The sequence below is a fragment of the Amycolatopsis sp. NPDC003676 genome, from assembly GCF_053587275.1.
Genome location: NZ_JBSFNS010000022.1, coordinates 56,472 through 99,175 on the forward strand (window position 1 = coordinate 56,472; position 42,704 = coordinate 99,175).

Sequence of the window (42,704 nt, forward strand, 5' to 3'; positions counted from 1 at the left end):
GTCCGGCCCGCCGGACACTTGCGGATACTGGAGGCTGTAGGTGATCGGGAGGGCCTGGTCGCGGCCGGAATCAGTCTGGATCGCCACCGTGAGCGCCGCGGGCGCGGGCGGGTCGTCCTGGCGGTTGAAGACCAGGATTCCGCCGGTGACCAGTGCGCCGACGACCACCAGCACGGCGATGACCTTGCCGACGATCACCGCGGTCGCGCCCGCTCCGGTGCCCGTGGCAGGCACTCCCGCCGCCACGGCGCCGGCACCGGTCCCGATCGGCGCGGCGGCCGTGCCAGCCGTGGTCAGGAGGGCCAACGGCGTGAGCGCGGTCAGGGCGGCGGCCGAGGCGGCCAGCCGCTTCCAGCCGCGTTTCTCCCAGTCCTTTCCGTAAGCCTTGCGCGCGACGGTCTCCAATTCGGCGAGGAAAGCGTCCGCTGTGGACGGTCGCCACGCCGGATCCTTCGCCATGCCGCGCGCGATCAGCGGACGCAAGTCCTCGGGCACCGCGTCGAGCGGCACGGGTGCCATCTGGTGCAGCGAGCGCAGTTCGTCGGTGGTGGTCCCCTCGAACGGCTGGTGTCCGGTGATGCATTGGTAGAACACACAGGTCGCGGCGTACACGTCGGTGGCAGGCATGCCCGGCTGCCCGGCCCACTGCTCCGGTGCCATGTACGACGGGGAACCGGCGGTCAGTCCGTTGTGTCCGTCCAAAGTGGCCAGTCCAAAGTCGACCAGCTTCGACTGGCCTTCCCGTGACACCAGGACGTTTCCCGGTTTGTAATCGCGATGGACGACTCCGGCGGCGTGTGCGTCGGCGAGTCCGAGCAGCGAACCTTTGAGAATGGCCAACGCGGATTCGGGGGCGAGAATGTTCTCCGTCGCCAGGAGCGCGCGCAGGGAGACGCCGGGCACGGCCTCCATCACCAGTGCCGCGCCCTGCGGCGTCTCGACGAAGTCGAACAGTTGCACGACATGCGGGCTTCGGACGCCGGACAGCAGCCACGCCTCGCGACGGAACCCGGCCGCGATGTCCGGGTCGGCGAGGTACTCGGCGAGGAGGTATTTGATCGCCGCCATGCGGCCGGATTGCTGATGCTTGGCCAGCACGACGCGCCCGAAACCGCCGACGCCGAGCACGTCGACCTCGGTGAACCCGGGCACCTGCCAGGTTTCGCTCATCCCCGCCGCTTCCCCTCTTCCCGCGGGCCCGCCCGCCGGTTCCGCGAGATCGTACTCCGGAAATGTGGCATCGGGTGTGGAGTTGTCACATTTGTGCCTCGGTCGTGGGAAGCGCAGGGCCTGGATCGCCTTGGTCCGGTTTTGGCGGATCGGGGCTTGCGTTCGTCAGTTTTGCGCTTCGGCGGACGGGCGCATTCCGTGCCGGGCCAGCGGCTGACGTTGGGCAGGGGGAGGCGTCACCTTGGTGATTCGGCTGAGGGGTTCAGCAGGCGGATTCCCTGTTCGGTGGTGCGGTACAGGACCTCGCGACCGGATCGCCGTCCGGAGACCAGGCCGCTGTCGCGCAGGACTCGGAGGTGTTGCGAAACCGCGCTCGGCGAGACGCGGAGGGTTTCGGCGAGGTCGGTGGTCGTGGCGGGGGAGCGCAGCGTCTCCAGGAGTTCGGCCCGACGTCGGCCCAGCAGGCGGACCGCGGGTTCGGCGGGACGGCGTCCGGCGGCTGTCCACAATGCACCGCTGCCTCGGGCCGGGTAGCGGATCGTGGTCTGGGTGGTGGTGTGCAGTTTGATCATCACCCACGGCGGACCGAGCACGACGGGCGACAGCACCAGCCCGCCGGAAGGGCGGCCGGGCGAGGGACGGTGGTCGCCGTCGAGAGTGAGCCGGCTGCCGGACCAGTTCAGCTCGGCGTGCAGGTCGGCGAAGAGATGGGCCGCGCCGCCGTCGGCCCATTGCTTGGCGCGGTAAGCGATGTCGGCGTCGAGAACGGCGCGCAGCCGGGCCCAGTGCGGTGCGATCAGGCGGTCGTGTGCCTGGCGGAGTTCTTCGGCGATCGCACGCAGCCCGGCCGCGGGATCGGCGGCGAGTGCCCGGGCGGGGCCGGGCAGGCGGTCGCCGAACACGCCGTGCAGGCTGCGCCGAACCTGGCTCGCGGTGGTCCGGCACATCGCGGCCAGCGCCTCGTCGATCGTGCTCGCCGCACGGTCCGGTGCGGGCAGCAGGAACTGCGGCCAGCTGGTCCGGCCGGTGACGAGCAACGGCCACGTCCAGGCCAGATCCAGCGGACGGCCGGCGAGTTCGCTCGCGGCCCAGCGGGTCCAGCGCCCGTGGCGAGTCCGGCCCCAGCAGCCGGCCAGGGTCTGCAGGCCGGAGACCGTCTCGGACAACGGCGAGACGGCGAGCCTGGTGGCGGCCAGGTCGTCGGTGCTCAGGTCGAGGGTCAGCGGCACGTCGCGATTATGCGTCACTTGGCGGTCGGCGAGGCGGGATCGGCGGGTTTGTCGACTCAGGCGGGGGAGGGCGCGGCGTGCGGTGGTTGTTCGGCGGGGAGCGGCTGGTTTGGTTGAGCTCGGTGGTGGTTTGCTGGTTCTCGTTTGTTGGGGCGGTCAGCCGCCCTCGGTGGTTGTCGGGTGGGGAGCCGTTGTTCAGGCATCAGCGGCGGGCTGGCCGAACCATCGGGCGAGGTGGTCGTTGAGGTCCTGCTGGTCCTCGCCGATCCACGCGATATATCCGTCCGGGCGCAGCAGGACGGCCGGAGCGTCCAGGGTCGCGGCGGGGTCCGCGATGAGGTCGACGCGGTCGGCCCAGCCTTCGACGTTCAGTCGCTCCGTGCGGTCGAGCACCAGGCCTCGGCCCTGATGGAGGCGGTCGTAGAGGCGGCCTTGGTTCAGGGCGAGGTCGGGGAGACGGCGGCCCAGCAGGTCGGGGCCTTCGCCGAAGTCGTAGCGGATGTCGATCGCGGTGATCTTCCCGAGCAGGCGGCGGTTGACCTCGTCGAAGTCCATCAGCTCGGCGAGCAGCCTGCGCACGGCCCGCGGCCCGGCTTCGGCGGACGACAGTTCCATTTGGGCGCGGGTGTTGTCGAGGACGTCCGCGGCGACCGGATGGCGTTCGGCCTGGTAGGTGTCCAGCAGGGGAGCCGGGGCCCAGCCGCGGACCTGCGCGGCCAGTTTCCAGCCGAGGTTGAACGCGTCTTGGACGCCAAGGTTGAGGCCCTGTCCGCCGGTGGGCGGGTGGATGTGCGCGGCGTCGCCGGCCAGCAGCACCCGGTCGACGCGGTAGCGCTCGGCCAGGCGGGTCGCGTCGCCGAAGCGGGACAGCCAGTGCGGGGAGTGGACGCCGAAATCGGTTCCGGCGATGGCGTGCAGTCGCTGTTTGAAGTCCTCGAGCACGGGCGGTTCCGCGCTGATTCCCGCGGCCGGGACCACTACTCGGTAGATGCCCTCGCCTACCGGGCTCAGCATGAACCGCTTGTCGGTCTCGCGGACCTCGGCGACCTTGGCGGCGATCTCCTCCTGCGGCGCGGTCGCGGGCATCTCGCCCATCAGGGTTTCGGTCCGCGAGGGTTCGCCGGGGAAGCCGACGCCGAGCAGCTTGCGCACGGTGCTGCGCGCGCCGTCGCAGCCGACGAGGTAGCGCGACCGCAGACGTTCGCCGTCGGTCAGTTCGACGGTGACCCCGTCCTCGTCCTGCTCGAAACCGGCGACTGCGCAGCCGTGCCGGACTTCCGCGCCCAGCTCGATCGCGTGGTCTTCGAGCAGGCGGACCACGACTGGCTGCGGGATGCCCAGCAGGTACGCGGATTCGAGGCCTTCGGGGGCGGGTTTGGGGATCCCGGCGAAGATGCCGCCGACCGGACGTTGCCGTCCGCGTTCGAGGACGCGCTCCAGCAGTCCGCGCATCGCGAGCTGTTCGAGGCTGCGGATGTGCAGGCTGACGATGCGGGCGAGCGGGAGCGGCTCGGTTTCCTTCTCCAGCACGAGGACCCGCACGCCGTGCAGCCGAAGCTCGGCGGCGAGCGTCGCGCCGGCGGGGCCGCAGCCGGAGATGATGACGTCGATCATGAACCACCTGTTCGGTCGGTTTTTTGTGGTGCGGTGTGGCTGATTGATGGGTGTCGGGCCGCTGTGCGCGGAGCCGAGGCGGGGGTGGTTGCCGCCTGGCTTGCTGCGGTTCGCGCGGCTGCCCTGTGCCCGGGTGGTGTTTGGCCAGCCGAGGTGCGGCTGGTCGGCGCCTGCTCGGCTGCGGGGCGGGCGGCGGTTGTGCGTTGGCTCGTGACGTGCCTGGTTCTCGTGCGTCTCGCCGCAGTTCGCCCGGCTGATGCCCACTCTGCTGCGGTGTGTCTGGCTGCTGACCGGCTCGCTGCGGTCTGCCCGATTGTCGTGTGGGCAGTCGTGGTGCATCTGGCTGTCGCGTGCCCGGATGCTCCCCGGCCCGCCGCTGGCCGCTCAGCCGGGGTGCGCGCAGCCTCCGTCGCGCGCTCGGCCGCCCGTCCTGCCGCCGCCTGTCCAACCTCCGCGCATCCAGCCGTCGTGCGTCGACGTCGGCAGGTGCGGACGCGGGCGGGCACGCAGGGCTGATTCCGGATTCGCGCAGGACTTGGCATCGGCGGGTCAGTCTGCGGCACCGGGGAACCCGCGGCAAGCGAAATACAACGACGGCACAACCACGAAACTTTCGATGTAGCTCCAGCCTACACGATGGCGAACACCTGTTCGAGTCAGGAACCATCCCCCACATGAAGGAATCCGACTCCCGCGCCAGGCTCCCCGCCTCGTACTGGCGGTTGTGGTGGGCCTCGGCGGTGGACAACGTCGGCGACGGGGTTTTCGCGGCCGCCGTTCCGCTGCTCACCATCACGATCACGCGCGATCCGGTGCTGGTTTCGGTCGTCTCGGCGGCGACGTATCTGCCCTGGCTCCTGCTCTCCCTGCCCGCGGGTGCGCTCGTGGACCGGCGTGATCGCGTCGGCTTGTTGTGGCGGTCGCAAGCCGTGCAGGCGGCGATCGTCGCGGTGGCCGCCGCGATGATCTGGCTGGGGCGGATCGACATCGCGGGCCTCGCGGTCATGGGGTTCGCGCTCAGTGCGTGCGAGGTCGTGTTCGCCAACGCGTCGCTCGCGGTGTTGCCGGATCTTGTCGCGGAGGCGCAGCTGCATCGGGCGAACGGCAGTCAGTACGCGATCGCCAATGCCGGGCAGTTGTTCGTCGGCCCGCCGATCGGCAGCCTGCTGTTCGCGGGCGCGGCGGCGTTGCCGTTCGGTGTGGACGCGGTGTCGTTCGCCGTGTCTGCCGTGTTGCTGGCGACCCTCCCGCGGCGTCCGTTGCCGCAGGTCGCGCAGCCGCCGATTCGGGTCGCGGTGGTGGAGGGGGTGCGCTGGCTCGGGCGGCATCGGCTGTTGCGCGTGTTGGCGGGGCTGCTGGCGGTGAACACGTTCTGCTACCAGCTCGGCAACGTGACGGTGGTGCTGCTCGCGACGCAGATCCTGCACGTCGGCGAGCGCGGTTACGGCGTGCTGCTCGCGGGGGCCGCGGCCGGGAGCGTGCTCGGCGGGATGGTCAACGCGCGGGTCGTGGCGAAAATCGGGGCGCTGCAAGCGTTGCTGGCCGCCTTGGTCGCCAACGCGGTGATCTTCGTGCTCATCGGGGCCAGTCCGAACGCGGTCGTTCTCGGGATACTGCTGGGGATTAGCGGGCTCGCCACGACGCTCTGGAGCGTGGTCACGGTCAGCCTGCGCCAGCAGGCGGTGCCGACGGAACTGCGCGGGCGCGTGCACAGTGTCTACCGGATGCTGGGCTGGGGACTGATGCCGCTGGGATCGCTAGCGGGCGGGATGGTCGCGGACGTGCTCGGCATCCGGGCGGCGTATCCGGTGGCGGGGGCGGTGCGGGGGATCGCGTTGGTCGTCGCATCGCCGGTGCTTCTTCGGGCGATGCGGAACGGGCGATCGTCCGGGTGACGGGTGGGAAAACGCCGGAAATGTCCTCAGTGGACGTCGCGCGGGCTGATCGTCAATGGTCGGGCAACCAGCCGTATGGTTTTCTTTACTGTCCTTCTTGGAATAGTCCTCTTATTGGCAGTCTGCCGACAGCGGGCATTTCCTCCGGGTCCTCAAGAAGGCGGTTCCGCTGTTCGGCTATTGGTCGCGGAGAAGCTGCAACGTTTCGCTCGGCGGCGGCGACTGTGCGGGCGGAGGTGCTTGTGACGGAATCGGCGGAGGCAGTGCGCACTCGAGCGGGACCGAAACACCGCAGGCGCGGGTTGCCTGGCGGTAAGTGCTACTGCCGTCGCGCGCCATTCGTGTGGCGGTCTGCCGGGAACGAATTCCGCGAGTCGGGGAGCCGCCGGAATCTTCCGGTGATCGGGTGAGGTTTAGCGGGCGGATTCCCTGATTCCGTGAGATCGACTTGTCGCGCTACCTGTCCGGGGGCGTTATCGGCGAAGGCGGGCGGTGATCTTTTCCCGTGCTGGCACCGGAGTCGGGCGCACGGCGGCGATGTTGCTGCGGTCGGGGTAACGGCGACCGCTGTTGGCACCAGTTCTTTGGTGGCGATCGCCGTTCCGGCGGCCTCGGGAAAGGCGGGTTTACGCTGGTCGGCGCAACGGGAATCGGTGCCGTGCGCGGGAGGAAGATCCGCCGAATGCGAAGGCTGATCTTCCGGTTATCTGTGTTCGCGCCGAGGTGTGAGTCCGTTGTTCATATTTTAGAATGGTCTCGGCAATGTGTGACGCAGGGTGCGAAGCGGGGTATGCGGGAGTCCTTCGTTTGGCGGTTGCTGGAGTGCAACCGTGCTAGGCAGGGTATGGATTCCAGCGCGGGTTTGGGCTCGAGGGCGTCCGCGTTGTGCTGGGGCTAGTGCCGCGCGAGCAGGGGGCAATTCCTCGTGCGGCTCCTACGAGTATTCGAAAGGTCTGGTCATGCACTCCCGGAAAGAAAGATTCGAAGTCCCGAGACCGCGCCCGGTGCCCGGCGTGGGCTGTGCGGACCGGCTGGCCGCCGTGCTCCCGCGGCTGACCGCCCGGCATCGGGTGCCGGGAGCGCAGGTCGCGGTCTGGGCCGGCGGCGAGACCGCAGTGGTCCAGACCGGTGTCGCGAGCCGCGGCCGGCCGATGCGGGAGAGCTCGCGCGTGCCGATCGGCTCAGTCACCAAGGTGGCGACCGCGACGCTGGCGATGATGCTCGTCTCGGACGGCGATCTCGAGCTGGACCAGCCGGTCGGCGAGATCCTCGGCGATCCGGCCCTTCCCGGCTCGCTGACCCTGCGCGGGCTGCTGAGCCACACCAGCGGGCTGCCCTCGGACCCGGCCGACGCCGCCGGGTCCTGCCGGAAGGAAGTGCGGGCCGCGGAGTTCGTCTGCGAGCCGGGGACCGCGTTCTCCTATTCCAACCTCGGCTACGCGCTGGCCGGCGAGCTGATCGAAGACGTCACCGGGATGCGCTGGCGTCACGCGGTCGAGTCGATCCTGTTGCGGCCCTTGGAGATCGAGCCCGTTTACGTCGACAGCCCTGGCATCGCGACCGGGCACGCGCGCGACGGCGAGCGTCCGCTCGCGCAGGTGCTGCCGCCGATGCTGGACCCGGCGGGCGCGCTCGCGCTCAGCGCCCGCGACCTCGTCGCGCTCGGGCGGGTCCACCTCGGCAAACCGGGGCTGCTCGACGTCGTGACAGCGAGTGACCTGCACCGGCCGGTGCCGGGCGCGGAACCGTTCGGCCTCGCGGACGGCTGGGGGCTGGGGCTGGCCTGCTTCGGGGACGAGGAATCCCGCTGGCTCGGACACGACGGAACGGCCGACGGCACCTCGTGTCACCTGCGGATCGACCAGGCCGGTGCCTGCGTGCTCGCGCTGACCGCCAACGGGGCCGGGGGCACCGACCTCTGGCAGGACCTGGTTGACGAACTGCCGGAATTCGGTCTCCCGCCCCAGCGCGTCCAGATTGCGGAATCCTGCCCGATTCCCATGCCGGACGGCGATTTCGGCAGTTTCCGCAACGGCGCCATCGGGTACACGATCCGTCCGGACGCCGTAGGCGGCGCGTGTCTCGACGTGGACGGCGACGTCTTCCCCGAACTGGCCCGGTACGCCGACGGCACGTTCACCGTCCGCGATCCGGCGACCGGCCGCGCCACCCCGTGCGGGCGGTTCCGCGGCGAACCCGGCGCGGCGACCGCCGTCGAAATCGGCGGCCGGCTCGCGCGGCGGTGCTGAGCAGCTCCCCGAACTCCTCGTCCTCACCCGCGCCAGGCGGGATCCCTTGGTGTGCCCGGAAGGTAGCGAAACGATGACCGCCCAAGACATCCCGGCCGAACCGGACGCGACCGCCACCCTGCCGGAGCTGTTCGCGGCCGAGGTGCGAAAGGCTCCGGACGCGCTCGCCGTGGACGGCGCGGCCCGGCTGACGTACGCCGAACTGGCCGACGCGGCGAGCAGGCTGGCCGCGTACCTGCTGCGGCTGGGGCTGCGCCCGGAGGACCGGGTAGGGGTGCTGGCGCAGCGGTCGGCCGAGCTGGTCGTCGCGGAACTGGCCGTGGTCGCCGCCGGCGGCGCGTACGTGCCGCTCGACCGGCGCGCGCCGGACAGCCGGTCGCGGACGCTGCTCGTCGAAGCCGGGGTCACGGTGCTGCTGACCGACGACCCGGTCCGCGCGGCGGAAATCCACAGTGGACAGATCGCGGTACTCGGAAGGCCGCTGCCGCAAGCGGATTTCCCCACGGTGGCAATGCATCCGGACAACCTGGCCTATCTGGTGCACACGTCCGGATCGACCGGCAAGCCCAAGGGAGTCGCGGTCCGGCATCGGGACGTCGCGGCGCTCGCGGCTGACCGGAGGTTCGCGGGGGACGCGCATCGGCGGGTGCTGCTGCACTCGCCGGCCGCTTTCGACGCCTCGACCTACGAGATGTGGGTGCCGTTGCTGACCGGCGGCACCGTCGTGGTCGCGCCGCCCGGAGACCTCGACGTCGAGAGCCTCCGCGAGGTCATCTCCCGGTACGACGTCGGCGCGGTCTGGCTGACGGCGGGCCTGTTCCGGGTCGTCGCGCAGGAAGCGCCGGATTGTTTCCAGGGCGTGCGAGAGGTCTGGACCGGTGGCGACGTCGTCCCGGCCGGCGCGGTGCGGCGGGTGCTGCGCGCGTGCCCCGGCGTCACCGTGGTCGACGGGTACGGCCCGACCGAGACCACCACCTTCGCGACGGCTCACGCGGCCCAATCGGCGGATGTGCAGGCGATGCCGATCGGCCGCCCGCTGGACGGCGTCCGCGCGTATGTGCTGGACGACGCGTTGAATCCGGTCGCTCCCGGGGCACCCGGCGAGCTGCACCTGGCCGGCGCCGGGCTCGCGCGCGGCTACTGGGCGCGTCCCGGGGCGACGGCGGAGAAGTTCGTCGCCGACCCCGGCGTGCCCGGCGAGCGGATGTACCGCACCGGCGACGTGGTCCGCTGGAACGACGAGGGCGAGCTGGAATTCCTCGGCCGCACCGACGACCAGGTCAAGATCCGCGGTTTCCGGGTGGAACTCGGCGAAATCGAGACTGTGCTCGCCGCGGACGACACCGTCGCGGAGGCAGTGGTCGTCGCGCGGGCGGACGGGCCGGGCACGAAGCGTCTGGTCGCGTACGTCGTGCTGGTGCCGGATGCGCCGCGAAAAGACCTGAAAGCCGTTGTCGCGGCGGTATTGCCGGACTATCAGGTGCCTTCGGCGATCGTCGTGCTGGACGAGCTTCCCTTGAGCGCCAACGGAAAGGTCGACCGGAAAGCCCTGCCCGCGCCGTCGGCGGAATCGGCGGACGCCGGGACTGAGCCGAGGACGGCCATCGAACGCGCGGTCGCCGAGATCCTCGCCGAGGTGCTGGGCCTGGACCGGATCGGCGTGGACGACGATTTTTTCGCCCTGGGCGGTGATTCGATCCTGGCGGTGCAGGCGCTGTCCCGCTTGCGCCGGGCGTTCGGCGCGGATCTTTCGGCACGGGCGCTGTTCGACGCGCCCAGTGTGGAAAAGCTCGCGCTGCACCTGGAAAACGGCCCGCGAGCCGAGCAGACGATCCCGGTCGCGTCGCCGACGGAGCTGCTTCCGCTGTCCCCGGCGCAGCGGCGGTTGTGGTTCCTCGACGAAATGACCGGCGGAAGCTCCGAATACAACACCGGCGTCGGGATCCGCCTGTCCGGCCCGCTTGACCTCGCCGCTCTGCGCACGGCGTTGGCTGCCCTGTGCGCCCGGCACGAATCGCTGCGCACGACGTTCGATTCCGTTGCCGGGCAAGGGATGCAGCGAATCGCGCCGACCGGGGAAATCCCGTTGAGGATAGCGGATTCCGTCCCGGACGACGACGTGCTGAAGACCGAATTGAGTGCGCCGTTCGACCTGCGGACGGGACCGTTGACCCGAGCCGTGCTGTTCCCGTCGGAGCCGGGCGCGCACCTGCTTGTGGTGTGCCAGCACCATATCGTCACGGACGGCCGGTCGATCGCCGTGCTCACCGACGAACTTCTCGACCTGTACGGCGGCAAGACCCTGCCCCCGCTGCCGCTCGGCTACCAGGACTACACCCGGTGGCGGCTGGCGTCCGAACGTCTCGACCAGCTCGGTTACTGGCGCGAGACCCTCGACGGCCTCGAACCGCTCGCGCTCCCGACCGACCGTCCGCGGCCCCCGCAGCGCACCACGGAAGGCGCGGTGCACCGGCACGACCTGCCCGCCGACCTGGTCCGCCGGGTCGCCGAAGCAGGCCGAACGCAGGGCGCGACGTTGTTCATGACGCTGACCGCGGCCGTCCAGACGGTCCTGGCTGCTTACAGCGGCCAGCGCGACGTCGCGGTCGGCACGGCGGTGTCCGGCCGCGACCGGGCCGAACTCGAGCCGCTGACCGGATTCTTCGTCAACACGCTCGTGCTGCGGTCCTCAGTGGACGGTGCACAGCCGTTCGACCGGTTCCTGGCCGAGTTCCGCGAAACCGTGCTGGCCGCGTTCGCGCACAGCGACGTCCCGTTCGACCGCGTGGTGGAGGAAGTCCAGCCCGAACGCGATCCGTCGCGGACGCCGTTGGTGCAGGCCGTCGTCGTCCTGCAACGCCCGCTGGTGTCGGAGCGCACGGTCGCCGGGCTGCAGGCCAGCGAGTACGCGCTGCCCCGGCCTTCGGCGCGGTTTGACCTGGTGGTGGAGTTCTGGCCGCGACCCGACGGCCTGCGCGTCACCGTCGAATATGCCACCGCGCTCTTCGACGACGCGACCATCGAACGTCTCGCGTCGAGCCTGGAGGTGCTGCTCACCGGGATCGCCGCCGACCCGGCGCGGCCGGTGGGCGATCTCCCGCTGCTCACCGCCGAGGACCGCCGGTTTTTGCTGCCAGGACTGCCCGAAAGCGCGCGAGCCGAGACAGTTCCGGAGCTGTTCGACCGCTGCGCCGAGCAAAGTCCGGACGCCCCAGCCGTGGTGTGCGGCGACACCAGCCTGAGCTACGCGGAGCTGCAGTCGAGGGCGAACCGTCTCGCGCGGCACCTGATCCGGCGCGGCGTCCGGCCGGAGGAGCGGGTCGGCGTGCTGCTGGACCGCTCGGCCGACCTCGTCGTGGCCGTGCTGGCGATCCTCAAGGCAGGCGCGGCCTACCTGCCCCTGGATCTGCGGGCTCCGGCCGATCGCCTGCGCCGCGTCCTCGACGGAGTGTCGCTGGTACTCACCGACGACACCTGGCACGACACCGCCGTCACTGTCCACAAGGGAACGTCGCTGGTCGTCAAGGACGTCGACGAGCCTTCCGCCGCACCGGAAATCACGCTGAGCGGCCAGAACCTGGCCTACGTCGAGTACACGTCGGGCTCCACCGGCGTCCCGAAGGGCGTGGCCGTGCGGCACGCGGACGTCACGGCACTCGCGACCGACCCGCGCTTCGCAGGCCACGAGCGAGTCCTGCTGCATTCTCCGCTCGCCTTCGACGCCTCCACTTACGAGCTGTGGGTGCCGCTGCTCAACGGCGGCACCGTGGTCGTCGCGCCGCCCGGCGATCTGGACGCCGAGGTGATCCAACGGCTGGAAATCACTGCACTCTGGCTGACCGCGGGCCTCTTCCGACTCTTCGCCGAGGAGACGCCCGAATGCTTCGCCGGGCTGCGCGAGGTCTGGACCGGCGGCGACGTCGTGCCGCCGCCCGCCGTGCAACGGGTCCTCGACAGCTGCCCCGGCATCGCCGTCGTGGACGGCTACGGCCCGACCGAGACCACCACCTTCGCCACCTCCTTCCGGATCACGAACGAGGTCCCCGACGTCATCCCGATCGGCACGCCGCTGCGGGACGTCCGGATCCGCGTCGTCGACGACCGGTTCCGCCTGCTGCCGCGCGGCGCGGCCGGCGAGGTGTGCGTCGCCGGAGCCGGGCTCGCGCGCGGCTACTTCGACCAGCCGGGCCTGACCGCGGACCGCTTCGTCGCCGACCCGTTCGGCAATCCGGGGGACCGGATGTACCGGACCGGCGACCTCGCCCGCTGGCGCACCGACGGGACGCTCGAATTCCTCGGCCGCGTGGACGACCAGGTCAAGATCCGCGGCTTCCGCGTCGAACCGGCCGAGATCGAACGCGCCCTGGCGGCAGAAAAAGACGTGACCCAGGCGTTCGTGACCATCCGGGCCATCGGCGGGCGCAAGCAGTTGGTCGGTTACGTGGTCCCGGCAACGGTGGACACCGAGGCGCTCCGCCAGGCCGTCGCCCGCACCCTGCCGGACTACATGGTGCCGTCGGTGCTGGTCCCGCTGGCCGGGCTGCCGCTTACGGCGAACGGCAAGGTCGACCGTCGCGCTCTGCCGGAGCCGCGGACGTCCAGCGAGCGGACGGTCGCCCCGCGCACCGAACGGGAGGCAGTGCTCGCCGGGATCTGGGCCGACGTGCTCGGTCTCGATCGCGTCAGCGTGGACGACAACTTCTTCGCCCTCGGCGGCGATTCGATCCTGAGCATCCAGGTGAGCGCCCGCGCCCGGCAAGCGGGGCTCAGCGTGACCACCGCCGACCTGTTCCGCCACCAGACCATCGCGGCACTCGCCCCGACCGTCGGCGAGGCCACGGCGGTCGCCGCGCGCGGCCCGGAAAGCGGCGACGTCGTCCTGACCCCGATCCAGCACTGGTTCTTCGGCCTGGGCGCGGACCGCTTCGACCAGACGATCGCCGTCGAACTCCCCGCTGACGTCGACTTGACCGCGCTGATCTCCGCGCTGGCCGCGTTGTCCGAGCAGCACGACGCGCTGCGGATGCGGTTCAGCCACGACCGCGACGCTTGGCATCAGCACAATGCCGCTGTCGGCGAAGGGCACACGCTCCTGCGGTGGTCGCTGTCCGGCGAGCCGCGGACGCTGCACCTTGCCGCGCACCACCTGGTGGTCGACGGCGTGTCGTGGCGGCTGCTGCTCGAAGACCTCGACCGCGGCTATCAGCAGGCCGTGCGCGGCGAACCGATCGACCTCGGCCCGCGGACGACGTCCTTCCGCGAGTGGGCGCAAAAGCTGGCCGAGCACGCGGAAGCAGGCGGCTTCGACGACGAACTCGCGCACTGGTGGGAACTGCCCGCGCCGACACCGCTGCCGGTCGACGGCACGGCGGAGAACACGTTCGGCCAGGCGCGCGTCGTCACGGCCCGGCTCACCGCGGACGAGACGCACGCGTTGCTGCGCCAGGTGCCGCAGGCCTACCGGACACAGGTCAACGACGTGCTGCTGGCCGCGCTGGGCCGGGTGCTGGGGGACTGGACCGGGAGCCAGCCGGTCGTCGACCTCGAAGGGCACGGCCGCGAGGAGCTGTTCGACGGCGTCGACCTGTCGCGGACGGTCGGCTGGTTCACCAGCGTGTTCCCGGTGGCGCTGGACGTTCCGGACGGCTGGGGCGCGGCGCTGAAGGCGGTCAAGGAGCAGTTGCGCGCGGTCCCGCGACGGGGGATCGGCTACGGCGCGCTGCGGTATCTGGCCGGGTCGGCGCCGGTGATCGAACCGCAGGTGAGCTTCAATTACCTCGGCCAGTTCGACCTGCCCGGCGGCCTGACCCTGCACCGCGAACTCGCGCTGGACGTCGCGCCGGACACTGTCCGTCCGCACCTGCTGGAGGTCGTCGGTCGCGTTGAGGGCGGCGAGCTGGAGCTGGCGTGGCATTACGCCGAGGGCGTCCACGAGGAGTCCACTGTGGACCGGCTGGCCACGGCGATGGCCGAGGCGCTGCGCGAGATCGTCCGGCATTGCGCGGAGCCGGGAGCGGGCGGCCGGACGCCGTCGGACTTCCCGCTGGCCGGGCTCGACCAAACAGGAGTGGACGCGCTTGTCGGCGACGGCCGGGACGTCGAGGACATCTACCCGCTGACGCCGATGCAGGCCGGGATGGTGTTCCACGACCTCGCCCAGCCCGGCGACCGGGTCTACTTCGAACAAGTTTCGTTCACGGTGGACGAGGTCCCGGATCCGCAGCGGCTCGGCGAGGCGTGGCAACGGATTGTCGAGCGGACTCCGATCCTGCGCAGCCGCATCGTGTGGGACGGCGTTCCTCAGCCGCTGCAAGTGGTGCAGCGCGCTGTCGAACTGCCCGTGTCCTACTTGGACTGGTCCACTGTGGACCCGGAACAAGCGCTAGAACAGCTGCTGGCGCAAGACCTGGCCGAAGGATTCGACCTCGCCCAGGCCCCGCTCGCGCGGTTGGTCATCGCGCGGGAATCCGCCACGAAGGTGCGCGTCCTCTGGACCTTCCACCACGTCCTCCTCGACGGCTGGAGCGTCTTCGGCATCCTCTCCGACGTCGTCGCCCTGCTGCGCGGCGAAGAACCGCCCGTCCGCCCGCCGTTCCGCGATTACGCCGCCTGGCTCGCCGCCCAAGACGACGAGCGCGCCGAGGAACACTGGCGAACCGAACTCGCCGGAGTGACGCCGACTCCGCTGCCCCTCGAACGTCCGGCCGTCCGCACGCACACGTCGAGTTCGACCGGCCGGATCGCGGTGGAACTGGACGACGAGACGTCAACAGCCGTCTACGCCTTCGCGCGGCGACATCGGCTGACGGTCAACACCCTCGTCCAAGGTGCCTGGGCCGCGTTGCTGGCGCGCTACAGCGGCGAAACCGAGGTGTGCTTCGGCGCGACGGTGTCCGGCCGCCCGGCGGAATTGCCCGGTGCGGACGACATTCCCGGCATCTTCATCAACACCCTGCCGGTGCGGGTCCGGCTCGACGGCACGCGCGGGGTCGCGGACTGGTTGCGCGATCTTCAAGCAGCACAAGCGGAATCGCGTCGCTTCGGGCACGTCGGCCTGACCAAGCTGCAGGCGTGGAGCGGCGGCGGCAGCCTGTTCGACAGCATCGTCGTCTTCGAGAACTACCCGATCGACGAGGTGTCGCAGCTGCGCGACGTCCGCGCGGCCGAGCGGACCAGCTACCCGCTGGGCGTCGTCGCCTACCCCGGACGCCGGTTGTCGATGATCCTCACGCACGACCCCGCGCGGATCGGCGACGCCGCGGCGGCAAGGCTCGCGGCGCACCTCGAAGCGCTGGTCCGGGGCATGATCGCGGCACCGCACGGGCCGGTGTCCCGGGTGCCGATGCTGTCCGAGAACGAGATCAAGCACTTGCTCGCCGAGCGGAACGAGACCGCCCGTCCGCTCCCGGCCAAGGCGGTGCCGGAGCTGTTCGAGGCCCAGGCCCGCCGCACTCCGGATGCCGTCGCGCTGGTGACGGACGACGAGCAGATCACCTACCGCGAGCTCGACGTCCGCGCGAACCGGCTGGCGCATCGGCTGATCGAGGCAGGCATCCAGGAGGAGGACCGGGTCGCCGTCCTGATGAACCGCTCGCCGGGACTCGTCGTCGCGGAACTGGCGATCATCAAGGCCGGTGGTGCCTACCTGCCGCTGGACCTGCGTGCTCCGGCCGAACGGTTGCGGCTGCTCGTGCAAGAGGCTGAAGCAAACATCGTAGTAACCGACGCGGCGTGGCTGGCCACCGCCGAGGAGGTCCACACGGGCACCATCATCACCGGCGAAAGCGGTGCCACGGACACGCCGCCAGCCGTCCGCGTCGATCCCGAGCAGCTCGCGTACGTCATCTACACCTCCGGTTCGACCGGCCGTCCGAAGGGCGTTTCGGCACGGCATCGCGACGTCGTGGCACTCGCCATCGACCAGCGGTTCGCCCGGCACGACCGGATTCTCCTGCACTCGCAACAGGCTTTCGACGCCGCGACCTACGAACTGTGGGTCCCGCTGCTCAACGGCGGCACCGTCGTGCTGGCCCCGCCGGGAGACGTGGACGTCGAGACGCTCGGCCGCTCGCTCACCACGCACGACGTGACGGGCGCGTTCCTTACCACCGGGCTGTTCCGGCTGGTCGCGCAGGAATCGCCGGAGGTCTTCGCGGGCGTGCGGGAAGTCTGGACCGGCGGCGACGCCGTCCCCGCGGCCGCGCTGCGCCGGGTGCAGGCGGCCTGCCCGGACACCCTGGTCGCCGACGTCTACGGCCCCACCGAGACCACCACGTTCGCGACCGTGCACCCGCTGCCCGGCGAGATCCCGGACGTCGTCCCGATCGGCGGGCCGCTCGACCACACCCGCGTGTACGTACTCGACGACGACCTCCGGCTCGCCCCGCCCGGTGCGCCCGGCGAGCTGCACATCGCCGGCGCGGGACTGGCGCGCGGCTATCTCGGCCGGTCCGGGCTGACCGCCGAGCGGTTCGTCGCGGACCCGTTCGGGCCGCCGGGGGAGCGGATGTACCGCACCGGCGACCTGGTGCGGTGGAACGACGAGGGCGCGCTGGAATTCGTCGGCCGCGCCGACGAGCAGGTCAAGATCCGCGGCTTCCGCGTCGAGCCGAGCGAGATCGAAGCCGCGCTCGGCGAGCACCCCGGCGTCGAGCAGGCCGCCGTGCTGGCCCGCGAGGACGGCGGCGTGAAGCGCCTGGTCGCCTACGTCGTCGGCGAAACCGGCGGCCTGGCGGAATTCCTCGGCCAGACGTTGCCGGACTACATGGTGCCCGCCGCGTTCGTCCGGCTGGAGCGGTTCCCGGTGAACGTCAACGGGAAGCTCGACCGGCAGGCGTTGCCGACGCCCGAGTTCGGCGCGCGGGACCACGTCGCGCCGCGGACCGAGCGCGAACGCACGATCGCGGAGATCTGGGCCGACGTGCTCAGCGTGGACCGCGTCGGCGCGACGGACGATTTCTTCGAGCTGGGCGGCGATTCGATCCTCAGCATGCAGGTCGTCTCGCGCGCTCGCCGGGCCGGGCTGGAACTGCAGCCCGGCGACCTCTTCGCGCACCGCACCCCGGCCGCGCTCGCCACCGCGGCCCGCACCGCGACGGCGGCGATCGAACGCGGCCCGGTCCACGGTCCGGTGCCGCTGACCCCGATCCAGCGCTGGTTCTTCGCGACGCAAACCGCCGAGCCGGACCATTTCCACCAGTTCGTCCGGCTGGGCACTGTCGATCCGGACGCGGCGCGCGCGGCCGTCGAGGCGCTGCTGACGCACCACGACGCGCTCCGGATGCGCTTCGCCCGCGGCGAAACCCACTGGCTGCAGGAGAACGGCCCGGTCGGTGCCGAGACCCCGCTGGTCAGCTTCGACCAGGACCGGCTTTCCGTGCACCACCTCGTGGTCGACGGCGTCTCGTGGCGCGTGCTCATCGAGGACTTCGAACGCGCTTACAACCAGGTGCTGGAAGGCCAACCGATCGATCTCGGCCCGCGCACGACGTCCTTCCGCGACTGGGCGATCCGGCTCGCCGAGCACGCCGCCGCAGGCGGATTCGACGACGAACTCGGCTACTGGCGGGGCGTGTCCGGGCGGACCACGGTGCCGGTCGACGGCCGAGGCGACGCGACTGTCGCTTCGATGCGTTCGGTGACCGTCCGGCTGTCCGCGGCGGAGACCGGCGCGCTGCTGCGCGATGTCCCGAAGGCCTATCGCACGCAGGTCAACGACGTGCTGCTGACCGCGCTCGGCCGCGTCCTGCGCGACTGGACCGGCGGGACGCCCGTGGTCGATTTGGAAGGCCACGGCCGCGAGGAGCTGTTCGACGACGTCGATCTGTCCCGGACGGTCGGCTGGTTCACCACGGTCTTTCCGGTGGCGCTGGACGTCCCGGACGACTGGGGCGCGGCGCTCAAGTCCGTCAAGGAGCAGCTGCGCGCGGTGCCGCGCCGGGGGATCGGGTACGGCGCGTTGCGGTACTTGACCGGTGCCGCGCCGGAGATCGACCCGCAGGTGAGTTTCAACTATCTCGGACAGTTCGGCTCCGGCCGGCTGGATTCCGACGAAAGCCCGCGCTCGGCTCGCGCGCACCTGCTCGACGTCGTCGGCCGCGTCGAGACCGGCGAGCTGGAATTGACCTGGTATTACGCCGAAGGCGTCCACAATCGCTCCACTATGGACACCCTCGCCGCCGCGATGACCACTGCGCTGCGCGAGATCATCCGGCATTGCGCGGAGCCGGGAGCGGGCGGCCGGACACCGTCGGACTTCCCGCTGGCCGCACTCGACCAATCCACTGTGGACGATCTGGTCGGCGACGGCCGGGAGGTCGAGGACGTCTACCCGCTGACGCCGATGCAGTCCGGGATGGTGTTCCACGCGCTGTCCCAGCCCGGCGAACGCGTCTACTTCCAGCAGGTCGGCTTCGTGCTCGACGGCGTCCGTAGCGAAACTGATCTGGCCGCGCTGGAACGGGCCTGGCAGCAGGTAGTCGACCGGACGCCGGTGCTGCGGACGCGGATCGCCTGGGAGGGCGTGCCCGAGCCGGTCCAGGTCGTACAGCGGCAGGTCGCGGTCCCGATCGCCCGGCACGATTGGCGCGGCCGGACGCCGGACGAGCGCGACCAGGCGTGGCAGGACCTGCTCGCCGCCGACCGGGCCCAAGGGCTCGACTTCACCGAAATGCCGTTGCTGCGTCTGGCTTTCGCGCGGTTGTCGGACACCGAAGTCCGAGTGTTGTGGACGTTCCATCACGTCCTGCTCGACGGCTGGAGCGTCTTCGGCGTGCTGTCCGACGTCTTCGCCGCCTACGCCCGCGCCGGGCTTCCCGAGCGGCCGCCGTTCCGTGACTACGTCGCCTGGCTGGACCGACAGGACGACGCCGCGGCCGAGGAGCACTGGCGGCGCGAGCTCGGCAGTCTCGTAGCACCGGCCCGGCTGCCGTATGACCGCGCTCCGGCGCAGGCGCACACGAGTCGGTCGTCGGAATGGCTGCGCGTGCCGGTCGAGAACTCGGGACGGCTACGGGACTTCGCGCGCCGCGCCGGTCTCACGCTCAACACCGTCCTGCAGGGCGCGTGGGCGCTGGTGCTGGCCCGGCTCAGCGGCGAGCGCGACGTTTGCTTCGGCACCACGGTTTCCGGTCGTCCGGTCGATCTGCCCGGCGCGGACGACATCACCGGCATCTTCATCAACACCCTGCCCGTGCGGACCACCGTGACCGGGGGTGACGTGACGGAGTGGCTGGCTCAGCTGCAGTCCGCGCAGGTCGAATCCCGCCGCTACGGCCACCTTCCGCTGACCAAGCTGCAGGCGTGGAGTGGTTGCGGCGGAAGCCTTTTCGACAGCATCGTGGTCTTCGAGAACTATCCGATCGACAACGCGTCCACTCCCGGATTGCGGTTGCGCGACGTCGACGCCGCCGAGACGACGAACTACCCGATCAGCGTCGTCGCGTCGCCGGGGGAGCAGCTGACGCTCGACGTCGGCTACGACCCGGACCTGTTCGACACCGAAACCGCCAAGCGGATCACCCGGCAGCTCCTCGCCGTGCTCGACGCCTTCAGCGCGGGCCTGGGATCGCTGGAGGACATCGACCTGCTCACGACGGCCGAGCGGCAGCAGGTGCTCCACGACTGGAACGACACCAGCCAACCGCTCCCGGAAGGCGACCTGGCCGAACTGTTCGCCGAGCAGGTCCGGCAAGCACCGGAAGCGGTCGCGGTGGCGGGCGACGGAATCCGCCTGACCTACGCGGAGCTGGACCGGCGATCCGACCGGCTCGCCCGCTACCTGGTGTCGCTCGGCGCGCAGCCGGAAACGCTCGTCGGCGTGCTGATGGACCGTTCGCCGGGGCTGATCGTCGCCGAACTCGCGATCGTCAAGGCCGGCGCCGCCTACCTGCCGCTGGACACCCGCGCCCCCGAGCCGCGGCTCAAGACCCTCCTGTCCGGCGTGAAGATCCTGGTCACCGACGACGCTTGGCGCGATACCGCGCGCAAGGTCCACAGTGGACCCATCGTCGTGCCCGGCGACCAAACCGCGGCCGTGCGGCTCCCGAAGGCAGACCCGGCCAACCTGGCGTACGTCATGTACACCTCGGGTTCGACCGGAAAGCCGAAGGGCGTCGCCCCCAGCCGCCGCGACATCGTGGCACTCGCGGCGGACCGGCGGTTCGCGACGCACCACCGGATCCTGCTGCACGCGTCCCAGGCCTTCGACGCCTCGACGTACGAACTCTGGGTGCCGCTGCTGGGCGGCGGCACGGTCGTTGTCGCCCCGCCCGGAGACCTCGATCTGGAGACCATCGGCCGCCTGTTCGCCGAGCACCGGGTCAACGCCGCCTTCCTCACCACCGGCCTCTTCCGGCTCGCGGCCCGCGAAGCACCGGAGATCTTCCGCGGCCTGCAGGAAGTCTGGACCGGCGGCGACGCCGTCCCGTCGGCCGCCGTGCGACAAGTGCGGGAAGCCTGCCCGGACACGACTGTCGTGGACGTCTACGGCCCGACCGAGACGACGACTTTCGCGCTGTCGCACCCGGTGCTCGGCCCGGTCCCGGATGTCGTGCCGATCGGGAAACCGCTGGACAACACGCGGGCCTACGTCCTCGGCCCGGACCTGCGGCCGGTGCCGCCGGGCGCGCTCGGCGAACTGCACCTCGCCGGCGCGGGCCTGGCGCGCGGGTACCACGGCGCTCCCGGACTGACCGCCGAGCGGTTCCTGCCCGATCCGTTCGGGACGCCGGGGGAGCGGATGTACCGCACCGGCGACCTCGTCCGCTGGACCGCGCAGGGCGAACTGGACTTCGCCGGCCGCGTGGACGAGCAGGTCAAGATCCGCGGGTTCCGGATCGAACCCGGCGAGGTCGAGGCCGCGCTGGCGGCGCATCCCGGGATCTCCCAGGCCGCTGTGCTGGCCCGCGAGGACCACGGCGTCAAGCGGCTCGTCGCCTATTACACCGGCGACGCGGACGAGCTGCCCGCGTTCCTCGGGCAGACCCTGCCGGACTACCTGGTCCCGGCCGCGTTCGTCCGGCTTGACCGGTTGCCGTTGACCGGCAACGGAAAACTCGACCGGCACGCCCTGCCCGCCCCGGACTTCGCCGCGAGCGGCGCCCGCACGGCCCCGGCGACGGAGGCCGAACGGGTCCTGGCCGGGATCTGGTCCGAGGTGCTCGGCGTCGAGGACGTCGGGGCCGAGACGAACTTCTTCGAACTCGGCGGCGACTCGATCCTCAGCATCCAGGTCGTCTCCCGGGCTCGCCGGGCCGGGCTGATCCTGTTGCCGCACGAGGTGTTCCGGCATCCGACGCTGGCCGCGTTGGCCGCGCACGCGGGCGGCGATCACGGGCCGAAAGCCGAGCAAGGCCCGGTGGTCGGCGAAGCGCCGCTCACGCCGATCCAGCGCTGGTACTTCGAGACCCAGCCGGAGCGGTTCGACCAGCGGGTGGTGCTGGAGTTCGCCGAGGACGTCGACGAACCAGCGTTGCGCCGGGCCTTGCAGGTGGTCTGGGAGCACCACGACGCCCTGCGCCTGCGGTTCGACCAAGCTCAGCACAGCGATCCGGCCGGACCGGTGGAACTGCTCGTCGGCGAGCCCGAGTTCGATCTGAAGCGGGGTCCGTTGCTGAACGCGGTCCTCGACGGGCGACGGCTCCTGCTGGCCGCGCACCACCTGGTCATCGACGGCGTTTCGTGGCGGATTCTCTTGGAGGACTTGGAAACCGCCTACCGCGGCGAAGACCTCGAACCGAAGACGACGTCGTTCCTCGCCTGGTCCCGGCGGCTCGCCGAACACGCCGAGGCAGGCGGTTTCGACGACGAACTCGCCCACTGGAAGTCTCTGCCACCAGTGCGGCAAAGCGCCCCGGGCGTCATCGCCGACACCCGCGAGGTCGCCGTCCGCCTCACTGCCGAGGAAACCCGCGCGCTGCTGCAGGACGTCCCGGAGGTCTACCGGACGCAGGTCAACGACGTGCTGCTGGCCGCGCTGGGCCGCGTCCTGCGGGACTGGACCGGCGAGATCCCGGTGATCGACCTCGAAGGCCACGGCCGCGAAGACCTGTTCGAGGGGATCGATCTGTCCCGGACGGTCGGCTGGTTCACGACCATGTTCCCGGTCGCGCTCGACGTCCCGGACGACTGGGGTCGCGCGCTGAAGGCGGTCAAGGAACAGCTGCGCGCGGTTCCGCGGCGGGGCATCGGTTACGGCGCTCTGCGCTACCTGACCGGCACCGCACCGGCGATCGATCCGCAGGTGAGTTTCAACTACCTCGGCCAGTTCAGCACCCCCGAAAACGGGCTGTTCCGCGTCGGCAGCCTGGACGCCGACGTCGACCCGGACGCGCCCCGGACCCACGTGCTCGACGTCGTCGGCCGGGTCGAAGCGGGCGTTCTGGAGCTGACCTGGTCCCACGCCACCGTCGGCGACACCGTGGAATCCCTGGCCGAGCAGATGCTGGTGGCGCTGCGGGAAATCATCGCGCACTGCGCCGAACCGAACGCGGGCGGACGCACTCCGTCCGACTTCCCGCTCGCCGCACTCGACCAGGCAGGAGTGGACCAGCTAGTCGAAGGCCGGAACGTCGAGGACATTTACCCGCTGACGCCGATGCAAGGCGGGATGGTCTTCCACGGCCTGTCGCAGACCGCGCAGGGCATGTACTTCGAGCAGGCGACTTTCGTACTCGAAGGCGTCACCGACCCGCAGCGGCTCGGCGAGGCGTGGCAGCAGGTCGTCGACCGGATTCCGGTGCTGCGCACCTCCTTCGTGTGGACCGGCGTGGACGAACCGGTCCAGGTCGTGCACCGCGAAGCCGAACTGCCGGTCCAGCACCTCGACTGGACCGGTCTCGACGGGCATGAAACGGAGCTGGCAAGGCTGCTCGCCGAAGACCGCGCGCAAGGCCTCGACCTGGCCGTCGTCCCGCTGGCGCGCGTCGCCCTCGCGCGGCTTTCGGACACGGAAGTCCTGGTGCTGTGGACGTTCCACCACGTCCTGCTCGACGGCTGGAGCGTCTTCCAGATCCTCTCGGACGTCTGCACCGCCTACGCCGGGCAGCCATTGCCGTCCCGGCCGCCGTTCCGCGACTACCTCGCCTGGCTGGGCGAGCACGACGAGGCCGCCGCCGAACAGTTCTGGCGCACCGCACTCGCCGGGGTCGAAGGCCCGACGCAGCTGCCGAGCGACCGGACCCCGCCGTCCGGCCACGCCCCGTGCTCGGCCGAGTGGCTGCCCGTGCGCCTGGACCGGTCCGCCACCGCCCGGCTGGACGCGTTCGTCAAACGCCATGGCCTCACCCACAACGTCGTGCTGCAGGGAGCGTGGGCGCTGCTGCTGTCGGTCTACAGTGGACAGAACGACGTCGTTTTCGGCGCGACCGCGTCCGGCCGTCCGGCGGACGTGCCTGGAGTGGACGACATTCCCGGCATCTTCATCAACACCCTGCCGGTGCGGGTCACTGTGGACCGCGGTGTTCCCGTCGCGGACTGGCTTGCGCGGCTGCAAGCGGAGCAGGCCGAAGCGCGCGGACACGGGCACGTCCCGCTCGCACGGGTCCAGGGCTGGGCGGGCCTGCCGGGCGGCGTGAACCTGTGCGACAGCCTGGTGGTGTTCGAGAACTACCCGATCACCGGAGCGGCGGCCGGACACGGCCTGACCGTGCGCGACCTGTCCGCCCGGGAGACGACGAACTTCCCGGTCACCGTGGTGGCCTCGCCCGGTTCGGAGCTGTCGGTGGACGTCGGCTACGACCCGGCGCTCTTCGACCCCGAGACGGTGACGGACCTGGCCGCCCGGCTGCTGGAAATCCTCACCGGCCTGACCGCCGACGGCGACCGCGCGCTCGGCGACGTCCCGGTCATCACCGCGGCGGAGATCCAGCTGCTTGCGGAACGGGCCGGCACCTGCGGCGAACCGGAACCCCGGTCGCTGCCCGATCTGTTCGCCGACCAGGTCCGCGTCCGGCCGAACGCCCTCGCCGCCGTGCTCGGCGGCGAACCGGTCACCTACGCCGAGCTGAACCGGCGGGCCAACCGGCTCGCGAACCGGCTCGCCGGGCTCGGGCTGCGGCCGGAGGAACCGGTCGGGCTCGCCGTGGACCACGCGGCCGCGGTGGTCGCCGAACTGGCGGTGGCCAAGGCGGGCGGCGCGTACCTGCCGATCGACGCGCGGGCGCCGATCGAACGGCAGCGAGTGCTCCTCGACGGCGTCCGATTCATTGTTGCGGCGGAAGAACATCCGCTCGCCCAGACGGTTCTGCTGTCCTCTGTGGACGACGAGCCGGACAGCGATCCGGACATCACCGTCGACCCGGATCAGGCGGCCTGCGTGATGTTCACGTCCGGCTCGTCTGGGGTCCCGAAGGGCGTGGTGGTGCGCCACCGCGACGTCGCGGCGCTGGCCGCCGACCGCCGGTTCCGCTGCGGGGCGCACGAACGGGTCCTGCTGCACTCGCCGCTGGCGTTCGACGCCGCGACCTACGAGCTGTGGGTGCCGCTGCTCACCGGCGGCTGGGTCGTCACCAGCCCAGACGCGGGCCTCGACGCGCCGCTGTTACGCGGCCTCGTCCGAGAGCACGGCCTGACCGCGGTGTGGGTCACCGCCGGGCTGTTCCGGATCCTGGCCCAGGAAACGCCGGAGTGCTTCACCGGTCTGCGCGAGGTCTGGACCGGCGGCGACGTGGTCCCGGCGGAGGCGGTGCGGCGGGTGCTGGCGGCGTGCCCGGGGCTGCGGATCGTCGACGGCTACGGCCCGACCGAGATGACGGTGTTCGCCACCGCGTATCCGATGGACGCGCCACCGCCGGACCGGATCCCGATCGGCCGCCCGCTGGACGGCACCCGCGCCCGGGTGCTCGACGCCGACCTGCGCCCGGTGCCGCCCGGCGTGCCCGGCGAGCTGTGCCTGGCCGGCGCGGGCCTCGCCCGGGGCTACCGCGACCGGCCGGGGCTGACCGCGGACCGGTTCGTCGCCGACCCGGACGGCCCGCCGGGGGAGCGGATGTACCGCACCGGCGACCTCGTCCGCTGGCGGCCCGACGGCACGCTGGAATTCCTCGGCCGCCGCGACGACCAGGTCAAACTGCGCGGGTTCCGGGTCGAACCGGGCGAGGTCGAGGCCGTGCTGGCGAAGCATCCGGACGTCGCGCAGGCCGCGGTGCTCGTCCGCGAGGACCAGCCCGGCGCGAAGCAATTGGTCGCCTATGTCGTGTCGGCGGCCGGAGAAAACGTGCTCAGGGAGTTCCTGGCCCGGTCCTTGCCGGACTACCTGGTGCCGTCGGTGTTCGTCGCGCTCGACCGGCTTCCGGTGAGCGCCAACGGAAAACTCGACCGGCGCGCACTGCCCGCGCCGCGGGCGGCGGAGACCGGACACGTCGAACCGAGGACGGAGACCGAGCGCGCGCTCGCCGGGATCTGGGCCGAGGTGCTCGGCGCGGACCGGGTCGGCACGCGGGACAGCTTCTTCGCCCTCGGCGGCGATTCGCTGCGCAGCCTGCACATCTCCGCCAAAGCGAGCGCGCTCTTCGACGTCCGGCTCACCCCGGCCGACGTGCTGGCCGCGCGCACCGTCGCGGCGCTGGCCGAAACCGTCGAAGACCTCGTGCTCAGCGAGCTGGAACGCCTTGCCGCAGAACTGGAATCGTGAGGACTCCCCATGACGTCGTCCCGTGAGGACCGCATCGCGGCGCTGCCCGCTCACCTGCAGGAAGCGCTGCGCCGCCGGATGGCCGGAACGGCCGGCCGCGCGCCGGAGATCCCGGCCGCAGCCGACCGTTCCGGCCCCGTGCCCCTGTCGTCCGCGCAACGCAGGCTGTGGTTCTTCAGCCAGCTCCGTCCGGACGATCCCGAGTACAACAGCGCGTTCGCCTTGCGGTTGAACGGTGAGCTGGATGTCGCGGCGTTGGCGACGGCGTTGCGGTTGCTGGTCGCTCGGCATGAACCGTTGCGTACGACCTTCCAGGAGGTCGACGGCGAGCCCCGGCAGCTCGTTCAGCCGCCGTATGAGGTGGCGCTTCCGGTGGTGGATGCCGCGCCGGAGGACCTCGACGCTGTGCTGAAGGCGGAGTATTCGCGGCCGTTCGATCTCACGCACGGGCCGTTGCTGCGCGCGGTGCTCGTGCGCCTTGGCCTGGCTGAACACGTCCTGCTGGTGTGCGTGCACCACATCGCCACGGACGGCGCGTCGATGGGAGTGCTGACCGAAGAACTCGGCCTCCTCTACCGCGATGGCGAGCGCGCGGACCTGCCGCCGCAGCCGTTGCAATACGCGGATTTCGCACTGTGGCAGCACAATCGCCCGACTCGCGCGGCCGGGCTGGCGCATTGGACCCGGCAGCTGACCGGAGTTACGCCGCTGGAGTTGCCGACCGACCGTTCGCGCCCGGCCGCCCGCAGCACGGCCGGTGCGGTGCGCGAGTTCGGCGTCCCCGCGGACGTGGCCCGCCGGCTCGCGGACCTGGCGCGGACCTCGGAAACCACCCTGTTCACCGTGCTGTTCGCGGCCTGCCAGGCGCTGTTCGCGCGCTACACCGGCCAGGACGACATCGCGCTCGGCACCGTCGTCTCCGGCCGGGACCGTCCGGAGCTGGAGCGGGTCGTCGGATTCTTCGTCAACACCGTCGTCCTGCGTTCGGAAGTGGACCGGTCGGCGTCGTTCGCCGACCACCTGGCGGCGGCGCGGCAGACCGTTCTCGACGCTTTCGCCCACGATGACGTGCCGTTCGAGGAAGTGGTCGACGCCGTGCACGCGGGACGGGACTCCGGGCGCAACCCGTTGTTCGACGTCATGGTGCTGCTCCACAACGCCGCCGGAACCGGGCCGGTGTTCCCGGGGCTTTCCGTCGAACCGGCAGGGGTAGCGCGGGATTCGGCCAACTTCGACCTCACCGTCGAGTTCGAGGAATCCGACGGCCGCCTCGCCGGGCTCGTGGAGTACAGCACCGAACTGTTCGAGGTCGGGACGATCGACCGGCTGATCGCGCACCTGCTGCGGCTGCTGGCCGGGGTCGGCGCCGACCCGGGCCGCCGGATCGCCGACGTGGCACTGACCACCGAGACCGAGGAAGCCCAGCTGCTCGGCTGGCGCGGCCCGGTCATCGACGTCCCGGACGGCACCATCGTCGACCTCCTCGACCACCAGGCCAGGACCCGGCCGACGGCGACCGCGCTGGTCTGCGGCGACGTCCGGCTGAGCTTCGCCGAACTCGCCGCCCGCACCGACGTGCTCGCCGCGGATCTCGCCGGCCGGGGCGCCGGGCCGGACCGGGTGGTCGCCGTGCTGCTCCCGCGCTCGGCCGACGCGATCATCGCGCTGTTCGCCGTGCTCAAGGCCGGGGCGGTGCACCAGTCGATCGATCCCGGCCTCCCTGCCGAGCGGATCGAGGTGCTGCTGGCCGACACGAAGCCGGTGGTGGTGCTGGACCGCATCGGCGGGTTCACCGACGGTCCGCGCCCAGCCGCGCCGCGGCCGTCGGACGCCGCCTACGTCATCCACACCTCCGGTTCCACCGGCACGCCCAAGGGCGTCGTGGTGGAGCACGCGGCCCTGATGAACCTTCTGGTCAACCACCGCGCGGCGTTCGGCCGCGAGCGGTTGCGGGTGGCGCTCACGGCGTCGCTGTCGTTCGACACGTCGTGGGAAGGCCCGCTGCTGCTGGCGGACGGGCACGAGCTGCACCTGATCAGCGACGAAACCCGGCTCGACCCGGCCGCGCTGACCCGGTACGTCCGCGACGAGCGCATCGGCTTCCTCGACGTGACTCCGTCCTACCTGCGGCAATTGCTGCCCGCCGGACTGCTTGCCGGCGCGCAGCGTCCGGAGTTCCTGATGGTCGGCGGCGAGGCCGTCGGCGAGAGCCTGTGGCACGAACTGGCCGGATCCGGGGTAGCCGCCGGAAACTACTACGGTCCGACAGAGTCCACTGTGGACGCGACGTGGGCTCGGGTGACCGGAGACCGGCCGTCGATCGGCCGTCCACTCGGGAATGTCGGCGCATACGTCCTCGACGACCAGCTCCGGCTGGTCCCGGCCGGAGTCCCCGGCGAACTCTGCCTCACCGGAGCCCAGCTCGCGCGCGGCTACCTCGGTCGGCCGGGGCTGACTGCCGACCGGTTCGTCGCGAATCCCTTCGGTGCTCCCGGAACCCGTCTCTACCGGACCGGCGACCGCGCCCGCTGGACCGCCGATGGCCGGTTGGAGCACCTCGGCCGGACCGACGACCAGATCAAGGTCCGCGGCTTCCGCATCGAACCCGGCGAGGTCGAGACCGCCCTGCGTGCTCAGCCGGGGGTTGTCGACGCTGCCGTGGACGCGCGCGACGGCCGACTCGTCGCGTATGTCGTCGGCGAGCCCGCTGACTTGCGGAGCGGACTGGCCAAGGTGCTGCCCGCGCACTTGGTGCCGTCGGTGTTCGTGCACCTCGATCAGCTTCCGCTGACCCGGCACGGCAAACTGGACCGCCGGGCGCTCCCGGAACCGGAGATTTCCGCGTCAGCGCAGTACGTCGCCCCGCGAGACGAGCGGGAACAGCTCGTGACCGACGTCTGGGCCGAGGTGCTCGGCCTGGAACGCGTCGGCGTCGAAGACGATTTCTTCGCTCTCGGCGGCGATTCGCTGCTCGGCATCCGGGTGGTCGCGCGGCTGCGTGCCGAACTGGGCGCGGATGTCCCCGCCCGGCTCGTTTTCACCGCGCCGACCCCGGCGCTGCTGGCCGCACAGCTGCCCGCCGCGTCCGCGCCGCAGGAAGCGATCCCGCTCCTGCCTCGCGGCGACGGACCGTTCGAAGCACCGCTTTCCTTTGCCCAGCAACGACTCTGGTTCCTCGACGAATTCGACCCCGGCAGCGCCGAGTACGTCTCGCCGACCGCCCTGCGGCTGCGCGGCGACCTGGACGTGCCTGCGCTGAACCAGGCACTCACCGCGCTGGTGGCCCGCCACGAATCCCTGCGCACGACCTTCGCGACGGTCGACGGCCGCGGCGTGCAGATCGTCCACCCGCCGCACGCCGTCGATCTCCAGGCAGTGGACGGAGACCTGGACACCGCGCTGGCCGCCGCGACCGGACCGGTCGACCTGCACACCGGCCCGCTGCTGCGCGCCGCGCTCACCCGGCTCGGCCCCGACGACCACGTGCTCACGCTGGTGCTGCACCACATCGTCACCGACGGCTGGTCCTCGGGCGTCCTCCTGAGCGAACTCGCTGTCTTCTACGCCGCATTCACTCGCGGCGAGGAACCGGGACTGCCGCCGCTGCCCGTGCAATACGCCGATTACGCAGTCTGGCAACGAAACCGCACCGACTTCGACAGCCAGCTCAGCTACTGGCGGCACCGCCTCGCCGGTCTCGAACCGCTGGAGCTGCCCACCGACCGGCCTCGCCCGGCCGTCCGCACGAAGAACGGCGCGCTGCACGAGTTCAGCGTCCCGGTCGGCACCACCGCGCGGCTCGCGGAGCTGTCCCGCCAGCAGGGCAGCACGCTCTTCATGACCCTGCTCGCCGCCTGCCAGCTGCTGTTCGCGAGATGGTCCGGGCAGGACGACGTCGCGGTCGGCACCGTCGTCTCCGGCCGGGAACGCACCGAGCTGGAAGGCCTGATCGGCTTCTTCGCCAACACGCTCGTCCTGCGGTCCACTGTGGACTTGACCCGGGGGTTCGACGCTTTCCTCGGCGAAGTCCGCGAGACGGTGCTCGACGCGTTCGCGCACCAGGACGTGCCGTTCGACCGCGTCGTGGACGACGTCCAGCCCGAACGCGACCCCAGCCGCACCCCGTTGTGCCAGGTCATGGTCGTGCTGCACAACACCCCGGACGCCCGCCCGGCGCTGCCCGGGCTCGCCGTCGAGGAGGTCGCGCCGCCGATCGTGACCGCCGGATTCGACCTGGCGCTCCACTTCCAGCAGACCGCCGGGGGGCTCGACGCGGTCGTCAACTACAACACCGACCTGTTCGACGCGGCCACGATCGAACGGCTGAGCAGCTGGCTGCGCATCCTGCTGGCCGGAATCGCCGCTGCTCCGGGCCAGGCGCTCGGCCGGTTGCCGTGGATCACTGTCGACGAGCGCGACCGCGTCCTGTGGGAGTGGAACCCCACCGCCGTGGCGGCCCCGGAGCCGACGCTGCACCGGCTTTTCGCCGCGCAAGCCGCTCGCACCCCGCACGCCATCGCGGTGACCTGCGAAGGCGTCGAACTGACCTACCGCGAGCTGGACCGGCGGGCAAACCGCCTGGCGCACCGGCTGATCGCCGAGGGCGCCGGACCGGAACGGCTGGTGGCCTTGCGGCTGTCGCGTTCGGCCGACCTGGTGGTCGGAATCCTCGCGGTGCTGAAGTCCGGCGCGGGATATCTGCCGATCGACCCGGACTACCCGCCCGCGCGGATCGAGGCGATGCTGGCCGACGCGCAGCCGGTGTGCGTCGTGGACACTGTCGCGGCGGACGGCCTGCCGGACACCGATCCCGGGGTGCGGGTCCGTCCGGAGAACACCGCGTACGTCATCTACACCTCTGGCTCCACCGGCGTGCCCAAGGGCGTCCTCGTCCCGCACGCGAACGTGACCCGGCTGTTCTCCTCGACCGACCACTGGTTCGGCTTCGGCGACCAGGATGTCTGGACGCTCTTCCACTCCTACGCGTTCGACTTCTCGGTGTGGGAGCTGTGGGGCGCGTTGCTGCACGGCGGCCGCCTCGTGGTGGTTCCGTCCGACACGGTTCGCTCGCCGGAGGAATTCCTCGCCCTGCTGGCCGAGCAGCGGGTGACCGTGCTCAACCAGACGCCGTCGGCGTTCTACCGGCTCGGCGCGCTGCCATCCGCGCCGTTGAGCCTGCGGTACGTGATCTTCGGCGGCGAGGCCCTCGATCCGGTGCGCCTGGAGGAATGGCGACGGCGGCATCCGGACGGACCGCAGCTGATCAACATGTACGGCATCACCGAGACCACCGTGCACGTGACGTATCGCGTACTCGACGACCGCGCCACCGTAGGCGTGCCGATCCCGGACCTGCGCGCCTACGTCCTGGACGCCTGCCTCGAACCGGTGCCACCCGGCGTCACCGGGGAGCTGTACGTCGCGGGCGCGGGCCTGGCGCGCGGCTACCTGAACCGGCCCGGACTGACCGCGTCCCGGTTCGTCGCGGACCCGTTCGGCGCGCCGGGCACCCGGATGTACCGCGCCGGCGACCTGTTGTGCTGGACCGCGGACGGCGAACTCGCCTACCGCGGCCGGGCCGATCACCAGGTCAAGATCCGCGGTTTCCGCATCGAACTGGGCGAAGTCGAGGCGGCGCTGTCCGCGCATCCGGACGTGACCGGCGCGGTGGCGGTCGCGCACGGCACCGGGGATGCCCGGCGGCTGGTCGCGTATCTGACGGGCACGGTGCCGGGGACCACGGTGCTGCGCGAGTACCTTGCCCGCTCGCTGCCCGCGCACATGATCCCGGCGGTGTTCGTCGCGCTGGACGAACTGCCGCTCAACGCGAACGGCAAGCTCGACCACCGCGCACTTCCCGCACCCGGCGCGCGTGTCGAAAACCGTTACGTGGCACCGCGTACCGAGATCGAGACCGTGCTGGCCGAGGTCTGGTCAACAGTGCTCGGAGTCGACCAGGTCGGCGTCGAGGACAACTTCTTCGGCCTCGGCGGCGATTCGATCCTGAGCATCCAGGTCGTGTCCCGCGCCCGCCAGGCCGGGCTGACACTGACGTCCAAAGATCTGTTCCAGCACCAGACCATCGCGGAACTGGGCCGCGTCGTCACCACCGGCGGCCCGGTCGCGCCAGTGCCGGAGCAGACCGGACCCGCGCCGCTCGGGCCGATCCAGTCGTGGCTGTTCGAGCATCTGGCCGAGCCGTGGCGGCTGACCATGTCTGTCCACCTTGTCCTGTCCGCAGTGGACGTTTCACGCCTTACCGCCGCGATCGCTGAGGTCACCGCCCATCACGCCGCCTTGCGGATGCGGTTCTCTCGTGCAGAGGGAAGCTGGCAGCAGGAACCAATTGCCACGGAACCGGCGGACATCCTGCGACACGCCGATCTGTCCGAAGTGGACGATGTGGTCGCGGCAATGCATGAAGAGGCAGTGTGTGCACAGACCTCTTTGGACATCGTCAACGGCCCGGTGTGGCGCGCGGTCCTGTTCACTTTCCGGGACCGCTCGCCGCAGCTGTTCCTCACCGCGCACCACCTCGTCATGGACGGCGTCTCCTGGCGCGTCGTGCTGGGCGACCTGGAACGGGCCTACCAGGGCGAGCCGCTGGAACCGACCGGCAGCTCGTTCACGCATTGGGCTCGGACGCTCGCCGATCACGTCCGCACCGGCGGGCTCGACGGCGAGGCCGAGTACTGGGCGAGTGTGCTGCGCGGCGTCGACACCGAGCTTCCGGTCGACCGTTCCGGGCGCAACACCGCGGAGTCGGCGTGCTCGGTGTCGGTTTCCCTTGACCGGGTTGAAACTTCCGCGCTCCTGCAGGACGTGCCCGGCGCGTACCGGACCGAGGTCAACGACGTCCTGCTGAGCGCCCTCGCCCGCGTGCTGGCGCGCTGGACGGGCCGGTCCCAGGTCGTGCTCGAGATGGAAGGCCACGGCCGCGAGGACGTCGCCGCACCGCTCGACCTGTCCCGGACGATCGGCTGGTTCACCGCGCAGTACCCGGTCGCGCTGACCGTCCCCGGCGACGGCTGGGACACGATCCTCAAGTCAGTCAAGGAACAGCTGCGCGCCATCCCGAACAAGGGCGTCGGCTACGAAGCACTGCGCTACTTGACCGAGTCCCCGCTCCGGAATGACCCGACCCCGCAGATCTCGTTCAACTACCACGGCCGCTGGGACGTCGGGACCGCCGAGGACGGGCTTTACCAGGGTCGCGGGGAAAGCCTCGGCCACGATTCCGCGCCGGACAGCGTCCGCCCGTGCCTGCTGGACGTCGTCGGCGTGGTCGAATCCGGCGAACTGCACCTGACCTGGGAGTACTCGGAAGAGGTGCACGCGGAGGAGACCGTTCGCGGCCTGGCCGAGGCGACCGTCGAAGCGCTGCGGGAAATCATCGCGCACTGCGCCTCGGCCAGCGGCCGCACGCCGTCGGACTTCCCGCTGGCCCGGCTCGACCAGGCCACGGTGGACCGGCTCGCCGGGGACGGCCGCGAGGTCGAGGACATCTACCCGCTGACCGCACTGCAGGCGGGCATGGTGTTCCACAGCCTGGTCGACAGCGGTTCGAGCGCGTACTTCGACCAGTTCCGGCTGCGGCTGGGCGGAATCCGGGACCCGCACGCGCTCGCCGAGGCCTGGCAGCGGATGGCGGACCGGACGCCGATCCTGCGCAGCAGCACGGTGTGGGACGGCGTGGACGAGCCGGTGCAGCGCGTCCATCGCGGGGTCCGGGTCCCGGTCGGGCAGCACGACTGGCGCGGCCTCGCTCCGGAAGCGCAGCAGGCCGAGCTAGCGAAACTGCTCGAAGCCGACCTGGCCGCGGGCATGGACCTGACCACGCCGCCGTTGATGCGCCTGGAGATCGCGCGGCTGACCGACGACGAGGTGCAGCTGCTCTGGACCTCGCACCACGTCCTGCTCGACGGCTGGAGTGCCGCCCAGGTCTTCGGCGAAGTATGCGAGCAGTACACGGCGATCGTCGAAGGCACACCAGCAAAACTGACGCCGCGCCGGCCGTTCCGCGACTACCTCGCGTGGCTGGCCGCGCAGGACCGGGCCGCGGCTGAGGAGCATTGGCGCGAGGTGCTCGACGGTTTCGCCGCGCCGACACCGCTGCCGTACGACCGCCGTCCCCGCGAGGCGCACCGTGCGGAATCCGGGGCGACGCTGCTGGTCGAGCTGTCCGCAGAGGAGTCGGCGGAGCTGCGCGAGATGGCGAAAACCGCCGCGCTGACGGTCAACTCGGTCGTGCAGGGAGCGTGGGCGCTGCTGCTCGCGCGCTACAGCGGCGAGCCGGATGTCTTGTTCGGCACCACGGTTTCCGGACGCCCGCCGGAATTGCCCGGCGTCGAAGCGATGATCGGGATGTTCATCAACACCGTCCCGACGCGGGTCGAAGTCCGGAATGGACAGTCGGCCGCCGAATGGCTGCGCGCGATCCAGGCCGAGCAGGCGGACGCGCGCCGGTACGACTTCCTGGCGCTCTCGCAACTGCAGACCTTCACCGGGGTGCCGGCGGGCGCGGCGTTGTTCGACAGCGTGGTGGTCTTCGAGAACTACCCGATCGAAGACAGCGGGCAGGACGGCGTCCGGGTGCTGGACGTCGAATCGCTGGACACCACCAGCTACCCGCTGAACCTCACCGCCTACCTCCACGACCGGCTCGGGCTCGAACTGTCCTACGACCCGAAGCTGTTCGACGAATCCACCGCGCAGCGGTTGGCCGCGCACCTCGCCCAGCTGGTGCGGGCGATCGCCGCCGACCCGGAGCGTCGCGTCGGCTCGCTCTCGCCGCTCACCGCTGACGAGCGAAGCCAGGTGCTGGCCCTGGGCCACGGCGATTCCGCCGATCTCCCGGCGGAGACGGTGCTGGACGTGTTCGACGCGACCGTTGCGCGAATGCCGCACGAGACCGCGCTGGTCTTTCACGACACCGTCCTGGACTTCGCGGAGGTCGACGCTCGCGCGACACAACTGGCGGAAGAGCTGATCGAGCGGGGCGCTGGGCCGGAGCGGGTGGTGGCGGTCATGTTGCCGCGCTCGGCCGAGGCAGTGATCGCGTTCCTGGCGATTTTCAAGGCAGGCGCGGTGTATTTGCCGATCGACGCGGACCTGCCGGAGGAACGCGTCCGCTTCCTGCTGAACGACGCGCGCCCGGTGGTCGTGCTGGGCAGGCCGGACGAGAGTTACGCGCCGCCAGCACCGGTTTCGAAGCGACCGGACGCGGACACCGCCGCGTACGTCATCTACACCTCGGGCTCGACCGGTACGCCGAAGGGCGTCGTGGTGGAGCACCGCGCGCTGGTGAACCTGCTGGTCGCGCACCGGGCGATCTTTCTCGACCGCGGCCGGGAACGGGCGGCGCTCACCGCGTCGCTGGCCTTCGACGCGTCCTGGGAACCGTTGCTGGCCATGATCGACGGCCACGAGCTGCACGTGCTGGACGACGACACCCGGCTCGACCCGCTCGCCCTGGTCCGCGAGGTCCGCGCGCACGGCCTCAACCTGCTCGACCTCACCCCGGCCTACCTCCAGCAGCTGCTGGACGCCGGGCTGGCGACCGGCGAAGTCCGGCCGCGCACGGTGATCACCGGCGGCGAGGCGGCCACCGAAACGCTGTGGAAGCAGCTGGCCGCCGCGGACGTCACCGGGCACAACTACTACGGCCCGACGGAAGCGACCGTCGACTCGATCCACGCGCCCGTGGTCGGGGACCAGCCGCTGATCGGCCGTCCGCTGACGAACTTCCGCGCGTACGTCCTCGGCGACACCGGCGAACCCGTGCCGCCCGGACTGCCCGGCGAACTGTTCCTCGCCGGACCGCAGCTCGCGCGCGGCTACCTCGGCCGGCCGGGGCTGACCGCGGACCGGTTCGTCGCCGATCCGTTCGGCCCGCCGGGGGAGCGGATGTACCGCACCGGCGACCAGGTCCGCTGGACCGCCGAAGGCTCGCTCGACTACCTCGGCCGCGTCGACGACCAGGTCAAGATCCGCGGCTTCCGGGTCGAGCCAGGGGAGATCGAGACCGTCTTGCGGCGGCATCCGGCGATTGCCGACGTCACTGTCATCGCTCGTGAAGGCCGCCTTGTCGCGTACGTCGTCGGCGAAGCGCAAGGCCTGCGCGAGTGGACCCGCGAACGGCTGCCGGAGCACCTGGTCCCGTCGGCGTTCGTGTCGCTGGAGGCGCTTCCGCTCAACCGGAACGGCAAGCTCGACCGCCGTGCGCTGCCCGCTCCCGGACGCGCCGGAACCGCCGAGTACGTCGCGCCGCGGACCGCCGCCGAACAGCGGCTGGCCGCGATCTGGGCCGACGTCCTCGGAATCGACCGCGTGGGGGCCGACGACAGTTTCTTCGAACTCGGCGGCGATTCGATCCTCAGCATGCGGATCACCTCGCGGGTGCGCGCGGAGTTCGGTGTCGAAGTGTCGCCGCGGATGCTCTTCTCCGCACCGACGCTCAGCGAGTTCTCCGCCGAACTCCCTGCCCAGCAGGCGGATGCGGAGGCGATCCCGGTCGTCGCCCGCGACGGTGTGCTGCCGTTGTCGTTCGCGCAGCAACGGTTGTGGTTCCTGGACGAATTCGAGCCTGGCGGCCGAGAATATATCTCGCCCAGCGCATTGCGCTTGCGCGGTGAACTCAACCTCGATGCGTTGCGGCAGGCCCTGAACACGGTCGTCGCCCGGCACGAATCGCTCCGCACCACCTTTGACGCGATCGAAGGCCATCCCGTTCAGATCGTCCACGAGCCCGCGCCGGTCGAGCTCCCGGTGGCGGACTTCGACGAGGCGGTGCTGGTCCGCGAAGCGCTCCGGCCGTTCGACCTGCGCACCGGTCCGCTGCTGCGCGCCCGGCTGTTCCGGGAGGAGTCCGGCGACCACGTCCTGCTGCTGGTGCTGCACCACATCGTCACCGACGGCTGGTCGGCCGGAGTGTTGGCCGCTGAACTGGACACCTGCTACTCCGCCTATGTCCGCGGCGAGGAGCCGCAGCTGCCCGCGCTGCCGGTGCAGTACGCGGATTTCGCCGCCTGGCAACGGGATTTCCTCGACAGCCCCGACCTCGACGAGCAGCTCGACCACTGGCGGGACCGGCTCGCCGGCCTCGCGCCGCTCGAACTGCCCACCGACCGGCCGCGTCCCGCGGTGCGCACGAGCGAGGGGGACTGGTTCGGCTTCGACATCCCCGCCGAGGTCGCCGCGAACCTCCGCGAACTCGCGGGCGCGCAGCACGGGACGCTGTTCATGACGCTGGTCGCGGCTTTCCAGGTCGTGCTGGCACGGTGGTGCGGGCAGGAGGACATCGCGGTCGGCACGGTGGCCGCCGGCCGCGAACGGGCCGAGCTGGAACGCTTGATCGGCTTCTTCGTCAACACTCTCGTCCTTCGGTCCACAGTGGACTCAAGCGGCTCCTTCCGCGATTTGCTCGGCAAGGTGCGCGACACGGTGCTCGACGCGTTCGCCCACCAGGACGTGCCTTTCGAACGCGTGGTGGACGCCGCGCAGCCAGTCCGCGATCCGAGCCGGACGCCGCTGTTCCAGGCGATGGTGGTGCTGCAGAACACCGGCGACCGTCCGGGCGGCGGTTCGTTGGTCGCTGAGGAAGTCGCCCTGCCCGCGACGAGCGCGACGTTCGACCTGCTCGCGCAATTCGAGGAGGACGGCGGGTCGCTGCATGCCGCGATCAACTACGCCACCGGCTTGTTCGACGCAGCGACGATCGAACGGCTCGCCGAGCGGTTGCTGACCGCGTTGACCGTTCTCGCCGCTCAGCCGGACGAGCCGATGGCTTCCCTGCCGCTGCTGCCGCAGTCCGAAGTGGACCAGTTGCGGCGGTGGAACAACACCGCCGCGGCGGTCCAGACGGAGTCCCTGGCAGAGCTGGTCGAAGCACAGGCCGCGCGGACGCCCGACGCCCCGGCATTGCTGTCTTCCAGTGGAGAAATCACCTTTGCCGAGCTGAACGCGCGAGCGAACCAGCTGGCCCGGCTGCTGGTCGACCGGGGCGCTGGTGCGGAACGGATCGTCGCCGTCCGGCTGCCGCGTTCGACCGCGCTCGTCGTCGCCGAGCTGGCGATTTCCAAGACCGGCGCCGCGTTCCTCCCCGTCGACCCGGGCTATCCCGCCGAGCGCATCGAGTTCATGCTGCGCGACGCCGATCCGGTCCTGGTCGTGGACGAAGAACTCGATGCCGCCGAGTATTCGGACACGAACCTCGGTCTCCTGGTGGACCCGTCGCAACCGGCGTACGTGATCTACACGTCCGGTTCGACCGGGCAGCCGAAGGGCGTCGTGGTGCCGAACGCCGGTCTGGCGTCGTTCTCCGCCGCCGAGATCGAGCATTTCCAGATCCGGCCGGGCGACCGGGTGCTGGCGTTCAGCTCGCCGAGCTTCGACGCGGCGGTGTCCGAACTCTGCACGTCGCTGCCCGCCGGCGCCGCGCTCGTCGTGCCGCCGGAGGGGCCGCTGCTGGGCGCGCACCTGGCCGAAGTCGTGGCGGAGAACCGGGTGACGCAGGCAGTGCTCCCGCCGGTCGCGCTGGCGACCGTGCCCGATGTGCCGCTGCCGGACCTGCGCACCGTCGTCGTGGCCGGTGACGTCTGCCCGGCCGAGCTGGTCGCCCGCTGGGCGCCGGGGCGGCGGATGATCAACGCGTACGGGCCCACCGAGTGCACGGTCGCGGTCTCGTGGAGCGAACCGCTGTCGCCGGGCGGCCCGCCGCCGATCGGCAAACCGACCCGCAACACCGAGACGTACGTGCTGGACGCCGGACTGCGCCAGGTGCCGATCGGCTCGACCGGTGAGCTGTACGTCCGCAGCGCCGGGCTGGCCCGCGGATACCTGTCCCGGCCCGGCCTGACCGCGGACCGGTTCGTGGCGAACCCCTTCGGCCCGCCGGGATCGCGGATGTACCGCACCGGCGACGTCGTCCGGCAGACGGCGGCGGGAGACCTGGAATTCGCCGGACGCGTGGACCACCAGGTCAAGATCCGCGGCTTCCGCGTCGAACTGGGCGAGATCGAGGCGGCGCTGCGGCGGCATCCGGGCGTGCGCGATGCCGTCGTGGTGGCTCGGGAAGCAAGCGGGCACAAGCGGTTGGTCGCCTATGTGGTCGGCGAAACCGCTCAGCTGCGCACTTTCCTGGGCGAGATGCTGCCGGACTACCTGGTGCCGTCGGTGTTCGTGCCGCTCGACGAGATTCCGGTGAGCCCGAACGGGAAGATCGACCGCGCCGCGCTTCCGGAGCCGGACCTGTCGCAGCTGCAGACCGCCGAGTACGTCGCTCCGAGCACCGAGCTGGAGGAACTGCTGGCGAACGTCTGGGCCGAGGTGCTCGGGATCCCGCGGGTCGGCGCAGGAGACAACTTCTTCGAACTCGGCGGCGATTCGCTGCTCAGCATCCAGGTCGTGCACCGTGCCCGGCAGGCCGGTCTGGCTATGCGCTCGAAAGACCTGTTCACGCACCAGACGGTCGCGGAGCTGGCGAGCGTGGTCCAGCCTGCCGATGCGGTCGAGGAGGATCGCGAAGCCGTGGTCGGGGAGGTTCCGCTGACGCCGATCCAGCGGTGGTTCCTGGATGCGTCGCCGGTGAATCCCGCGCACTTCAACCAGTCTGTGCTGATCGAGCTGAACGGCCCGGTGGACGAGGAGGTCCTGCGGCAGGCGATCGATGCGCTGGTGGCTCAGCACGACGCGCTGCGCCTGCGGTTCGAGCAGACTGCCGACGGGTGGATTCAGCACAACGACCCCGTGGATTCCGGTTCGGTGCTGCGACGAGTGTCCACAGTGGACCTGGAGCGCGCGGCCGATGATGCGCAGGCGAGCTTCGACCTGGCCCGGCCGCCGCATCTGCGGGCGCTTTTGTCGGATGCCGCTGAGAATCCGCTGCTCTTCCTGGTCGCGCACCACCTGGTCGTGGACGCCGTCTCGTGGGGCATCCTGCTGGAGGATCTGGAGCGGGCCTACCGGCAGATCGAAGCCGGGGAGAAGCCCGACCTTGGCCCGAAGACGACGTCGTTCCGGGACTGGGCGCGGCGGTTGCGGGAGTTCGCCGAATCCGGGGCGCTGGACGGCGAACGCGCGCATTGGGCTCGGGAGCTGCCCGGGTGCCGGATTCCGGTGGATCGGGTGGGTGCTGCTCCCGAGCCACAGGACCTGGTGACCATTCGCGTGGACGAGCGGGATACCGATGCCCTGCTGCACCTCGCTCCCGGTGCTTATCGGACTCGGATCAACGACGTGCTGCTGACCGCGCTGGCCTGGACCTTGACGCGCTGGACCGGCGAGTCCGCGGTGGCTGTCGACCTCGAAGGCCACGGGCGGGAGGAAATCCTGGACGACGTCGACCTGACCCGGACGGTCGGGTGGTTCACGACGCTGTTCCCGGTCGCTCTGGAAGTCGATCCTGCCGCGAGCTGGCGGCAGTTGGTGAAGTCGGTCCGGCGGCAGTTGCGGGCGGTGCCGGGGAACGGGTTCGGACACGGGGTTCTGCGGTCCTTCCGCTTCCCCGATCTGGGCCGGTCCGCTCCGCGAGTCGCGTTCAACTACCTGGGACAGGGCGAGAACACCGGGACCGGGGACGGGCTGTTCCTGCGCTCGCTCCCGCCGCTGGGGCGGGACCAGGATCCGGCCAACCGGTCGCTGCACGCGCTCGAGGTGGTGGGCGGAGTGCGGGAGGGGCAGTTGGAGTTCTCGTGGTTCTACCAGCCGGATCAGCACACACGGGAGACAGTGTCGGGGGTGGCTCGCGGATTCGCGGACGCGTTGCGGGCCATCGCGGCGGATTGCCGGGGTGACGAGGCATGAGCTGGGATGCGGGGAAGCGGGCCTGCTGTCCGCTGCGGGACGGCCTGGTGGGTCCCGATCGGGCGGTGCACGGGTGCCTCTTGGCTGATCGTTGCGGGCTGCCGGAGGAGAGGCGCATGAGCGGGGCTCGGTGCCATCGCGGGCTTTGTTCGGTGCGGAGCGGCCCTGCGAGTTCCGATCGGGTGGTGCGCGGGTCTCTCGTGGGTGATCGCGGGCTTTGTTCGGTGCGGAGCGGCCCTGCGAGTTCCGATCGGGTGGTGCGCGGGTCTCTCGTGGGCGATCGCGGGCTTTGTTCGCTGCGGAGCGGCCCTGCGAGTTCCGATCGCGCGGTTCGCGGGGGCCTCGCGAGCGATCGCGGCCAAGGATTGGGGGCTCGGGGCATCAGCGAGAGTCCGCGCAATCGCCGCCGCCGGCAGGCGAGCCGGGCGGCCTCTGAGGCTCGATTCGGCAGCACCGCGGCCGGTGTCGCGGGTGCGTCGCGAGCAGCAGCCGGTAGGGGAGGCGGGGCATGAGCGGGATCGTGGGCAATCGCGACTACCGGTTTCTCTGGACTGGCCAGGTCGTCTCCGAAGCCGGGTTCAGCACGACCACCATCGCGTTTCCCTTGCTGGTTCTGGCGCTCACCGGGTCGGCGGCGCAGTCCGGGCTCGTGCTGGGAGCCGTGGCGATCAGCCAGCTCGTCGCCGGGTTGCCTGCCGGCGCGTTGGTGGATCGGTGGCCTCGCAAGCGGATCATGCTGTGGTGCGAGGCCGCGCAGGCGGTCGCGGCGGGCGGGTTGGTGCTCGCGTTGTACTGGGGCGTCGCGGAGGTGTGGATGCTCGTTGCGGCGGCCATCGTGATGGGGCTCAGCCGGGCGTTGTTCGAGCCCGCGGAGGAAGCCAGTCTGCCTCGGTTGGTGGCGGAGGAACAGGTGCCGTCCGCGGTGGCGATGAACGCTGCGCGGACTAGTGCGGGGCAGTTGTCCGGGAATGCGCTGGGCGGATTTCTTTTCGCGGTGGGGCGGGTTATTCCATTCCTCTTCGACCTGGTCGCGCATGTGTTCGCGTTTGTGTCGCTGCTGTTCGTGCGGTTGCCCCGGCAGGCCGAGCGGGCGGAGGACGCGCCGCCGAAGCATCTGGGGCGGGAGATCGTCGAGGGGCTTCGGTGGGTGTGGTCGCGGCCAGCGCTGCGGGCTACTGTGGCTTGTGTCGTCAGTTTGAATCTGTTCTTTTCCGCTTATTACCTCGTGATCATCGTGCTGGCCAACGAGCGGGGGGTTCCGGCCGGGGAGATCGGCGTGATGGCGGCGATGCTGGGGGCCGGGGGGATTCTCGGGTCGCTGGCCGCGCCGTACCTGCATCGGTGGCTCAGCGCGTACGGGCTGGTTATCGGGGTGTTCTGGGCGTTGACCGTGCTGACGCCGCTTGCCGTGTTAGTCCACAATGGATATGTGATGGGCGCGCTCTTCGCGGCTATTGCGTTTTTGCCACCGGCTGCCAATACTGCTATTGCTACTTATCAGTTGTTGTCCACTCCGGACGGGTTGCGGGGGCGGCTCGGCGGGGTGCTGGGGGTGACCGGCGGGTTGGCCGCGGCGGCCGGGCCCGCGTTGGGCGGGTGGCTGGTCGAGGCGTTGCCTGCCGTGTCCGCGGTGCTGGCTTGTACCGGGTCGATTGCCGTGGTCACTCTTTTAAGTACGTTTAGCGGGACTTTGCGCGGGTTGCCTGCCGCGCCTCGGGTTCGGGAGCTTGAAGAGACTTCTGGTCAGTGACGGAGAAAGGGAATTTCTGATGGACGACGCTGCTGTGTTTCAGGTTTTGGTCAATGAGGAGGAGCAGTATTCGCTGTGGCCCGCGGACAAGGAGGTGCCGGCCGGGTGGCGGGCCGACGGGGTCCGGGGGAGCCGGGAGGAGTGCATGAAGCACGTGGACGAGGTGTGGACGGATATGCGGCCTCGGTCGCTTCGGGAGCGGATGGCGGCTGAGTAAGTTCGGCTCGTCGCCTGGCGGCTGAGTAATCGGCTCGTCGCCTGGCGGCGACATTGCCGTGTTTGTTGCGTGGGGCACCCCGAAGCTGAGTGTGACTACGGCGCGGGGGTGCTTGTCAAGGCGGGAAAGATGCCTTGACATGCACG

The 42,704-nt window shown here is 70.8% G+C and carries 9 protein-coding genes (1 of these 9 only partly in view); 6 read left to right on the forward strand and 3 right to left on the reverse strand.

Annotation, left to right across the window (positions count from 1 at the left end; genetic code table 11):
• The 3 genes from ACWDNU_RS16405 to ACWDNU_RS16415 all read right to left on the reverse strand — a co-directional run.
• On the reverse strand, nucleotides 1-1,170 hold the 5' portion of the coding sequence (locus ACWDNU_RS16405) for a protein kinase domain-containing protein (protein WP_449669434.1). The gene continues 1,086 nt to the left of window position 1, outside the view; 1,170 of the gene's 2,256 nt are visible here — the first part of the coding sequence; the start codon lies at nucleotides 1,168-1,170; the stop codon falls past the left edge of the window.
• A 236-nt stretch (nucleotides 1,171-1,406) separates the two neighbouring features.
• Nucleotides 1,407-2,399, reverse strand: a complete 993-nt coding sequence (locus tag ACWDNU_RS16410; RefSeq protein WP_449669435.1) for an ArsR/SmtB family transcription factor — start codon at nucleotides 2,397-2,399, stop codon at nucleotides 1,407-1,409.
• A 195-nt stretch (nucleotides 2,400-2,594) separates the two neighbouring features.
• Nucleotides 2,595-4,013 carry an FAD-dependent monooxygenase gene (locus ACWDNU_RS16415; RefSeq protein WP_449669436.1) on the reverse strand — a complete coding sequence of 473 codons (1,419 nt, stop codon included), beginning with the start codon at nucleotides 4,011-4,013 and terminating at the stop codon, nucleotides 2,595-2,597.
• Nucleotides 4,014-4,687: 674 nt separating this feature from the next.
• Here ACWDNU_RS16415 and ACWDNU_RS16420 point away from each other — a divergent pair.
• The 6 genes from ACWDNU_RS16420 (at nucleotide 4,688) to ACWDNU_RS16445 (ending at nucleotide 42,558) form a co-directional block, all read left to right on the forward strand.
• Nucleotides 4,688-5,908: an MFS transporter gene (locus ACWDNU_RS16420; RefSeq protein ID WP_449669437.1), complete on the forward strand. Its 1,221-nt coding sequence runs from the start codon at nucleotides 4,688-4,690 to the stop codon at nucleotides 5,906-5,908.
• Nucleotides 5,909-6,921: 1,013 nt separating this feature from the next.
• Nucleotides 6,922-8,157, forward strand: coding sequence for a serine hydrolase domain-containing protein (locus tag ACWDNU_RS16425; protein WP_449669438.1), 1,236 nt, complete (start codon nucleotides 6,922-6,924; stop codon nucleotides 8,155-8,157).
• Nucleotides 8,158-8,230: 73 nt separating this feature from the next.
• On the forward strand, nucleotides 8,231-25,789 hold the full coding sequence (locus ACWDNU_RS16430) for a non-ribosomal peptide synthase/polyketide synthase (protein WP_449669439.1): 17,559 nt from the start codon (nucleotides 8,231-8,233) through the stop codon (nucleotides 25,787-25,789).
• 9 nt (nucleotides 25,790-25,798) lie between these two features.
• Nucleotides 25,799-40,591 carry a non-ribosomal peptide synthase/polyketide synthase gene (locus ACWDNU_RS16435; RefSeq protein WP_449669440.1) on the forward strand — a complete coding sequence of 4,931 codons (14,793 nt, stop codon included), beginning with the start codon at nucleotides 25,799-25,801 and terminating at the stop codon, nucleotides 40,589-40,591.
• Between the two features lie 508 nt (nucleotides 40,592-41,099).
• On the forward strand, nucleotides 41,100-42,341 hold the full coding sequence (locus ACWDNU_RS16440) for an MFS transporter (RefSeq protein WP_449669441.1): 1,242 nt from the start codon (nucleotides 41,100-41,102) through the stop codon (nucleotides 42,339-42,341).
• 19 nt (nucleotides 42,342-42,360) lie between these two features.
• Complete coding sequence (locus tag ACWDNU_RS16445; RefSeq protein WP_370937942.1) at nucleotides 42,361-42,558, forward strand: MbtH family protein; 198 nt, start codon at nucleotides 42,361-42,363, stop codon at nucleotides 42,556-42,558.
• Nucleotides 42,559-42,704 lie beyond the last annotated feature (146 nt).

Excerpts from the sequence above, each read along its gene's own strand:
- ACWDNU_RS16415 (WP_449669436.1), bottom strand. The coding sequence starts at position 4,013 with ATGATCGACGTCATCATCTCCGGCTGCGGCCCCGCCGGCGCGACGCTC.
- ACWDNU_RS16420 (WP_449669437.1), top strand. The coding sequence starts at position 4,688 with ATGAAGGAATCCGACTCCCGCGCCAGGCTCCCCGCCTCGTACTGGCGG.
- ACWDNU_RS16430 (WP_449669439.1), top strand. The coding sequence starts at position 8,231 with ATGACCGCCCAAGACATCCCGGCCGAACCGGACGCGACCGCCACCCTG.
- ACWDNU_RS16435 (WP_449669440.1), top strand. The coding sequence starts at position 25,799 with ATGACGTCGTCCCGTGAGGACCGCATCGCGGCGCTGCCCGCTCACCTG.
- ACWDNU_RS16440 (WP_449669441.1), top strand. The coding sequence starts at position 41,100 with ATGAGCGGGATCGTGGGCAATCGCGACTACCGGTTTCTCTGGACTGGC.
- ACWDNU_RS16445 (WP_370937942.1), top strand. The coding sequence starts at position 42,361 with ATGGACGACGCTGCTGTGTTTCAGGTTTTGGTCAATGAGGAGGAGCAG.